At 66.9% G+C, this 40,401-nt stretch carries 40 protein-coding genes; 14 read left to right on the top strand and 26 right to left on the bottom strand.

Going from position 1 to position 40,401, the window contains the following annotated elements:
* Nucleotides 1-130 precede the first annotated feature (130 nt).
* Complete coding sequence (locus tag N5C25_RS12090; protein ID WP_262214241.1) at nucleotides 131-976, top strand: SirB1 family protein; 846 nt, start codon at nucleotides 131-133, stop codon at nucleotides 974-976.
* Between the two features lie 39 nt (nucleotides 977-1,015).
* On the opposite strand, the gene N5C25_RS12085 is transcribed toward N5C25_RS12090, so the two are convergent.
* Complete coding sequence (locus N5C25_RS12085) at nucleotides 1,016-1,240, bottom strand: rubredoxin (RefSeq protein ID WP_014038358.1); 225 nt, start codon at nucleotides 1,238-1,240, stop codon at nucleotides 1,016-1,018.
* Between the two features lie 34 nt (nucleotides 1,241-1,274).
* Here N5C25_RS12085 and thiE point away from each other — a divergent pair, with 34 nt between their 5' ends.
* Nucleotides 1,275-1,901 carry a thiamine phosphate synthase gene (thiE, locus tag N5C25_RS12080; protein ID WP_279936993.1) on the top strand — a complete coding sequence of 209 codons (627 nt, stop codon included), beginning with the start codon at nucleotides 1,275-1,277 and terminating at the stop codon, nucleotides 1,899-1,901.
* Nucleotides 1,902-1,917: 16 nt separating this feature from the next.
* The gene (gene hemL, locus N5C25_RS12075; RefSeq protein ID WP_251103442.1) at nucleotides 1,918-3,207 is read left to right on the top strand and encodes a glutamate-1-semialdehyde 2,1-aminomutase; all 1,290 of its coding nucleotides are present in this window, start codon (nucleotides 1,918-1,920) and stop codon (nucleotides 3,205-3,207) included.
* Between the two features lie 123 nt (nucleotides 3,208-3,330).
* Here hemL and azu read toward each other — a convergent pair whose 3' ends face one another.
* The gene (gene azu, locus N5C25_RS12070) at nucleotides 3,331-3,780 is read right to left on the bottom strand and encodes an azurin (protein ID WP_058983474.1); all 450 of its coding nucleotides are present in this window, start codon (nucleotides 3,778-3,780) and stop codon (nucleotides 3,331-3,333) included.
* Nucleotides 3,781-3,903: 123 nt separating this feature from the next.
* Between azu and N5C25_RS12065 the strand changes: the two genes are divergently transcribed.
* The gene (locus tag N5C25_RS12065; protein WP_058983476.1) at nucleotides 3,904-4,506 is read left to right on the top strand and encodes an HAD-IA family hydrolase; all 603 of its coding nucleotides are present in this window, start codon (nucleotides 3,904-3,906) and stop codon (nucleotides 4,504-4,506) included.
* A gap of 93 nt (nucleotides 4,507-4,599) precedes the next feature.
* Here N5C25_RS12065 and N5C25_RS12060 read toward each other — a convergent pair whose 3' ends face one another.
* Nucleotides 4,600-5,826, bottom strand: a complete 1,227-nt coding sequence (locus tag N5C25_RS12060; RefSeq protein WP_262214235.1) for an acetylornithine transaminase — start codon at nucleotides 5,824-5,826, stop codon at nucleotides 4,600-4,602.
* Nucleotides 5,827-5,889: 63 nt separating this feature from the next.
* Here N5C25_RS12060 and N5C25_RS12055 point away from each other — a divergent pair, with 63 nt between their 5' ends.
* Nucleotides 5,890-6,762: an ion transporter gene (locus N5C25_RS12055; protein ID WP_171952683.1), complete on the top strand. Its 873-nt coding sequence runs from the start codon at nucleotides 5,890-5,892 to the stop codon at nucleotides 6,760-6,762.
* Between the two features lie 44 nt (nucleotides 6,763-6,806).
* Here N5C25_RS12055 and N5C25_RS12050 read toward each other — a convergent pair whose 3' ends face one another.
* Together N5C25_RS12050 and N5C25_RS12045 are read right to left on the bottom strand one after the other, a co-directional pair.
* Nucleotides 6,807-7,763, bottom strand: a complete 957-nt coding sequence (locus N5C25_RS12050; protein WP_171952682.1) for a DUF3829 domain-containing protein — start codon at nucleotides 7,761-7,763, stop codon at nucleotides 6,807-6,809.
* 83 nt (nucleotides 7,764-7,846) lie between these two features.
* Nucleotides 7,847-8,665: an NAD(P)-dependent oxidoreductase gene (locus N5C25_RS12045; protein ID WP_058983483.1), complete on the bottom strand. Its 819-nt coding sequence runs from the start codon at nucleotides 8,663-8,665 to the stop codon at nucleotides 7,847-7,849.
* 108 nt (nucleotides 8,666-8,773) lie between these two features.
* Here N5C25_RS12045 and N5C25_RS12040 point away from each other — a divergent pair, with 108 nt between their 5' ends.
* Nucleotides 8,774-9,457: a hypothetical protein gene (locus N5C25_RS12040; RefSeq protein ID WP_058983485.1), complete on the top strand. Its 684-nt coding sequence runs from the start codon at nucleotides 8,774-8,776 to the stop codon at nucleotides 9,455-9,457.
* Nucleotides 9,458-9,508: 51 nt separating this feature from the next.
* Here N5C25_RS12040 and N5C25_RS12035 read toward each other — a convergent pair whose 3' ends face one another.
* A complete protein-coding gene (locus N5C25_RS12035) occupies nucleotides 9,509-10,015 on the bottom strand; it encodes a DUF2867 domain-containing protein (RefSeq protein ID WP_058983486.1) in 507 nt (168 codons plus the stop codon).
* Nucleotides 10,012-10,674 (bottom strand): serine/threonine-protein kinase, encoded by a 663-nt coding sequence (locus N5C25_RS12030; RefSeq protein WP_058983488.1) that lies wholly within the window; start codon nucleotides 10,672-10,674, stop codon nucleotides 10,012-10,014. Before N5C25_RS12030 ends, N5C25_RS12035 begins: the two co-directional genes overlap by 4 nt.
* Nucleotides 10,675-10,759: 85 nt before the next feature.
* Between N5C25_RS12030 and N5C25_RS12025 the strand changes: the two genes are divergently transcribed.
* Nucleotides 10,760-12,757, top strand: a complete 1,998-nt coding sequence (locus N5C25_RS12025) for a bifunctional DedA family/phosphatase PAP2 family protein (protein WP_279936992.1) — start codon at nucleotides 10,760-10,762, stop codon at nucleotides 12,755-12,757.
* Between the two features lie 208 nt (nucleotides 12,758-12,965).
* Here the strand turns inward: N5C25_RS12025 and N5C25_RS12020 are convergent, their stop codons facing one another.
* The 3 genes from N5C25_RS12020 to N5C25_RS12010 form a co-directional block, all read right to left on the bottom strand.
* The gene (locus tag N5C25_RS12020) at nucleotides 12,966-13,544 is read right to left on the bottom strand and encodes an LON peptidase substrate-binding domain-containing protein (RefSeq protein ID WP_021203629.1); all 579 of its coding nucleotides are present in this window, start codon (nucleotides 13,542-13,544) and stop codon (nucleotides 12,966-12,968) included.
* Nucleotides 13,541-14,905, bottom strand: a complete 1,365-nt coding sequence (gene mpl, locus N5C25_RS12015) for a UDP-N-acetylmuramate:L-alanyl-gamma-D-glutamyl-meso-diaminopimelate ligase (RefSeq protein WP_058983493.1) — start codon at nucleotides 14,903-14,905, stop codon at nucleotides 13,541-13,543. Before mpl ends, N5C25_RS12020 begins: the two co-directional genes overlap by 4 nt.
* Before the next feature lie 330 nt (nucleotides 14,906-15,235).
* On the bottom strand, nucleotides 15,236-15,799 hold the full coding sequence (locus N5C25_RS12010) for an adenylate kinase (RefSeq protein ID WP_019662016.1): 564 nt from the start codon (nucleotides 15,797-15,799) through the stop codon (nucleotides 15,236-15,238).
* A gap of 136 nt (nucleotides 15,800-15,935) precedes the next feature.
* On the opposite strand from N5C25_RS12010, the gene N5C25_RS12005 reads away from it, so the two are divergent.
* From N5C25_RS12005 to N5C25_RS11995, 3 genes are all read left to right on the top strand, one after another.
* Nucleotides 15,936-17,192, top strand: a complete 1,257-nt coding sequence (locus N5C25_RS12005; protein WP_251102303.1) for a 6-phosphofructokinase — start codon at nucleotides 15,936-15,938, stop codon at nucleotides 17,190-17,192.
* 164 nt (nucleotides 17,193-17,356) lie between these two features.
* On the top strand, nucleotides 17,357-18,151 hold the full coding sequence (locus N5C25_RS12000; protein WP_262214224.1) for a hypothetical protein: 795 nt from the start codon (nucleotides 17,357-17,359) through the stop codon (nucleotides 18,149-18,151).
* Nucleotides 18,152-18,271: 120 nt separating this feature from the next.
* Complete coding sequence (locus N5C25_RS11995) at nucleotides 18,272-18,661, top strand: DUF488 family protein (RefSeq protein ID WP_058983499.1); 390 nt, start codon at nucleotides 18,272-18,274, stop codon at nucleotides 18,659-18,661.
* Nucleotides 18,662-18,758: 97 nt separating this feature from the next.
* On the opposite strand, the gene N5C25_RS11990 is transcribed toward N5C25_RS11995, so the two are convergent.
* The gene (locus N5C25_RS11990; RefSeq protein ID WP_058983500.1) at nucleotides 18,759-19,262 is read right to left on the bottom strand and encodes a hypothetical protein; all 504 of its coding nucleotides are present in this window, start codon (nucleotides 19,260-19,262) and stop codon (nucleotides 18,759-18,761) included.
* A 360-nt stretch (nucleotides 19,263-19,622) separates the two neighbouring features.
* Between N5C25_RS11990 and N5C25_RS11985 the strand changes: the two genes are divergently transcribed.
* The gene (locus N5C25_RS11985; RefSeq protein ID WP_019662021.1) at nucleotides 19,623-21,650 is read left to right on the top strand and encodes a sodium-translocating pyrophosphatase; all 2,028 of its coding nucleotides are present in this window, start codon (nucleotides 19,623-19,625) and stop codon (nucleotides 21,648-21,650) included.
* A gap of 43 nt (nucleotides 21,651-21,693) precedes the next feature.
* Here N5C25_RS11985 and N5C25_RS11980 read toward each other — a convergent pair whose 3' ends face one another.
* The 6 genes from N5C25_RS11980 to N5C25_RS11955 form a co-directional block, all read right to left on the bottom strand.
* The gene (locus N5C25_RS11980; RefSeq protein WP_251102306.1) at nucleotides 21,694-21,999 is read right to left on the bottom strand and encodes a hypothetical protein; all 306 of its coding nucleotides are present in this window, start codon (nucleotides 21,997-21,999) and stop codon (nucleotides 21,694-21,696) included.
* Between the two features lie 117 nt (nucleotides 22,000-22,116).
* The gene (locus N5C25_RS11975; RefSeq protein WP_251102307.1) at nucleotides 22,117-22,836 is read right to left on the bottom strand and encodes an energy transducer TonB; all 720 of its coding nucleotides are present in this window, start codon (nucleotides 22,834-22,836) and stop codon (nucleotides 22,117-22,119) included.
* Entirely contained in the window at nucleotides 22,833-23,258 is a 426-nt protein-coding gene (gene exbD, locus N5C25_RS11970; RefSeq protein ID WP_024957123.1) for a TonB system transport protein ExbD, read from the bottom strand. Before exbD ends, N5C25_RS11975 begins: the two co-directional genes overlap by 4 nt.
* Nucleotides 23,259-23,267: 9 nt before the next feature.
* Nucleotides 23,268-23,996, bottom strand: coding sequence for a tonB-system energizer ExbB (exbB, locus tag N5C25_RS11965; RefSeq protein WP_251102339.1), 729 nt, complete (start codon nucleotides 23,994-23,996; stop codon nucleotides 23,268-23,270).
* A complete protein-coding gene (locus tag N5C25_RS11960; RefSeq protein WP_279936991.1) occupies nucleotides 23,983-24,450 on the bottom strand; it encodes a YbaN family protein in 468 nt (155 codons plus the stop codon). The genes exbB and N5C25_RS11960 overlap by 14 nt, the downstream gene beginning before the upstream one ends.
* 31 nt (nucleotides 24,451-24,481) lie before the next feature.
* The gene (locus N5C25_RS11955; RefSeq protein ID WP_019662027.1) at nucleotides 24,482-25,069 is read right to left on the bottom strand and encodes a biliverdin-producing heme oxygenase; all 588 of its coding nucleotides are present in this window, start codon (nucleotides 25,067-25,069) and stop codon (nucleotides 24,482-24,484) included.
* 107 nt (nucleotides 25,070-25,176) lie between these two features.
* On the opposite strand from N5C25_RS11955, the gene N5C25_RS11950 reads away from it, so the two are divergent.
* Nucleotides 25,177-25,434, top strand: a complete 258-nt coding sequence (locus N5C25_RS11950) for a DUF2789 domain-containing protein (RefSeq protein ID WP_006390068.1) — start codon at nucleotides 25,177-25,179, stop codon at nucleotides 25,432-25,434.
* Between the two features lie 108 nt (nucleotides 25,435-25,542).
* Here the strand turns inward: N5C25_RS11950 and N5C25_RS11945 are convergent, their stop codons facing one another.
* The 4 genes from N5C25_RS11945 to N5C25_RS11930 all read right to left on the bottom strand — a co-directional run bounded on the left by N5C25_RS11945 (nucleotide 25,543) and on the right by N5C25_RS11930 (nucleotide 30,775).
* Nucleotides 25,543-28,461: a TonB-dependent receptor gene (locus N5C25_RS11945; RefSeq protein ID WP_058983516.1), complete on the bottom strand. Its 2,919-nt coding sequence runs from the start codon at nucleotides 28,459-28,461 to the stop codon at nucleotides 25,543-25,545.
* A gap of 228 nt (nucleotides 28,462-28,689) precedes the next feature.
* Complete coding sequence (locus tag N5C25_RS11940; RefSeq protein ID WP_251102309.1) at nucleotides 28,690-29,625, bottom strand: FecR domain-containing protein; 936 nt, start codon at nucleotides 29,623-29,625, stop codon at nucleotides 28,690-28,692.
* Nucleotides 29,626-29,729: 104 nt separating this feature from the next.
* Entirely contained in the window at nucleotides 29,730-30,230 is a 501-nt protein-coding gene (locus tag N5C25_RS11935; protein ID WP_019662030.1) for an RNA polymerase sigma factor, read from the bottom strand.
* A 71-nt stretch (nucleotides 30,231-30,301) separates the two neighbouring features.
* Complete coding sequence (locus N5C25_RS11930; RefSeq protein ID WP_251102310.1) at nucleotides 30,302-30,775, bottom strand: hypothetical protein; 474 nt, start codon at nucleotides 30,773-30,775, stop codon at nucleotides 30,302-30,304.
* 184 nt (nucleotides 30,776-30,959) lie between these two features.
* Here N5C25_RS11930 and ppa point away from each other — a divergent pair, with 184 nt between their 5' ends.
* The gene (gene ppa / locus N5C25_RS11925; protein WP_005410935.1) at nucleotides 30,960-31,496 is read left to right on the top strand and encodes an inorganic diphosphatase; all 537 of its coding nucleotides are present in this window, start codon (nucleotides 30,960-30,962) and stop codon (nucleotides 31,494-31,496) included.
* 151 nt (nucleotides 31,497-31,647) lie between these two features.
* A complete protein-coding gene (locus tag N5C25_RS11920) occupies nucleotides 31,648-32,769 on the top strand; it encodes an HDOD domain-containing protein (protein ID WP_251102311.1) in 1,122 nt (373 codons plus the stop codon).
* 56 nt (nucleotides 32,770-32,825) lie between these two features.
* On the opposite strand, the gene N5C25_RS11915 is transcribed toward N5C25_RS11920, so the two are convergent.
* The 5 genes from N5C25_RS11915 to N5C25_RS11895 form a co-directional block, all read right to left on the bottom strand.
* Nucleotides 32,826-33,035, bottom strand: a complete 210-nt coding sequence (locus tag N5C25_RS11915; protein ID WP_010483987.1) for a hypothetical protein — start codon at nucleotides 33,033-33,035, stop codon at nucleotides 32,826-32,828.
* Nucleotides 33,036-33,205: 170 nt separating this feature from the next.
* Nucleotides 33,206-36,064 (bottom strand): TonB-dependent receptor, encoded by a 2,859-nt coding sequence (locus N5C25_RS11910; protein ID WP_010483986.1) that lies wholly within the window; start codon nucleotides 36,062-36,064, stop codon nucleotides 33,206-33,208.
* 49 nt (nucleotides 36,065-36,113) lie between these two features.
* A complete protein-coding gene (locus tag N5C25_RS11905) occupies nucleotides 36,114-37,013 on the bottom strand; it encodes a helix-turn-helix transcriptional regulator (RefSeq protein ID WP_010483985.1) in 900 nt (299 codons plus the stop codon).
* A gap of 114 nt (nucleotides 37,014-37,127) precedes the next feature.
* Nucleotides 37,128-39,452 carry a winged helix-turn-helix domain-containing protein gene (locus tag N5C25_RS11900; protein ID WP_279936990.1) on the bottom strand — a complete coding sequence of 775 codons (2,325 nt, stop codon included), beginning with the start codon at nucleotides 39,450-39,452 and terminating at the stop codon, nucleotides 37,128-37,130.
* 260 nt (nucleotides 39,453-39,712) lie between these two features.
* Nucleotides 39,713-40,384 (bottom strand): ion channel, encoded by a 672-nt coding sequence (locus N5C25_RS11895; RefSeq protein WP_010483983.1) that lies wholly within the window; start codon nucleotides 40,382-40,384, stop codon nucleotides 39,713-39,715.
* Between the last annotated feature and the right edge of the window lie 17 nt (nucleotides 40,385-40,401).

Raw genomic sequence — 40,401 nt, 5'->3', positions numbered from 1 at the left:
CCCACCCCGCCTTCGACACATTTCCGCGATCTGCGGTAGATCCACGCCATGCGTGGATGGGGAAACGATGACATGAGGAATTCACGCGGCACCGCTTGAAACCGCCTGCGAATGACGCCAGTCTGTGGCCATGCAGGACCGGATCACACTCCCCGACTGGGATGCACTGGCCGACCTCGAAGACGAGGCGCTGCCACTGTTGCCGACCGCGCTGCTGATCGCGCGCGATGAATACCCCGATCTGCAGCCGTCGACCTACGACGCGCTGATCCAGAGCCACGTCGACCACCTCCGCTCGGAAGTGGAGAGCATCGACAACAGTCCATTGAAGATGGCGGCGATCAACCGCCACCTGTTCGACGAGCTGGGCTACAGCGGCGACCACGACAAGTACTACGATCCGCGCAACAGCTATCTCAACCAGGTGTTCGAGCGGCGCCTGGGCAACCCGATCTCGCTGGCGCTGGTGCAGATGGAAGTGTCGCGACGGCTGGGGATCCCGCTCGACGGCGTGTCCTTCCCCGGCCATTTCCTGGTGCGCCTGCCGGTGGACGACGGCGTCCTGGTGATGGACCCGTTCAATGGTGGCCGCCCACTGGATGTGGACGAACTGCGCGAGCGGGCCAAATCACACCTGGGCGGGCAGATGCCCGATGACCAGGTGCTGGCGCAGATCCTCGACCCGGCGCCGGCGCGCGCGATCCTGATGCGCATGCTGCGTAACCTGCACGGCGTCTACGCCGAGGCCGGCGAATGGGACCGCGCTGCACGCAGTGCCGACCGCCTGCTGAAGCTGGCCCCGGAGCAGGACGACGCGCTGCGCGACCGCGGCCTGGCCTATCTGCAGCTCGATTATCTGGCCGGTGCCCGCCACGACCTGGGGCAGTACCTGAAGCGCAATCCCGAGGCCAGCGATGCGCAGTGGCTGCGCGAGAAGCTGATCGACCTCGGCGGGCCGGTGCCGCGGCTGCATTGAGGGTGCCGGCGTGTGGGCCGGCCCGCACCCAAGGCTAGGTCAATCGACCTCGACCATCTCAAAATCGGCCTTGGTGACCCCGCAGTCCGGGCAGGTCCAGGTCTCTGGAATGTCCTCCCAGCGCGTCCCCGGCGCGATGCCCTCCTCCGGCAGGCCCTCCGCTTCGCTGTACAGGAAGCCGCAGACCACGCACATCCAGGTGCGCAAGGTGGTGGGGGTGGCATCGCTCATCGGATAATCGGGGCTGGATTCACGGGCCGCCATTGTCCCATCGCGGTCCACTCACCGGTAGCCATCGATGACCTCTGCTTCCACGGCGCCCCGCGGCGTCTACCTGATCACCCCGGACGAACCCGATACCGCGCGCCTGCTGGCTCGTACCACGCCGCTGCTGGCCGCTGGTGCCACTTGGCTGCAGTACCGCCACAAAACCGCCAGCGACGCGCTGCGGCAGGAACAGGCGACGGCCCTGCAAGGCCTGTGCGCCGCCCACGGCGTGCCGCTGATCGTCAACGACGATCCGGTGCTGGCCAAGGCCGTGGGCGCGGCTGGCGTGCATCTGGGCGGCACCGACGGGGACATTCCCAGCGCGCGCGCGCTGCTCGGTGCCGAGGCCATCATCGGCGCCTCCTGCTACGACCAGCTGGCCAATGCAGAGAAGGCCGTGGCGGCCGGCGCCAGCTATGTGGCCTTCGGCGCCTTCTTCCCGACCACCACCAAGGTCACCAGCAGCCGCGCCCACACCGACCTGCTGCGGCAAAGCGCCGCACTCGGCGTGCCGCGGGTGGCGATCGGCGGCCTGACGCCGGACAATGTCGGTCCCATCATCGATGCCGGCGCCGATCTGGTGGCCGTGGTCAGCGGTATCTATGCCGCATCGGACCCGGTCGCGGCCCAGCGCGCCTATCTCGCCCAGTTCGCGTAATGCCCAGGAAAGCCCCATGAACCACGACCAGTCCCACGCCCTGTTCTCCCGTGCCCAGCAGCTGCTGCCGGGCGGCGTCAATTCGCCGGTACGTGCGTTCAAGTCGGTCGGCGGCGAGCCGTTCTTCGTTGAACGCGCCGATGGCGCCTACCTGTACGACGTCGATGGCAACCGCTACATCGACTACGTCGGTTCCTGGGGCCCGATGATCGTCGGCCACAACCACCCGGCCGTGCGCCAGGCGGTGAAGAAGGCGATCGACAACGGGCTGTCGTTCGGTGCGCCGTGCGCGGCCGAAGTGACGATGGCCGAGACCATCACCCGCTTGGTGCCATCGTGCGAGATGGTGCGCATGGTCAACTCCGGTACCGAGGCCACGCTGTCGGCGATCCGGCTGGCGCGTGGCGCCACCGGCCGCAACCGCATCGTCAAGTTCGAAGGCTGCTACCACGGCCACGGCGACTCGTTCCTGGTCAAGGCCGGCAGCGGCATGCTGACCTTGGGCGTGCCGACCTCGCCGGGCGTCCCGGCCGGGCTGAGCGAACTGACCCTGACCCTGCCCTACAACGACTTCGAAGCGGCCACCGCCCTGTTCGAACAGCAGGGTGGCGACATCGCCGGCCTGATCATCGAACCGGTGGTCGGCAACGCAAACTGCATTCCGCCGCGCGAGGGCTACCTGCAACACCTGCGTGCACTGTGCACGCAGCATGGCGCGCTGCTGATCTTCGACGAAGTGATGACCGGCTTCCGTGTTGCCCTTGGCGGTGCGCAGGCGCATTACGGCATCACCCCGGACCTGACCACTTTCGGCAAGATCATCGGCGGTGGCATGCCGGTGGGTGCCTACGGTGGTCGCCGCGAGCTGATGCAGCAGATCGCACCGGCCGGCCCGATCTACCAGGCCGGTACGCTGAGCGGCAATCCGGTGGCGATGGCCGCTGGCCTGGCGATGCTGGAGCTGGTCCAGCAGCCGGGTTTCCACGCCGACCTGGCCGAGCGCACCGCACGCCTGTGTGCGGGTCTGGAAGCGGCCGCCGCCGACGCCGGTGTGGCCGTGACCACCACCTGCGTGGGTGCGATGTTCGGGCTGTTCTTCACCAGCGAGAAGGTCGAGACCTATGCGCAGGCCACCGCCTGTGACATTCCGGCGTTCAACCGCTTCTTCCACGCGATGCTGGACCAGGGCGTGTTCCTGGCCCCGTCGGCGTACGAGGCCGGCTTCCTGTCCAGCGCCCACGACGATGCCGTGATCGAGGCGACGCTGGCCGCAGCACGCGTGGCGTTCAAGGCTGCCAAGGGCTGATCGCAGAAAAGGGGACGGAGGGGATTAAGTCGTTTGTGCACAAACGACTTAATCCCCTCCGTCCCCTTTTTTCATCCACGCATGGTGTGGATCTACTGGTAGAGCCACGCCATGCGTGGCTGCTCAACCGAAGACGAACTTGCCCTTCATCATCGCGAAGTGGCCGGGGAACGAGCAGAAGAAGGTGTAGTCACCGCCCTTCTGCAGGCCCTGGGTGGAGAAGCGCACGCGCGCGGTCTCGCCACCGCCGATCACCTTGGTGTGCGCCAGCACGCGCTTGTCGGCCTTTGGCAGGTAGCTGTCAGCCAGCGTCATGCGCATGCCCGCCATCGCCACCGGCTGGTAATCGGCAGTGCGGGTCAGCACCCAGTTGTGGCCCATCGCGGTAGCGGCCAGCTTGCCGGTGTGGCGCAGGGTCAGGTCCACGGCGGTGCAGTCGGCGGCGACCTTGATCTCGCGGCTGCTGAAGCTCATCTGGTCGGTGCTGTCGATGCTCACCGCACACACCCGCGCCATCGCCGACGGCGCCAGCATCAGCGCGCCCAATCCCACTGCCACCACCCAAGCCTTCATCGTTGCATCTCCTGCGGATTCGAGCGCCATTCTAGGCAGGCCTATGCCCGCCCGGCTGCGACCGTCTGTCGCATGGCAGCTCCAGGGTTTCCCGCGCACACATCGCAATGGCATGCTCGGCCGATGCGGATCGACCTGTTGCTGCTGGATGTGGATGGCGTACTGGTGCAGTACCAGCGCGCGCAGCGCGTGCTGCACCTGGCCCAAGCACTGCAGGTTCCGACGCAGACCGTGCAGGCCGCGTTGTATGACAGCGGCCTGGAAGCGGCACATGACAATGGCACGCTGGATGGTCCGGCCTATCTGGCGCGTCTGGGCGCGCTGCTGTGCAGGACGGTCGATCTGGCGACATGGACCGCCGCACGCCAGGCCGCCAGCCATCCGCAGTTCGCCGTGCTGCGGCGGCTGCAGGCGCTGAAGCTGCCGATGGCGGTGCTGACCAACAACGGCGCGCTGATGCAGCAGGCCTTGCCCGCCCTGCTGCCGGACCTGTTCCCGGCCCTGCGGGAGCGCGTGTTCTGCAGCGCCGATTTCGGCCTGCGCAAACCCGCACCGGAAGTATTCCTGCGCACGCTTGAGGTACTCGGCGTGGCGCCTTCGCACACGCTGTTCATTGATGACCTGTTCGCCAATGTGCGCGGCGCACGCGCTGCCGGCCTGCACGCGGAAACCGTGCGCGATGGCCGTGGATTGGGCAAGGTGTTGAAGCGCTATCGGGTCGCGTGACGTGCTGTAGAGCCGAGCCCATGCTCGGCTCCTGTTGCCTGACATCGCGATGAGCCGAGCGTACGCTCGGCTCTACCGATGCCTCGGCAGGCTTCAGCGCGCGGCAATGAACGCTGCAATCGCCGCGCGCAGGCGCTTCAGGCCTTCGGCCACTTCTTCGTCGGTGATGTTCAACGACGGCACGAAGCGCAGCACGTCCGGGCCGGCCTGCAGGGTCAGCAGGCCCTGCTCGGCGGCATGGTCGAGGATCGCCCCGGCCTGGCCGGCGAAGTCCTTGCCCAGCACCGCGCCCAGCATCAGGCCGCGGCCACGCACGTCGCAGAACACGCCGAATTCTTCGTTGATGCGCGCAAAGCCATCGCGCAGCGCCTTCGACTGGCGGCTGACATTGGCGGCGATCTCCGCCGAGGCCAGCTTTCGCAGCGCAACGCGTGCGACCGCGGCGGCCAGAGGGTTGCCACCGAAGGTGGTGCCGTGCGCACCGAACTGCATGGTTTCGGCCACCTTCGGGCCGGCCAGCATCGCACCGATCGGGAAGCCGCCACCCAGCGCCTTGGCCAGGGTGACCATGTCCGGCACCACCTCGTCCTGCCAGTGCGCGAACAGCGTGCCGGTGCGGCCCATGCCGGCCTGGATCTCGTCCAGCACCAGCAGCGCGTTGTGCTGGTCGCACAGTTCGCGCACGCGCTTGAGGAAGCCGGACTTGGCCGGCATCACGCCGCCCTCGCCCTGGATCGGCTCCAGCATCACCGCCGCCACGTCACCGGCGGCCATTGCGGTTTCCAGCTGCACCTCATCGTTGAAATCGATGTAGCGGAAGCCACCGGGCAGCGGCTCGTAGCCTTCCTGGTACTTCGGCTGGGCAGTAGCGGTCACTGCGCCCATGGTGCGACCGTGGAAGCTGCCGCGGAAGGTGATGATCACCCGCTTGTCGGCCGGGCGGCCCTGGCTGGAGGCCCACTTGCGGACCATCTTGATCGCCACTTCGTTGGCTTCGGCGCCGGAATTGCACAGGAACACGCGCTCGGCGAAGCGGCTGGCCTTGACCAGCTCCTCGGCCAAGTGCAGCGGCGGCGCGCTGTAGAACACGTTGCTGGTGTGCCAAAGCTTGCCGGCCTGCTCGACCAGCGCGGCCACCAGGTCCGGATCGTTGTGGCCGAGGCCACACACGGCGATGCCGGCGGCCAGATCGATGAACTCACGGCCCTGGCTGTCCCACACACGGGCGCCCTGGCCGCGCTCCAGTACCACCTGGCGGGGCTTGTAGACCGGCAGGTAGTAGTGCGAAAGGGAAATCAGCGGATCAGTCGCGGCGGTCATGGCAGTCGGCAGGGTTCAGGAATGCCCATTCTCGCGCCGGAACCCCTGCGGCACAATGCGCCCATGCGACCGTTTTCCGCTCCCCAGCTCAACCCCGCCACCGAGACCGGCTGGCGCCGTCGGTGGTTCGACATCATCTACCGCCATGACACCCGCCCTTCGCGCAATTTCGACCTGATCCTGGTGGTGGCGATCGTCGCCAGCATCCTGGTGGTGATGATCGACAGCGTGCAGCACCTGCATGCCGAATGGTCCACCGGCCTGTACATCCTGGAATGGGGCTTCACGATCATCTTCACCGCCGAGTACCTGCTGCGCCTGGCGGTTGTCAGGCGCCCGCTGCGTTACGCGGTGAGCATCTGGGGCATCATCGACCTGCTGTCGATCCTGCCCGCCTACCTGTCGATGTTCATCCCGGGTGCGCAGAGCCTGCTGGTGGTGCGCGCGCTGCGCATCCTGCGGGTGTTCCGCATCCTCAAGCTGACCCGCTACATCGAGGAAAGCGGCGTCCTGATGACGTCACTGTGGCGCAGCCGGCGCAAGGTGCTGGTGTTCCTGTTCACGGTGATCACCATCACCATCATCGCCGGTGCGCTGATGTACGTGATCGAGGGCCCCGAACACGGCTTCACCAACATCCCGGCCAGCATGTACTGGGCGGTGGTGACCATGGCCACGGTCGGCTTCGGTGACATCGTGCCGCAGACCGTGCTCGGCCGCTTCGTCACCTCAGTGCTGATCCTGATCGGCTACAGCATCATCGCCGTGCCCACCGGCATCTACACCGCCGAACTGGCCAGCACCATGCGCGAGGCCGAACTGGCCGCGCGCCGTGATGCCCGCGGCTGCCCGCATTGCGGGCTGGAGGGGCATGAACCGGATTCGCGGCACTGCCGCAAGTGCGGTGGGATCCTTCCCGAAACGTTCAACAGCTGAGGCCAGCATGCCCAGGTGCGTGGACCATGGTCCGGGGAATGGGATCAGGGAAGGCGGCCGCTTGCCGCAGCCAGGTCACCATAGGCATCGTTCAGTCGCGACAGGGCGCCAGGGGACGCATACACCCTGGGCCGCATACCAGGCAACAGCACCGCCGGATCCTGCTCGACAATCGGCTGGCCCTTTTCCAATCGCTCGACACGATGCCAGGCTTCACTGACCAAGGTGTCGGCGGAAAGCTCGAACAGGCGCCACGCCGCCACATCTTTGCCGATGCCACTGCTCTGCGCTTGCTGGAGCATGGTCTGATACTGCTGCAGTTGGTTGCGTGCAGCTACCAGGTCTGGCGTCGGCCCCCGCAGCGAGCGCACCAGATCACGGCCTTCACCCACGAAACGTAGTGCGTAGTAGTCCGTGGACCTTCCCTGATATCCCTCCATCCTCGCCAGCAACTCAGCGCGGTAGGCAAGGTCGTGCTGATGCAGGGCAGCATCCAGCACTTCGTTCGCTGCAAAGTACCTCGCGTAAGCCTGCATCAGGGCAGCGTGCTGGCGGCGCATGCCCGCGCCGCCGTCACGACGGAATTCTTCACGACGATAATAACGATCAACAGGCTCAGCGACGGCCTGCAAGGCCAGCAGCGCCTGATGGTACTGCCGGGCTGCCGCGTCGAAGGTGACGGGGGGCTGCCGCTCCAATGCCTCCGTCACCGCGTTGCCACAGTCGTACTCGACGTCATTGGCACTCCAGCCCGGTCCACGCGGGGCTGTCTCCGTTCCCGTCGGACCCGCGTCAGCGTCCTTCATCCAGCTTGTATATCGTTCAAATCCCCCCCGAACGCTCAGTTCCATCGCATCTCGGCACTTTGCATAGGCGCTGGCTTTGCGTTCGCGCAAGCCAGAGCCAGAGCCAGACCCGACTCCCGCATCGCTGCAGGCCGACAGCAGCAGACAAAGGACGGGAAACACCAGCAGACGGCGACAAGCGGCGGAATGACTCATACGGGACATCCATGTTGTACAGGGGAGAGACAGTACGGCACCAGCGTTGTCCTGACGAGGGCTTCCCCGTTTCAGGAACCAGCTCAATCCAGGAACAGATCCGGCAACAGCGCGCGCGACGGGTCCACCGCATAGCCGGACAGATCGGTGATACCCGCCTGTGCCAGCACGTCATCGTCGATCAGGAACTGGCCATGGAAGCCGGCCGCTTCGCGCACCAGCACCGCGTGTGCGGCATCGGCCATGATCTGTGGCGTGCGGCAGCCAGCCGCATCCACGCCCGGAATCATGTTGATCGCATCGGTGGCGATGACGGTGCGCGGCCACAGCGCATTCACCGCCACGCCCTGCGGGCCGAATTCCGCGGCCAGGCCCAGGGTGACGAAGCTCATGCCCATCTTCGCCAGCGTGTAGCCGGTATGTGCGCCCCACCACTTCGGCTCCAGGCTCGGCGGCGGCGCCAGGGTCAGGATGTGCGGGTTCGGCGCCTGCAGCAGGTACGGCAGGCAGGCCTGCGCGCACAGGAAGCTGCCGCGCGAATTGACCTGCTGCATCAGGTCGAAACGCTTCATCGGCGTATCCAGCGTGCCGCGCAACCAGATCGCGCTGGCGTTGTTGATCAGGATGTCGATGCCACCGAAGGTGTCGACCGTGGCCGCCACCGCCGCCTGCACCTGCTCTTCCTCCCGGATGTCGCACTTCAGCGCCAGGCCCTGCCCGCCTGCAGCCGTCACCGCTTCGGCGGCGGTGTGGATGGTGCCCGGCAGCTTCGGATTCGGCACCGACGACTTGGCCGCGATCGCCACGTTGGCCCCGTCGCGCGCGGCGCGCAGTGCGATGGCCAGGCCGATGCCACGCGAGGCACCGGTGATGAAAAGCGTTTTGCCCTGCAGACTGCCCACGTTCCGCACTCCAGCGTATGCAATGAGCCGCTAGTATGCCGCGCCGACGCGGAGTTCACCCGCCCTTGACGATACTCGGGCCTCCAGACAACGCACGAGGTACACGCCATGCGCCGTTCCCGCCTGTTGCTGCCTGCCTTGGGGCTTGCCCTGCTGACTGCCTGCCAGGGCCGTTCGCCGGAACCCGGCAAGGAGCCACCCGCCGGTGACACGCCCAGCGCGGAGAAGGCCGCCGCCGACGGCAAGATGCGCTGGAGCGAGGCGGTGGTCTGGGATGGCGACCTCAACGCCTGCCGCCAGGGCGAGAACGCGGTCACCCGGGATTGCCTTCGCGACGCGATGCGCGCCGGTGGCGCCAGTGCCGAGGCCATCACCGCCGCCGAGCAGTTGTCCACCGGCGGTGAGTTGGCCTATGTGACCGCGTGGCACGAGAACGAAGGACTGGGCATTGCCACGGTCGAGTATCCGTTCCGCGCCAACACCAATGAAGGTACCCGCCTGGTCGATGCCAGCGGCAAGCGCATCGATGTGGATGCCGTGCAGTTGGACGACACCTTGCGTGCCGACCCAACTGTGCAGGAACTGCTGAAGGCCAACCCGCAAGCCACGCCGTTCGCACCGGCGCAGTCGGCCGGCGCCTCGCCGTTGGAGAATGGTGGCATCCGCCTGCTGTACCGCACGCCGCTGCGCGACTGCCACGCCTGCCCGGATGTCGGGCAGTTGCAGATCGCCTACGACTTCGACGCCAAGCGCAACTTCATCGGCCAGCAGGTCGTGCCGGCGACGCGGTAACCCGGAAACGCCGCGTCTCGCCGGGCATGGCCCGGCGAGCGCAGTGTCGAATCACCGGTATGCCTGCACCTGCTTCTTCAGCAGATGCGGCACGATCAACCGGTGCACCGGCGCAACCGGCAGCATGTACGCGCGCCCGAAGGCGTTATGCGTATGCACCACGGTCGCCACTTCCAGCACGTCGCCCTGCCACTGCAGCGCCAGCTGCACGCGAAGATGGCGGTCGTCGTCTTCCAGCACGATGGCATCGTCATCCATCGACTGCAGGGTGAAGATGCCGAGCCGCTGGCCGGGTTGAGGATCTTCAACAACCTGCACTGCACGCAACGAACCCAGATGCTTCATGCCCAGCAGGCGCATGCCGTGGTTGCGCAGCGCCATCAGCCCATCGAACCAGCCGGGAATGGTCGCGGCCATGTCGCGGTAGGCCTGCAGGGCCGAGCGCCCATCGCGACGGGTCGTCGCCTGGCAGGCGTGCACGAAATCGGCGCCAGCCAGCTGTGGGTGCAAGACGCTGCCCACACTCGGCGGGCTGGTCAACACCTGCACACGGCTCACGGCTTTGGCCCCTGCCCTTCGTTGTCTTCCCAATGCAGGATGCGGCGGGTGACGAAGCGGTAGACCGGCTTGCCGGTAGCAAACCACAGTTCGCGCACCCACGAGGTGCGCTTGAGCAACCGCTTCTCCACCGGCGTAAGCGATTCACGGCAGTACATGCGCTTGTGCTTGAGCAGGTGGCGCAGGTCCTCGCGCGCCAGCAGCCGCATCCAGCGCGAGCGCGGGTTGCCGATCACCGCCAGCTGGAAGTCGATCAGCGCCGGCCGTCCATCTTCAGTGACCAGCCAGTTGGCCTCCTTGGCCAGATCGTTGTGGGCCACGCCGTTGCGATGCAGCTGCTGCAGCAGCCGGCGCGCGGAACGGAACCAGGCCAGGTCGCCGCGCGGTGGGCGCTGGTACATGGCGTCGCCGGCCATGAAGCTGCGATCCAGGTGATGGCCATTCCAGGCCAGCAGCTGCGGCACATCGGCCATGCCGTGAATGTGCTGCAGCGCGCGGGCCTCGCGGCGGGCCAGCCACCATGCAGGCAGCCGCAACCACAGCGGCGTGGCACCAAGATCACGGCGCACAAAGGGACCATCGGGCCCATTCACAAGGAGGATCCGGCCGAAGCTGTCGGCCTTCAAAGCATGCGGTTGAGCGTCGGGCGTATGCGGCATGGGCCCATTCTAGGCGATGGCACTGGTTGCAAACGGTCACCAAGCGGCTGGGAACCAGTCACCTTCACGCCCCTATAATCGGGCAATGGACTCTTCATGGATCGACGCCACGCTCGCGTGGATTGCCGCTCACCCCGTGCTGGCGGGCGCCGTTATCTTCCTCATCGCCTTCTGCGATGCGGTCATCATTCTTGGCGCCATCGTGCCGGCGCTGCCACTGCTGTTCGCGGTGGGCGTGTTCATTGGCCTGGGCCAGATCTCCGGGCCGTACGCGGTGGCGGCTGCGGCATTGGGTGCGTTTGCCGGCGATGGCATCAGTTACTGGATCGGCCGCCGCTGGGGCGACCGCCTGCGCGGCGTGTGGCCGTTCAGCCGTTACCCGCAGCTGCTCGACCGCGGCGAAAACCTGTTCCGCCGCAATGCCTTCAAGAGCATCCTGGTGGCACGCTACGTCGGCGCGATCCGGCCATTCGTGCCCGCCATCGCAGGCATGATGAAGATGCCAGCCAGCCGCTATGTACAGGCCAGTGGTATCGCCAGCATTTCATGGGCGGTCCTGTTCCTGGCCCCCGGCTGGATTCTTGGCGAGGCCTATGACGCGGTGGCCGCGGTGGCCGGTCGGCTGGTGGTGGTGGTCGGCCTGCTGGCGGTGATCCTCGGCCTGGTCTGGGCCATCGTGCTGTACGGCTACCGCTGGTCGGCCGCGCGCATGGACAACTGGTTGGCACGCCTGCTGGACTGGTCCAACCGCCACCCCACGCTGGGCCGCTATACCGTCGGCGTGCTTGATCCCAAGCGCCGTGAATCGGTGCCGCTGGCGATGCTGGCGTTGATGCTGCTGGTACTGGGCTGGGGCTGGTTCGCATTGTTGACCGTGGTGGTCGCGCACGGCGAGCCGCTGGCGATCGACCTGCTGGTGCACCAGGCCATGCTGGCGCTGCGTAACCCGCTGGCCGATTACCCGATGGCCGCGCTGGCGTCGCTGGGCGCCTGGCAGGTCCTGCTGCCGGCCACCGCTGCAGCGATGGGCTACCTGATCTGGCGCCGGCGCTGGATGGCGGCCGCACATTGGCTGGCCGCCCTCGCCTTCGGCCTGGCGCTGACCATGCTGCTGGGTGCCACCGTGGATGTGGTGCGCCCGGTCGACGCCAGCAGCGGCTTCGGCTTCCCTTCGGTGTCGGTGACCATGGCCACCATCACCTTCGGCTTCTTCGCGGTGCTGATCGCCCGCGAGATGCCCGGCCGTACCCGCGTCTGGCCGTACCTGGTGTCGGGCATCGTGGTCAGCCTGATCGGCTTCTCGCGCCTGTACCTGGGTGCGCATTGGCTGAGCGACGTGATCGGCGGCATGCTGTTCGGCACGTTCTGGCTGCTGGTGCTGGGCATCGCCTACCGCCGCCGCTTCAACCGCTCGTTCTGGGTGAAACCGGTGGCCTGGCTGTTCTATGGCGTGTTCGCCGTGGCGGCGATGTGGTACGCGCCGCGCCACATCCCGGTGAAGCTGGAACGCTTCGAGCCGACCCTGCCGGCCCCGCAGGCAATGGACACGCAGGCCTGGTGGCAGCACGACTGGGCCACGCTGCCGGCGCGCCGCAACGAGTTCGACGACGACCAGCGCTGGCCGCTGGACGTGCAGGTGGCCGGTCCGTTGGCACCGCTGCAGGCGCAACTGGAAGCGCGCGGCTGGAAGCGACAGGAGCAGGCCGGCTGGCAGCAGGCGCTGCTGATGCTGGACAAGAACACCGGCGCCGATGACCTGCCGGTGCTGCCGGCGACGCTGGACACCCGCGTGGAAGCGCTGTTGATGGTGCGCCAGGGTGCACATCGCGATGAGCGCTACGTACTGCGCCTGTGGCCAGCCCCTGCACAGTTGCAGCCGGGCAATACGCCACTGTGGCTGGGCAGTGCGCAGACCCTGCGCTACCAGCGCCATTTCGAATGGATCGGCATGTGGCATCCACTGCGCGGCGTCGACCCGGCATTGAACGCGGTGAAGGACGCCGTGCAGGACCTGCCGCAGCGCGAGGATGTGCACAGCGAAACCGGGTTGCCGGTGCTGCGGCTGAAGACCACCACGCCCTGACCGGTACCGGCGCGCAGCCACCCACTGTAGAGCCGAGCCCATGCTCGGCTGCCTTCGCGGGATCCATCAAGCCGAGCATACGCTCGGCTCTACAGTAGATCCACGCCATGCGTGGATGCGGGTTCCAGTAGATCCACGCCATGCGTGGATGGCATTCCCCGCATACCCCAGCGTGTGCACCAGGGCGCACACCACCCGGGGCAGGCTGCTACGGCATCCAGCCCAGCAACTGCTGCAAACGCTGGTGCGGGTCGTCCAGCTGCAGCAGCTGCAACCGCTGCTGCTCGCTCAGCGGCAGCAGTTCGGCCAGCCGCCAGCCGACCCAGCTGGCCTGGTCCAGCAGCGCTGGGTTGGCCGGCGCATAGGCCTCGCCGGCCTGTTCGATGATGTGCCCCAGCACCGTGGCCAGCAGGGCATGCTGCGGCCGCAGTTCGTCGTCTGGGTCTTCATCGCACCAGCGCACGTCGGCTACCACCAGCCCGTTGTCACGCACGCGCGTGCGCTCGACATGGAAACGGCGGGTGCCGCGCAGGCGCAACTGCAGCACGCCGTCGGCGCCGACATCGAAGTCTTCGATGCGTACCTGCACGCCATACGCGGCCGGCGTTGCCGGGGCTCCCACTTCCTGGCCGTCGAGGATCAGGCAGACACCAAAGCCCTCACCACTGCGGCCGCTGTCGCGCACCAGATCCAGGTAGCGCCGTTCGAACACGCGCAGGCCCACCGCCGCACCTGGCACCAGCGTGGTGTGCAGCGGAAACAGCGGCAGCGAACCGTCGACGCTCATCGGGCCTGCAGCGCGGCAAGGAAGCGGCGCGGTGCGCCGTCGAAGCCACCGTTGGACATGAACACCACGTGGTCACCCCTGCGCGCGCTGGCCTGCAATTGCGCCAGCAGCGCGTCGGTATCGGGCACCGCGTGCGCTTCGCCACGCACTGCGGCGATCACCGCAGCAGCATCCCAGGCCAGTTCCGGGCGATGCAGGAACACCACTTCATCGGCCAGCGCCAGCGAGGGGGCCAGCGCCTGCGCGTGTGCGCCCAGCCGCATCGAATTGCTGCGCGGCTCCATCGCGACCACGATGCGCGCATCGCCCACCTTGGCGCGCAGCCCTTCCAGCGTGGTGGCGATTGCGGTCGGGTGGTGGGCGAAATCGTCGTAGACGGTGATGCCCTCGTGGCTGCCGATCACTTCCATGCGGCGCTTGACGCTGCGGAAGCGCGCCAGCGCCGGGATCACCTCGGCCGGCGCAACACCCACCGCATGTGCGGCTGCCAGCGCCGCCAGGCCGTTGAGCACGTTGTGGCGGCCCAGCAACGACCACTGCACATCACCCAGTGCCTGCCCGCGGTGGTGCACGCGGAACGCGCTGCCATCGGCAGCCAGCAGTTCGGCATGCCATTCCAGCGACGGATCGAATCCGAAACGCTCGACCGGGGTCCAGCAGCCCATCGCCAGCACTTCGGCCAGATGCGGATCCTCGCCATTGACGATCAGTCGGCCACGCGCCGGCACCGTGCGCACCAGGTGATGGAACTGGCGCTGGATCGCGGCCACGTCCGGGAAGATGTCGGCGTGGTCGTATTCAAGGTTGTTGAGGATGGCCACCAGCGGCCGGTAGTGCACGAACTTGCTGCGCTTGTCGAAGAAGGCGGTGTCGTACTCGTCGGCCTCGACCACGAACTCGCGGCCCTGGCCCAGGCGGGCGGAGACGCCGAAATCCTCGGCCACGCCGCCGATCAGGAAACCGGGAGAACGACCGGCGCTTTCCAGCAGCCAGGTGAGGATGGTGGTGGTGGTGGTCTTGCCGTGGGTGCCGGCCACGGCCAGCGTATCGCGGCCCGGCAGCACCTGCTCGGACAGCCACTGCGCACCGGAGATATAGCGCTGGCCGGCGTCGAGCACGGCCTCAACGGCGGCATTGCCGCGTGAGAGTGCGTTGCCGATCACCACGTCGTCGGTGCCCGGTGGCACGCTGTCGGCGCGGTAGCCCTGGTCCAAGGTGATACCCAGCTGCTCGAGCTGGGTGGACATCGGCGGATAGATGGCCTGGTCACTGCCGCTGACCGTATGGCCCAGTTCCCGCGCCAGGGCGGCCACGCCGCCCATGAAGGTGCCGGCAATTGCAAGGATATGTACGCTGCTCATGACCGAGGATTGTGACCGATGACGGGTGTATAGGGCCAATGTCCGCTCTTTGGTAAGACAAGTCCTACACAGGATGTGAGGAAACTCCAATCATCTGTCAGGGAAATCCCGATAGCGATGTTCTGTGAACCCGGACACAATTCGAACTGCCAGCCGCAGTACCCGAACCGGTCCTACTCCCCAAGAGGCCATCCCCAAGGGAGCTCATGCTGCGGGGCCCTGAGCAAGCCCTCTGCTGGCGCCTATCAAACGGCACAGGCCTGATCCTCACGGACCAGGCCTGTGTTTTTTCTGCGCCCGTGCGGCCGGCAGCACGCCGGCCCCGCCGGGTCAGGCGTTGATCGCCGCCAGGATGCGGGCTTCGATCTCGTCCAGCTCACCGACGCCGTCAACCCGGGCCAGGGTGCCGCGGCCAGCGTAGAAGTCCACCACCGGGGCGGTCTGCTCGTTGTAGACCTGCAGGCGCTGGCGCACCGCTTCCGGGTTGTCATCGGCGCGGCCCTGCTCCTTGGCGCGGCCGGCGATGCGGTCCACCAGCAGTTCGGTGGGCACGTCCAGCTGCACCACCGCGTCCAGCGGCTGGCCGATCTTGGCCAGCAGGCCGTCCATCGCATTGGCCTGGGCCACATTGCGCGGGTAGCCATCGAGGATGAAGCCCTTGGCGACATCGGCCTGGGTCAGGCGCGACTCGAGCATGCCCAGCAGGATGTCATCCGACACCAGGTTGCCGGCGTCCATCACCGTCTTGGCCTGCTTCCCCAGTTCCGTGCCCGCGGCGATTTCCGCGCGCAGCATGTCACCGGTCGAAATGTGGGCGATCCCCAGCTTTTCCTTCAGGCGCGTCGCCTGTGTCCCCTTGCCCGAACCGGGCGGTCCCAACAGAACCAATCGCATTGACCTGACTCCAACGTGTTGAAAACAAAGAAGGTTCGCGTCCCGGACGGACCGGTATCGCTGCACCGCAATAGCGCCACTTTACCGCATCCGGGTAATGTCCCTGCAATGTCCTTTCCCCCGAGCAGGTAGACGCATGCGCAACGGTACCCTCCTCTACGCCCAGTCCGGCGGTGTTACTGCGGTCATCAACGCCACGGCGGCGGCGGTGATCGAGCAGGCCCGGGCCAAGGGCATCAAGGTCCTGGCCGCCCGCAACGGCATCCTCGGTGCCCTGCGCGAGGAACTGATCGACACCAGCAGGGAGAGCGCGGCCGCGATCCGCTCGCTGGCCCATACCCCGGGCGGCGCCTTCGGCTCGTGCCGGGTCAAGCTGAAATCGCTGGACGCCGACCGCGCCCGCTACGACCGCCTGCTGGAGGTGCTGCGCGCGCACGACGTGCGCTGGTTCCTCTACAACGGCGGCAACGACTCGGCCGACACCGCGCTGAAGGTTTCGCATCTGGCCAAGGCCTCCGGCTACGACCTGACCTGCATCGGCGTGCCCAAGACCATCGACAACGACCTGGCAGTGACCGACACCTGCCCCGGTTTCGGCTCGGCGGCCAAGTACACCGCCGTCTCGGTGCGCGAAGCGGCGCTGGACGTGGCGGCGATGGCCGAGACCTCCACCCGCGTTTTCATCTACGAGGCCATGGGCCGCCACGCCGGCTGGCTGGCCGCGGCCGCCGGCTTGGCCGGCAACGGCGATGACGAGGCGCCGCACATCATCCTGCTGCCCGAACGCGCCTATGACGAGGCGGCGTTCCTGGCCAAGGTCAAGGCCGTGGTCGAGCGCGTCGGCTACTGCGTGGTGGTGGCGTCGGAAGGCATCGCCACCGCCGATGGCCGCTTTGTTGCCGACGCCGGCGGCGGCAAGGATTCATTCGGGCACGCGCAGCTGGGCGGCGTGGCCGCGCACCTGGCTGGCCGGGTCAAGGACCAGCTGGGCCTGAAGGTCCATTGGGCGCTGCCGGATTACCTGCAGCGCTCGGCCCGCCACCTGGCCAGCAGGACCGACTGGGAGCAGGCGCAGGCGGTCGGCAAGGCCGCGGTGCAGCTGGCGCTGAAGGGCCAGAACGGGGTGATGCCGGTGATCGTGCGCAGCAGCGACGCACCGTACCGCTGGAAGATCGAAGCGGCGCCGCTGTCGAAGATTGCCAACCATGAAAAGAAGATGCCCGCCGGCTTCATCCGCCGCGACGGCTTCGGCATCACCGCCAAGGCGCGCGCCTACCTGTCGCCGCTGATCAAGGGCGAAGCGCCGCTTCCGTATGGCACCGATGGCCTGCCGAAGTACGTCACCCTGAAGAACGTGGCGGTGAAGCAGAAGCTGCCGGCCTTCGAAGGCTGAGGTGCACCTGCGCCCTGTGCGGAGCACAGGGCGCATTGCGGAGACCACCGAAGCGCCCCACAATCGGGCTCCGGCCCGGGGCAAAGGGGCCGCCGCAAGCCAGATTCGACGCTGCCCGGCCACGTGGCCCGGGCCTGTGCTGCCATTTCACAAGGACTGTAACCATGAAGCACCCGATCCTGACCGCCGCGCTGCTGTGCGGTGCTGCCGCACCCGCCTTCGCTGCGACCTGCGAAAGCAACTTCCAGAAGAAGGGCAACCCCTTCGTCGGCACGACCTTCACTTCATCGGTCACCCATCCGGACCTGACCGTGGCCAGTGCCATCGGCCAGATGCGGGTGATCGCCAAGAACGCCAACATGGACGTCCTCAGCGAGGACGTGGAAGGCGGCTCGATGCTGATCGAAGAGCCGGAATCGTTGGCCCACAAGCCGATCCCGATGATCATCAGTGCCACCTCCGAAGGCGGCCAGGGTACCGTCGGCATGGTGGTGAAGGTCAACAAGGGCGCCATTGCCTCGGCCGATGGCGTGCGCGAAGAAATGTGCAAGCTGCTCAACCAGGTCAAGCCGGGCAAGGCTGGCGAACAGGCGGCCAAGGCCACTCCGCAGGCGTCGGTGGTAACGATCGCCGCCGACCGCTTTGGCTTCCAGCTGCGCAACCAGAACAAGGACAACCCGGCCTCGATCGAGCCGCGCTACAAGGGCAAGACCTACGCCATCACCGGTCGCATCACCACCGTGCTGCGCAGTGGCGGCACCTACAACACCAGCTTCGACCTGCCCAGCGATGGCAGCATCGACTTTGAGCGCGTGGCCATTTCCTGCTCGTTCGCAGCCAACCAGGCCGCGTATGCGCTGGCCCTGCGCCCGCGCGAGAAAGTGACGCTGACCGGCGTGGTCGACAGCTATGACCAGGTGGGACGTGTGTTGTGGCTGAAGGACTGCCGCGGCAACTGATTGCTGCAGCATGGGGAAAATGCCCGGGTGCGCAGGCGCCCGGGCCTTTTCCTTTCCACAGCGGTTCACGCCTGGCGCACGAGCATCGCAGGATGATGGACGCCCCGCCTGGAGATCATCATGGCCTTGCGTGTTGTTCGACTGGGAACGCCACGCCAACCCGGCGAGGGGCTGCGTATCGGTACCGTGCGGCGCCCGCCGCGCGGCGTGCCGCGCAGCGAGTTCGCCCGGCAGGACTGGTACGACGTCTGGTTCCCGACCCTGTCACCCAGCGCGGCACTGGTGAAGCAGGCGCACGAGGCGAAAACGGCCGCCGACTGGAACGCGTTCTTCCGCCACTACAAGGCTGAGATGAAGTCCCCGGATGCGGCCCACGCGCTGGACCTGCTGGCTGCGATGTCGCAGCACAGCGACCTCAGCGTGGGGTGCTACTGCGAGGATGAGGCGCACTGCCACCGCAAGGCGCTTCGCGAGCTGCTGGTGGCGCGCGGGGCGACGCTGGCGGATTGATTGCAGGGTCGCCGGCCAACGGCCGGATCTATCCGGTGCCGTGCCCGATGGCCTCAGTAGATCCACGCCATGCGTGGATTCGCACTACCGAACGTCCTCAATTACAGGCCTTGCCTTCCATCTGCAACTGCGCGGCAAACATCGTCACCTGCGGAATCTGGCCGGCAGCCGCCTGCTTCTTCGCCTCTTCCAGATAGATGCGCGACTGGCCCTGCCCATCCAGCTCGACCTTGTTGCTCGACGGCAGGCGCCACACCCGCACCACTGCCTGTTGGGCCGGGCACGCCGCGCTCGGCACGCGGATCACATCGTTGAGCTTCCAGCCCTTGTCGGCACTCGGCTGTGCCTTGGTGTAATCGACGAAGCGCGCGCGTGGCTGGCACTGTTCGCTGGTACGCACGGCGGAGAAGCGGTAGGGCGCGGCGGCGTCGCCGGTGAACGCACCTTCCAGCCGCGCGCAGGCCTCGGGGATCTGGCGCAACGTATGCACCGCACCCACCGCCTGGGGCACGCCCACGGCACGCTGCAGTTCCGGGGTTTCCGCGGCGAATGCCGGCACGGCCGGGACCAGGGCGGCAAGCATCAACAGGGACAGGCGCATGTGGGATCTCCTACGGGACTGTGCGCAGGCTTGCAGAGACTGGCTTAACGGGGCGCAAAGGCCTGATGGCTCTCGAATCGTGCCCATGGCCCGGCGGCAGGGCCCGCGCGCATGGCGATGCGTTCCGTCTTGAGGGCGCCCACAGGATCACGAGGTGCGGCTCGTAGAGGCCAGTCGAGCATGGCTCGACTCTACAAGTGGCGGCACGCATACTGAGGGGACCAGGGAATGCTGAACACCGCCATACGTCGGACGACCGCCAAGGTCGGTACGGGTTGGTTCCAGGCTGCAGCCCGTCGTCCCCCTCGTGGTGCCGTTCATCGCCACTGGATGCCTACATCCATTCTGCGGAGGGGTCTAATGCTGGAACGTCACGGGCTTTCATTGGCGCTGGGCTGCGCCATTCTCGCGATCCTGTTCGGAATCGTCTCGGCGCGCTGGATCCTGCGCCAACCCACCGGCAATGAGCGCATGGTCGCGATCGCCACCGCGATCCAGGAAGGTGCGCGTGCCTACCTCAACCGCCAGTACCTGACCATCGGCATCGCCGGCGTGGTGCTGTTCGTGCTGGTCGGTGTGTTCCTCAGCTGGTACACCGCGATCGGCTTCGCGGTCGGCGCGGTGCTGTCCGGTGCCGCCGGCTACATCGGCATGAACGTGTCGGTACGCGCCAACGTGCGCACCGCCGAGGCCGCACGCCATGGCATCAGTGCGGCGATGGACGTCGCCTTCCGCGGCGGTGCGATCACCGGCATGCTGGTGGTCGGCCTGGGCCTGCTGGGTGTGGCCGGCTATTACGCACTGCTGCTGCGGATGGGCCTGCCGATGGAACAGGCGCTGCACGCGCTGGTCGGTCTGGCGTTCGGTTCGTCGCTGATCTCGATCTTCGCGCGTCTGGGCGGCGGCATCTTCACCAAGGGCGCCGACGTCGGCGCCGATCTGGTCGGCAAGGTGGAAGCCGGCATTCCCGAGGATGACCCGCGCAACCCGGCGGTGATCGCCGACAACGTCGGTGACAACGTCGGCGACTGCGCCGGCATGGCCGCCGACCTGTTCGAGACCTATGCGGTCACCGTCATCGCAACGATGCTGCTGGGCAGCCTGATGCTGGCCGAGGCGGGCGCCAATGCCGTGCTGTATCCGCTGGTGCTGGGCGGTGTGTCGATCATCGCCTCGATCATCGGTGCGCTGTTCGTCAAGGTGAAGCCTGGCGGCTCGATCATGGGCGCGCTGTACAAGGGCGTGATCGTCTCCGGCGTTCTGGCCGCGATCGCGTTCTACCCGATCACCACCGGGCTGATGAGTGACAACGTACATGGACCGATGCCACTGTACGGCTGCGCGTTGATCGGCCTGGTCCTGACCGGGCTGATCGTGTGGATCACTGAGTACTACACCGGCACTCAGTACAAGCCGGTGCAGCACGTGGCGCAGGCCTCGACCACCGGGCACGGCACCAACATCATCGCCGGCCTCGGCATCTCGATGAAGTCCACTGCACTGCCGGTGGTGGCGGTGTGTGCTGCGATCTGGGGTGCGTTCGCGCTGGGTGGCCTGTATGGCATCGCCATCGCCGCCACCGCGATGCTGTCGATGGCTGGCATGATCGTCGCGCTCGATGCCTACGGACCGATCACCGACAACGCCGGCGGCATCGCCGAAATGGCCGAGCTGCCCTCGGAGATCCGCGACATCACCGATCCACTGGATGCGGTGGGCAATACCACCAAGGCAGTGACCAAGGGCTATGCGATCGGCTCGGCTGCACTGGCCGCACTGGTGCTGTTCGCCGACTACACCCACAACCTGCAGGCCGCCAACCCCGGCCAGGAATTCCGCTTCGATCTCAGCGACCACACGGTGATCATCGGCCTGCTGATCGGCGGCCTGATCCCCTACCTGTTCGGTGCGATGGCGATGGAAGCGGTCGGCCGCGCGGCGGGGGCAGTGGTGGAAGAGGTGCGGCGCCAGTTCCGCGAGATCCCCGGCATCATGCAGGGCACCGGCAAGCCGCAGTACGACAAGGCGGTGGACATGCTGACCCGCTCGGCGATCCGCGAAATGATCGTGCCCTCGCTGCTGCCGGTGGTGGTGCCGGTGGTGGTCGGCCTGCTGCTGGGGCCGCGCGCACTCGGCGGTCTGCTGATCGGCACCATCGTGACCGGCCTGTTCGTGGCCATCTCGATGACCACCGGCGGCGGCGCCTGGGACAACGCCAAGAAGTACATCGAGGATGGCCACTTCGGCGGCAAGGGCAGCGAAGCGCACAAGGCTGCGGTGACCGGCGATACCGTCGGTGACCCGTACAAGGACACCGCTGGCCCGGCGATCAATCCGCTGATCAAGATCATCAACATCGTGGCGCTGCTGCTGGTGCCTCTGTTGTAGATCCACGCCATGCATGAACCCGTAGCGTCGAGCAGGCTCGACGCTACGGCCGCGACCGCCTCATCCATCGGATGACAAGCAGCACCACGACGACCATCCAGCAGGCATAGATCGGCCGGTCCCAGCCATCGAAGAGGCTGAGCGGGCTGCCGATGAAAGCGAGCGAAGCCAGCCACGCACACAGTGCGCCGGGCAGCCACGCGCCACGCCACATGCAGAAGGCGGCGAACACCAGCAAGGGCGAGGCGAAGATGATCGCCGGCGTGAACGGTGCCAGCGAAAGCACGGCCACGCATGCAGCCAGCAACACGCTGCACCAGGCCAGCACCCGTAACGTCCGTGTCGTCATGCCAATCTCCGCGCGTCCATTGACGGTCGTGCGCGAGCATAACGCCTGCGCGCTGCCTTGAATTCCGGCTTGGGTCAGAGCCCTGTCCTACGGAAAGGGATCCGACCCCGATGGCGGTCAGCGCCCGCGCAGGAAGAATGACACCGGCACCATCACCTGCACCGGGTCGCCAGCCACCTCGGCCGGCGGCGCCGGGACCGGGCTGGCCCGCTGCACGGTGTCCAGCGTCTCCTGGTCGAGCAACGCGAAGCCGCTGCTGCGGCCCAGCAGCACCGCCGAAACCACACCGTCGCGGGCCACGGCAAAGCGCACGTAGACCACGCCCTGCTGGCGCAGCCGCTCGGCCTGGCGTGGATAGCGCCGGTGCTTCTGCAGGTGCGCGAGCAGGCGTCCTTCCCAGGTCGCCTCGGCGCGACTGCGCTCGCCGGCGGTGGTCTGCGGTGCGGTGTAGCGTGCGGCCACATCGGCTGCCACCTGCGGCGGTGCGCTGGTCTGCGCGACATTGGTCTCGGCGGTTTCCGGCGCGGGCGTCGGCTCCGGCGTACGCGGCGGTGGCAAATCACCCTGCGGCTGCATCGGCGCCTTCGGTTGCTCACGCAGCGCCGGCTTCGGCGCTTGCCGCTGCTGTTGCTGCTGCAGGGGGCCCGTCGCCACTTCACGCGGGGGCACGGATGGCGCCCGCGCCATCGGCGCCAACTCCAGCGTCAACGCCACGGGCGACGCTACCGCAGCCACCACCGGTGCACGCATCGCCCGCCAGCAGGCCACGCCGATCAGCAGCGCGTGCACCAGCAGCACGATCGCCAGGCTGGTCGCCCAGCGCCGCAGTCCACTCATCGCGCACCCTGCTCAACGCCGACCAGCGCCACCTTCAGGTAGCCGGCCGCACGCAGCGCATCCAGCGTGGCCATGAGTTCGCCGTAGGGCACGCGGGTATCGGCACGCAGGAAGATGCGCTGCGCGGTGTCGCCGTGGGTGGCCGCCTGCAATGCAGCGGCCAGCCCGTCACGCGCCACCGCCTGCTCGCCCACGCGCAGCGACAGATCGGCCTGCACGGTCACATACACCGGCGCCTGTTCGGGCGGCGTGGCACTGGCGCTGCTGGCCGGCAGCTGCACCGGCACTGATACGGTGGCCAGCGGTGCGGCTACCATGAAGATGATCAGCAGCACCAGCATTACGTCGATGAAGGGCGTGACGTTGATCTCGTGTGCTTCTTCCGGTGCGTCGTCGCGGTCGGACGCGGTCCTGATCGCCATCGTCGCGCCTCAGTGCACCGCGCGCAGCGGTGCCGCTGCGGTACGCGGCACGGCACGATCAAGATCGCGCGAAACCAGCTGCTGCACGGCCGCCGACAGATCGCCGAGCAGGCCCCGCAGGCCGGCCAGCACGCGGCTGAAATGGTTGTAGACCAGTACCGCGGGAATCGCCGCGACCAGGCCAAGTGCGGTCGCCAGCAGGGCCTCGGCGATGCCGGGCGCAACCACCGCCAGGTTGGTGGTGTTGCTGTGTGCGATGCCGATGAAACTGTTCATGATGCCCCACACCGTGCCGAACAGGCCGACGAAGGGCGCCACCGCGCCGATGCTGGCGAGCACACCGATGCCGCGCCGCTGCACGCGCGCGGTCTCCAGTTCGATGCGGTCCAGGCGCGAGGCGATGCGTTCCTTGATGCCGTCGCGACTATCCAGATCCTGCGACAGGCGCAGTTCGGTGCGGGCGGCGTGCAGCATGGCGAGTGCGGTGCCCTGCTGCAGACTTGCCTCTTCGCTCTGCGGCGGCAGCTGTGCGGACTGCAGCAACAGCGCGCGCGCCGCGCGCAGCTGCCGGGCCTGGCGGGTCAGCTCCCAGCCCTTGGCCAGCAGCACGGTCCAGGTGGACAGCGACGCCAGTGCCAGCGCGATCATCACGGCCTTCACCACCTCGTCGGCGGCCAGGTACATGCCCCACGGGGTCAATGCAGGGGCGGCCACGGGGGCCAGGTCAGCAGGCAGCATCATCTCGGCTTCCATCAGCATCAGGGGTCGCTGCGCGACTACGGGCCGCGCGCGGATCAATGGCGTCGTCCACTTCCACGATCGGATGGGGCTCCAGCCGGGGGGCCGGTCGGCTCAGCACGTGGCCGGCGCTGACCGCGAAGAACAGGCCCACGCCCAACAGCAGGCGCCAGGACGGATGCGCGCCCCAGCAGAACAGGGCAAAGCCCAGCGCCATGCCGGCACTGGCAAACGCCTTGCCCTTGCGCGATACCGCGCCCTGCTCGCGCCACAACCGCAGCGACGGGCCGTAGCGCGGATGCGCCAACAGGCGCTGCTCGAACTTCGGCGAGCTGCGCGCGAAGCAGCCCACGGCCAGGATCAGGAAGATGGTGGTCGGCATCACCGGCAGCAACGCGCCGATCACCCCGAGCCCGACCATCAGCCAGCCCAGCGCGAACCAGAGCCAGCGCATCAGCGCTGCACCTGTGGGCGCACGCCGTGCATCAGGCGAATTCCACTTCGACGTGGCCGTGCACGCTGCGGAACGCGGCGTCGGCCGCATCGATTACCTGCTGCTCCTGCTCGACACTCAGCGGTACCGCGTCCAGCGCCGCGGTGAACTCACGCCAGTGGCGCGCCGCGCCATCCGGATGCGCGGCCAGGTGGCGGGCGCCAAAATCACGGTCCAGGCCGAGCCTGGCAGCCATCTTGTACAGAATGGTGCCGCCCAGGTTGGAGCCTTCAGCCACGTACAGCCACCCCAACGCGGCGGGCAGTTCCAGATCGGACGGCAACGCCGCGATGTCAGCCCCGGGCAGGGTCTGCTCCAGGTCCTGCAGGTCGCGCGCGACCTGGGTCAGGCGGCGGCGCTCGCCCAGGTCCGGCAGCAGTGCGTCCAGCGCAGGGTTGGCATACAGCGCATCGATGCTGCGGTGGAAGCGATACTGCACGCGCAGGAAACGGGCGAAATTGCTGCGGTCGGCGAAGATGTCGCCGGCCATGATGCGCTTGTCCAGGGCACCGTGGCTGTCGCGGGTGGCGGCCTTGAGCCGCAGGCTGCGGCTTTCTTCAGGGGCGATGTGTGCGTTCATGGGGGAATGCCAAGGGGGTCGTCGTGCTGTAGACGTCTGCCACGGGGCTTTCCCCAAGGCTATGTGCGCCGATAATGGCGCATCCCTTCTTACCGCAGGAACCGACGATGATCACCACCGAACCGCGCATGACCAACCTGTTCCTGCAGCTGGGCCTGGACGCCAGCGCCGAGGGCATCGCCCGCTTCATCCGCGAGCATCAGCTGGCCACCGATGTGGAAGTGGTCGAGGCGCCGTACTGGAACGATGCGCAGCGCCAGTTCCTGTCCGAGTCGCTGCAGGCCGATGCGGCATGGACCACCGTGGTGGACGAGCTGAACGAGTCGCTGCACGAGGACGCGGTGAAGGCCGCGACCGGGCTGTAAGTAGACGCCGGGCGTGGCGGGGCGCTGGCGATTGCACGGCGGAAGCGGTGCGGACCAAGGTCCGCACCCACCGAGGGCGGTTCGACCCCACCGCTCATACGCGACCGATCAGTACTTCCAGGTCAACGCCAGCCGGGCCGTACGGCCCGGTGCCGGCATCACGCCCAGGGCCAGCGGGTCCAGGTAGTAACGATCGGTCAGGTTGTCCACGCCGGCTTCCACCGAGAGCTGGTCGTTGAAGCTCCAGCTGGCGAACAGGTCCACCAGCGTGGTTGGCCGGTACAGCTGCTGGATCGCCGACAGCCCTACGTTCCAGTCCTTGTCCAGCGTGCTGATCGGGCCGGCGTTGTGGACCACGCGGGTGCCGAAGGTCAGGCGCTCCTCGAACAGGCGCGAGCCCAGGGTCAGGTTGACCATGTAGCGCGGCGGGTTCTGGGTATTGGTGTACGAGCCCTCGAAGCCGCCGTCCACGCAGTCGGGCGTGTTGGCCAGCTCGCCGTTCCTGCGCTGTGCGCCGTAGGCACGGCGCTCGGCCGCGATGTCCGGCGCGCAGGTCTTGGCCTTGAAGTAGTAGTGCGCGGACAGATCGGCAAATACCTTGCCGCTGTCATAGCTGGACTGGAACTCCATGCCCGAGACCTTGAACTGGTCGACGTTTCGGATCAGGCCCGCCGACAGCGTGCGATAGTCACGGGTGATCAGGTCGTCGATGCGGGTATCGAAGTACGCCAGCTTCAGCGCCAGGCGGTCGCCGGCGGCGAACAGGTCGTAGCGGATGGTGCTGGCGCCGATTTCCCAGCTGCGCGCGCGCTCCGGCTTCAACTCGCCCACTGGCTTGGCGGCGGTGAACAGGCCCAGCGTGGTCTCGAACAGGCTCGGCAGCTTGGTGCCTTCGGCGTACTTCACATAGACCATGGTGTCTTCGCTGAAGCGGTAGGCCACGCTGGCGGTCGGCGAGAACGCGGTGTCACGGCGGCGGATCGGCTGCGACCACGTCCAGCTGACCGGCACTTCCAGGTCCTGCGCCTTGCCGGCGTCGTAGAAGTTCCAGCCACCGATGTCGGCCACCGTGCCCTTCTTGTACGGTGAGGCCAGCAACGATTCCTGGGTGAAGTTGCCGTTGGCATCCGGATACCAGTTCAGCAGCGCGATGCGCTTGGCCCGCCACGACGGCAGCGCCGGGTTGCCATTGAGCAGTTCGGTGTAGCGGTACTGGCCCTGCACCTCATAGGCATCGGGCGTGGCCAGGCGGTTGCGGTCGTGCACGTCCACGCGGTTCCAGCGGCCGCCGGCCAGCAGTTCCCAGTGCTCATCGGGCTGCCACTTCAGCGAGGCCACGGCACTGTATTCCTTGCGCTCGGCGTTGCGCAGGAAGCGGTTGTTGACCAGGTCATCGTGCATCACCGGGCCGGAGCTGCCCGGTGCGATGTCTTCGTCACTGTAGGACAGGCCGTAGTCGAGGGTGAACGCACCGGCGCGGGTATCGAACATCGAGGTGTTGCTGGCATCCAGTCCGAAGCGCTTCTGCCGCAGCGGGTTGCGGTAGGCGTCCTTGTAGCCGGGGTCGCCGCTGAAGCTGGGCGCGTCATACCACTCGGTGCGGCGGTCGAAGTACCACGGGGTGATGCCGGTCAGGCTGTTGTACATCACGCTGTCGGTATCGGTGTATGCAGCGTTGACACGCAGGTCGACCACATCGCTGTCCGGATTGAAGCGGTAGCGCAGGGTGTAGCTGTCCATGTCGACATGGCCCGGGTCCCACTGCGGAATGCGATCGCGGTCGACGCGGATGATCTGCGAGGCCATGATCTCGCCGGCGGTGCCTTCATAACGGCGGTAGCCGGCTTCCAGCGTCTGCGCGTCATCGATGCGCCAGGTGCCCTTGAGCAGCGCCGACTTCGAACGCGACGAGGTGTTGAACACTTCGGTACGCGGCGGATTCAGCGGTGCCAGCGTGCGACGGGTCTGCGGGAAATCATCGTAGCCGTGCTTGCCGGAGAAGTAGTTGCCGTTGTCGCGGTAGGCATAGGCGGCGACCAGATCGAAGCGGTCCCAGTGGCCGGCGCCGGCCACGTTGAAGAACTGGCTGCCGGTGGCGCTGCGGTCGGAACGCGGCGCGGCGCTGTAGGACGGCAGGTTGTTGGCGCTGGCGTTGGCCAGGCCGCCACGCACGCGTACGCCGAAGTCGCGCCCCTCGCGCAGCACGTCATCGATTTTCAGCGTCTCCATCTCGACCACGCCGCCGATGCCACCGGGGGCATTGGCCTGCAGGCTCGGGCCCTTGGTGATGGTCAGGCTGGAAATCAGGTCCGGGTCGAGGTAGGTGCGCTGCGATTGGCCGGCATAGCCACGGTAGGTATCCATGCTGGACTGGCCGCCGTCGATGATCACCGGCACGCGGCCCTGGCCCTGGATGCCGCGGATGTTGACGTCGAAGCCGTTGCCAACGCGCGGATCGCCGGCGGTGACACCGGCCACGCCCTTGACGATGTCGCCGTTGGAGGTGCCACGGAAGCGCTCCAAGTGCGTGCGGTTGAGCGTGGTGATGGAACCGACGCCGCGATAGCTGTCGAGCAGGCGTGCCTCGTCGCTGCCCGCGCCACTGTCGACGCGGTCGCCGGCCACGCTGAGCGTGTCGGTGACGATCACGCCGCTGTCGGCCTGCACCGGCATCGCCGCTTCCAGGGTCACTGCATCGGAACCGACCCGGCGCACTGCCAGGCCACTGCCCTGCAGCAGCTGCTGCAGCGCCTCGCTGGCCGGCATGCTGCCGCTGACCGCACGCGACGTCACCCCCCGGGCCAGAGCGGCCGGGTACACGACCTGCACGCCGGACTGGCGCATGTAGCTGCGCAGCGCTTCTTCCAGTGGCTGCGCCTGGATGTCGAAGCGCTGTACGGCGGCGTGGTCGGCTCGGTCGCTCTGTGCCAGCGCGGGCGGCGTGGCACTGGCCAGGGCGGCAGCCAGCAAGGCGATGCACAGACGGGACGGGCGCAGCACGCGGCCGGGGCGGTGGGAGTCGAACATGGGGAACCTGTCAGGTAATCGGTGCCGCAGGCGCGGCGTCATCCGCAACACAGGCGGACACGGCGACGTACGTGGCGGCGGCGGGTACGTTCGCGGGGTAAGACGGTTGGGCGCGCGGCAACCCCAAGAGCGATTTGCGGTCGCGGCAGGTGCCGACCGGCCGGTGATCGTGGTGGGTGCCGACCGTTGGTCGGCACACTGGAACCTTCATCCACGCATGGCGTGGATCTACTGGTGAATGATGGCGACGCCGAGCGGCAGCCGGGTGACCTGCAGACCTGCTGTTGCGGCCAGTGCATCCAGCGCCTGCTCCGGGCGATCGATGCGCAACGCCGCGCTTACCGCCGGCAGCTGCGATAGATCGCCGCGCACGAAGGTCGGGCCGGCGCGATAACGCCCCACCCATTGCACGGCGTCGGCGACGCTGGCCTGCTCCAGCAGCAGTTCGCCCTGTCGCCACGCGCCGACACTGTCGGCGGCCACGTCCTGCAGGCGCGTCACGCCACTGTGTCCACCATAGATCGCACGCTGGCCCACCTGCAGATACGTCCAGCCACCGTCAGCCGGACTGGCCACGCGCACCCTGCCCTGTCCGACCTGGGTTTCCACCTGGTCGCTGTCGCGTGCGACGGAGAACGCGGTCGAGATGTCCTCGACCGCGCCATTGCCGGCGCGCACGCTGAAACGTCGCTGCGCATCCGGACTGACCTCGAACCAGGCACGCCCGCGCAACAGCTCGACCTCGCGGGCGTTCGCATCAAAGCGCACGGCAATCGCACTGTCGGCGTCCAGCACCGCACGGCTGCCATCAGGCAGCAGTACGTTCTGCACCTGGTGCGTGCTGCGGTGATCGGACTGCAGGCGCAGCCACGCCTCCGGCCATGCCACCAGCATCGCCAGCATTGCCGCCGCAGCCATGGCCCAACGCCGTCGGCGCGGGCGTCGACCAGCCACGCGGGCCGGCTGCGCTCGCGGCCCGACGCTGCGCCACAGCGCGCGCTCGTGTTCGAAGGCCCTGCGATGCCCCGGCTGTTGCAGCCAGTGTTCGAACGCCCGCATGCGCGCGTCGCTGATATCGCCCGAGGCCAGCCACGCGATCCAGCCCCGGGCCTGTTCGGCCAGGGCATCGTCATTGGCGGCGGGCAGCGTGTTCGGCGGGCTCATCGGCTGGCGGACAGGCGCATTCAAGCGCGGGCGGAGGAACTAGACCGCATCCACGGTCCAGTGATCAAGACGTTCCAGTGAGGGCCAGCCCCAAGCCGGGCCGGTCATCGGCCGCTGCGTGCCCACGCCAGCCGCTGCAGCGCCGTGCGTACATGGTTCTCGACGGTGGTCACCGACACCCCGAGGCGGCGGGCGATCCCGGCCTGGGTCAGGCCCTGCAGGCGGTTGAGCCGGAAGATGGTGCGGGTCGGCTCCGGCAAGTGCCCCGCCGCATCAAGCACCCGCTGCAGCTCGTCCTGTGCCATGGCCTGTTCCTCGGTCGAGATTACCTCGTCCGGCCCCCACAGGTAGTGGTCGGCCAGCAGGCGGTTGCGCCGGGTCGATTCGCGGCCGTGGTCGGTGGCCAGGTTGGCGGCCAGCCGGTACAGATAGGCCCGCGGGTTGTCGATGGCCTGGCTGTCGTCGACCCCACGGGCCTTGAACCACACCGCCTGGATCACATCCTCGGCGCCATTGTCGCCGCCGAGGATGCGCTGCACCCGGCGCAGCAGTGCCGGCCGCTCACGGATCAGCAGTTCGGTAAGGGAGGCGGCATTGGAGGACATGCGCAGAACGGGACGACAGACGGAAGGCGCAGCGCATGCTACTCCGTTAATGAGAATCAGTCACGTTCGCATCAGTGGATGCAGCCGGTCAGCCCGTCATAGGTGCTCTCCGACGTGCCGGGCAACGGATCATGCAGCGGATTACGGGCCGCCAGCGCTGCATGGAAGGCCTCCACCGGGGTGCCAGGCACCAGCGGCAGCGGGCACAACCAGGTCGGTTGCCGGGCTACGATCGCACCGTCGTTCCGCGACACGGCCAGCTCACTGGCGGCAAATGCCCAGAGGCACTCATGCACCGTGCCGCGCCCCGCGTCCACCGAACAGCGCAGGCGCAGCGCACGGATATCGCTGTACTCACCCTCGCAGAAGGTGTCGCCGCAGATCGCGTCGAACCCGTGCTGCAGACGCCCTTCCAGGGCAAAGAAGCGGTCCCAGTTGGCTTCCTGGTGCGGGTAGTCGATCAGGTCCACGTAGGGAAAAGCGTGGGCGGCGGGCGCGATCAGCAGCGTGCAGAACAGTCCGAGTGACAAGGCGGATGGTTTCATCGGGAACTCCTCGGGTAGGTACATCCAGCCTGCGCGCGCGCGCCACCCGGACCCATCGGTCAACCCCGGCCCGCCGTGTCGGCGCGTTCCTCGCCCTGCCGTCAGCCCCCTCCCCCTGCACAGCGCCCGGCAAAGGCATAAAATGGGGAGCTATCCGTCTATATCCCCCACCTGGAGCACGACCATGGGTCTGGAACTCGTCTCGCCCGGCAAGAACCCGCCGGAAGAAATCAACGTCATCATCGAGATCCCGAAGGACTCGGAGCCGGTGAAGTACGAAGTGGACAAGGAGACCGGCGCGATCTTCGTCGACCGCATCCTGTCCACCCCGATGCGCTACCCCTGCAACTACGGCTACGTGCCGAGCACCCTGTGCGGCGACGGCGATCCGGCCGACGTGCTGGTGGTGCTGCCGCTGCCGCTGGTGCCGGGTTCGGTCGTGCGCTGCCGTCCGGTCGGCGTGCTGAAGATGAGCGATGAGGCGGGCAGCGACGAGAAGATCCTGGCCGTGCCGGTGTCGAAGATCTTCAGCGGCTACGCCCACGTGGAAGACATCGCCCAGGTGTCCAGCCATTGGCTGGAGCGCATCGGCCACTTCTTCGAGCACTACAAGGACCTGGAGAAGGGCAAGTGGGTCAAGCTGGACGGTTGGGGCGGCGCCGCTGAGGCCAAGCAGATCCTGATCGAGGCGCACCAGCGCCATCTGGACAGCAAGGCCTGAGCCTGAACCGGATTGCTCCGGCATGCCCTGCCGGAGCGATGCGGGTCACGTTTCATGACGACGGCACATCACTCTTGCCGCCGTATTAGGTAAATTGCGTCACTTCACACGTCGTCGACATCCATCGTCGAGACAGCCAGGGGAATGTGTCGTGCGTATTCTGCTTGTTGGGGATGCAGCCAGCCTGCCGGCCGAGCTGACCGAATTCATTGCCGATCTTGGGGAAGACTGGCAGCCGCTGACCGCCACCGATGGCCAGTCCGCGATGACCGCGGTGGCCACGCAGGGCGTGGATGCGGTGATCGTCTGCCCGCAGCTGCCGGATCTCAATGCCACCACACTGCTCGGCCAGATCCGGACCTTGCGCCCGGAAACCATCCGCATTGCGCTGGTGGACGCCCAGCACGGCAACCGGCCGCCGCCGGCACGCCTGATCGGCGTGGCCCACCGCTTCCTGCCGTTGCCGCTGGCACCGGAAGTGCTGCTGGAAGCACTGACCAGCCTGGAAGAGCTGCGCGAAGTGCTGGACAGCCCGCGCCTGCGCGACGCCATCGGCCGCATCGAGAAGCTGCCCTCGCCACCGCACCTGTATCTGAGCCTGACCCAGGCACTGGAGCATGACGACGACGCCGACAGCGCCGACGTGGCCAAGCTGGTCGCTGCCGATCCAGCCATCGCGGCCAAGGTGCTGCAGCTGTCGAACTCGGCGTTCTTCAGCCAGGGCCGCACCATTGCCGACCTGCGCACTGCCGTGACCCGCCTCGGCCTGTCGACGCTGCGCGATCTGGTATTGGCCAGCGAGGTGTTCTCGGCACCGACACTGTCCACGGCCGAGCGCAATTCACTGCAGCAGCGCGCCCTGCTTGCCTCGCGCCTGGCCGCACGCCTGCTGCCCGAATCCAGTGCCGAGCTGGGCGCAACCGCGGCACTGCTGGCCGACATCGGCCTGCTGCTGCCCGGCGTGCGCAACGAGCGCAGCGAACCGGCGCTGGCCGGTGAGACCCGCCCGGGCCATGCCGAAGCCGGAGCCTACCTGCTTGGCCTGTGGGGCCTGCCGATGCCGATCATCGAAGCGGTCGCGTTCCACCTGCAGCCGCAGCGTGCAAATACGCGCAGCTTCTGGGTGACCGGCGCGGTGCACGTGGCACTGGCACTGGTCAATGGTGATCCGGTGGACGAGGACTACCTGCAGCGCGCAGGTGTTCTCAACAGGCTGCCGCAATGGCGCGAGCATGCCAATGCGTTGATGGGACTGGTACCCAGCGAGACCTGAGCTGTCAACGCAGGAAGAACCTCGAAGGCGCGCCCAAAGGCGCGCCTTTTTTTGCATCAGCGCGCGCCGCAGGCATCTTGCACGCAGTGGCGATACTGCAGATCGCACAGGACCTTCGACTTGCCTGCAGCCAGGCATTCCTGACGCAGCTCCTCGCAGTACAGCCCGCCCCCACAGACGCCACCGGTCTGGGCAAACACCGCACCCACCAATGTTGCATAGATCAGTGCAGCAGCAGACAGTTTGTGCAACAGCGTGCTCTTCATCGCTCTCTCCATGTGCAAGGGTCCGCAAGTGGACCCAGCAACTGTGTTGATTGCGACACGACAGGAACGTGACTCCGCTCACCTTCCAGGATATTTCGGAATTCCCCTACAAAGAAAGAGGGCGGACCTTGCGGTCCGCCCTCCTGGTACTACTATCGCACTTCGAACTATCAGAAGCGCTGGGTGTACTTCATGTACAGGAAGCGACCGACGTCGAAGCCACCGTAGTAGGCGAAGCTCGAGTTCGGCGCCGAGTACTGCAGCGCACCGCGGTGATCGAACACGTTGTTCGCACCCAGGGCGATGGTGGCATCCCACGGAGCCTTCCAGCTGACCTGCACGTCGTGGAAGGTGTTGGAGCCGGTGTGGCGCAGCGGATCCGGCTCACCATTGGCGTAGTGGTTCGGAGCGTCGCACCATGCGTCGTCGATGCAGCTTTCCTTCATGCCCGAGTAGTAGCGGGCAGTCCAGTTGACGCCGAAGTCACCCAGCTCCCAGTTGACACCCAGGTTCGAACGGACGCGGAACAGGCCCGGCTCACCAACGCGACCGATGGTGATGTTCTCACCCTTCTTGTTCTGGCCGGCTTCGTCGTACTTGGCCAGGTAGCTGGTCTGCCAGTCGATGCTGAACTTGCCGATCGACAGTTCCGGCAGGCGGTACTTGACACCCAGATCGTAGCCTTCGGTCTCCATCGAGCCGAGGTTGGCCAGGCCGTAGGTCAGCGCCTCGATATGGCCATCAGCGGCACGGGTGACGCCTTCGCAGCGAGCTGCGTTGCCCAGCACGTAGCAGTCACGCAGGATGCGATCAACGCTGTCAGCGATGATCATGTTCTTCAGCTCGTAGCGGTACCAGTCGAGCGAGATGTCCAGGCCCTGCACCCAACGCGGGCTCCAGACCAGGCCAACCGTCTTGCTCTTGGAGGTTTCCGGCTTCAGAGCCGAATTCGAACCGCTGACGAACTGGTCCGGGGTCGCGCACGGGAAGGTGCTGCAAGGCGCGAAGCCCTGGCCGACCTGCACGTAGTTGGCCGGCACGCCAGCCGCGGCGCAGGCAGCATTGCCAGCGACGTTGCCCGGCGAGGTCGAACCGCACGGATCGGTATAACGCTCGAAGCTCGAGTTGGTGCCGCCGTACAGATCGTCAACGGTCGGTGCGCGGAAGCCTTCTGCGTAGGTACCGCGGACCAGCAGTTCGTCGATCGGGCGCCACACCAGGCCGAACTTCGAGTTGATCGTGTCACCGAAGTTGCTGTAGTCAGAGTAGCGGCTTGCGACGTTGAAGGTCAGTTCCTTGGCAAACGGCAGGTCCGACAGGATCGGCACGTTCAGTTCCAGGTAGAACTCATCCAGCGAGTAGTTGCCCGAGGTGGTGGTCGACGCCAGGCCGGTCGACTGGCCCGACTGACGGAAGGCGTCCGGCACGAAGCGGCCTTCTTCCTTGCGGTGCTCGTAGCCCATGGCCACACCCAGGTCACCGGCCGGCAGCTCGAACAGCGAACCGGACAGGTTGGCGGTGTAGCTGGTGGTCTTGGTCACACCAGTGTCGGTGTAGGTCGGGAACAGGAAGTTCTGCAGATCACGGTCGGCAAGCGAGCCCTGGCCGTTGACGCCGTAAGGCAGCAGCGGGTTCCACGGGCGACACTGGCTCAGCGGGATCGGATTGGCGGCGGTCCCGCACTGAGCAACGCCCTGGCCGTTGATGAACGACTTGCCAAGTGCCTGCTCGGAAGCGATCAGGCTCATGTCGCCGTAGCCGGTCTTGGTCAGCTCGTTGCGGTTCCACAGCGCGCCAACGTCCCAGTCCCAGGTCTTGCCGGCAAACTCGAAGAAGCCACTCAGGCTCGGCGCGAAGCGCAGGGTCTTGAGGTCGCTCTTGGTGGTACGCGGCACTTCCCACAGGCGGCGACGGAACTCAACGTCCTGGCCGATCGGGTTGAACGCGCTGTCCTTCGACAGCGGGGTACCGAACGACAGCGACTGGTACGGGTAACCCGCGATCTGCTGGTCGGTGGTGCGCTGGTTGTACAGCACGTCAGCATTGAAGGTGATCGAGTCGGCCAGATCGTAGCTGCCGTTGACATACACGGACTTACGCTCGATGCCGGTCTGCACCATCATCTGCTGGTTGGCGTTGGAGTACTCGGCCGGAGTCAGCAGGTGGTAGTCGGCCGCATTCTTCGGGTCACCGCCCGGATTCAGGGTCTTCCACTCCGGCTGCGGCTGGCCTGCAGCGCGCGGCTTGCAGTCGCCCCACACGCGCGGGTCGCACCAGGTGCTGTTCTGGCTCAGCGGGCTCCAGTCGGCAGAGGTCGAATTCGGGCCCAGGCCGCCGTCGCGGCTGAACCAACGATCCTTCGCCCACACCGGATCCTGCTTGGAGTACTCGGCCGACAGGGTCACGCCGCCACGCTCGCCTTCAGAGCCGAGGGTGAACGAGTAGGTGTTGGTGTCGCCGTCGCCGCGGCCGTACTGGCCAACGTAGACGCTGGCTTCAGCACCATCGAAGCGCTTGCGGGTGATCACATTGACCACGCCAGCAATGGCGTCCGAACCGTAGATGGCGGAGGCGCCATCCTTCAGCACTTCGATGCGCTCGACGGCGGCCATCGGAATCTGGCTCAGATCCTGGTAGCCGGCAGTGGTCGCGCCCAGGCGCTTGCCGTTCATCAGCACCAGGGTGCGCTGCGCGCCAAGGTTGCGCAGGTCGACGTAGTAGCCGCCAACGTTTTCGCCGGAGGACAGCGAGTCCGCGCGGGAAATGGCCGGCGAACCTGCCGAGGTCAGGTTCTGCAGGACATCGGCGACGGTGGTGTAGCCCTGCTTTTCCAGGTTCTCACGGCTCAGCGTGAGGACCGGCTGCTGGGTCTCCATCGAGGCGCCGCGGATGCGCGAGCCCGTGATTTCGATGCGATCCAGGGTGGTCGCATCCTTTGCTTCCTGCGCAGAAGCAAAGGCGGGCGTCAGCGCCAACGCAATGCCAGCCGGCAGAAGGCCCAGCCGCACTGCGGGATTACGAACGTTCATCTATCTCTCCAAGGTACGTGTTAGCAGCGTGTTAAAACACCCCAGCACGTTACGATTGCGTTGCAGCGCTGTATTTGCGCGAGCCAACCGGAGACTTTGCAGATTGTGGCGGCAGCAAGCCGCCGTTTTCCCTGAAGCGCGATGCCGACTGGCCGTAGCGGGCGCGGAACGCACGCGCGAAGCTGCAGCAGTTGTCGAAGCCACTGGCCGCAGCGACCTCGCCAACCATCATGTCGGTGTCCCGCAGCAGGTCGGCCGCCCTTTCCAGGCGCAAACGTGCTGAAAGCGACTGCGGGCTTTCCTCGTACAGGCTCTGGAAGGTCTTGGAGAGATACCAGCTGGAGAAGTTGGTCAGCTCGGCCAGTTCACCGATGCGCACCACGCGGTGGCTGTTGCCTTCCAGGTACAGGCGGGCGCGCTGCATGCGGCCGAATACCTGGCGCTTGCGGCTGCGCGAGCGACCCGGGCAACGCTGCACGTTGTCGGCCAGCCCACGCTGCAGGCCCGCCAGATGCAGCAGCAGCGGGCGCAGTGCCTGTGCCGGCTGGCCACTGGCCAACGCATCGCGCCACAGGCGCAGCGCAACGCGGGCATCGCCACGGCTCATGCGGCCACGCCCGGCGTACAGGCCGCAGTCGGCCATCTCGGCCAGCACGCGCAGTGCTTCGACCGTCAGGTTCAGGCCAACGCACAAGCCGTTGCGGCCTGCCTGCACCAGCGGCCGCGACTCTTTCTCGAAGGCGATCCACTCGCCCTGGCGCAAGCGGAAGCGTCCTTCCTTGGCTTCCACCCAGGAGCTGCCGCGCACCTGCATCCACACAGTGAAGCTGCTGCCTGCGGTCTGCAGGCTGCCGAGCCGGGCCACGCCCAGGCAGGTCGGCGCAGCATCGTCGAGCGACCGGTCCAGAGAGACGGTTTGGCCGCGATCGGCCAGGGAGAGTTGACGCATGGGGGCACCACGGTTTGCCTAGTACAGGCCTCCGTTTTGCCAAATCAGGCGGCACCACGTCAGGAAAGTCAGACGAGATCGCCACGAATTCGCGGCGAGGTCGCCACGAAGAAATTACGAAGGCCCATTTCCGTTGAACAACAACAACTTGGAGAACGCCGGAAGCAGCGTCGGCGAGCGCTCGGGCAAGCGCATCACGCCGATGTCGGCACCGTCGCTGACCGCCATTGCCACGAACAGCGTGTGCCCATCGGCGCCGGCACTCAGCCCGTTGCCGGCACTGAGGCGTTCCGCATCCAGACAGCGTTCCGGTTCCTCGCGCCCGGCCTGGATCAGCACCAGTGTCGTGCCACAACGGGTGGACGTACCGAGGTAGCCGATCGCGTTGCTGCCGGCCACGGTCCAGGCACGGTACCGCCACCGACTGGGCCGGTCATCGCTGATCTGCTGCACGCTTGCCGGTGCCAACGCCGCATCCACCGACCACAGGCCTCCTGCGGCCAGGCGTGTGAACAGCACTCGCCCGCTGCTGCGATCGAACCGCGCCTGCGAAACACCGTCGATGCTGGCCAGGCGGCGCCAGGGCTGCACGCTTCGATCAAACAGGCTCAGCCGGGTCTGTTGCTGGTCATCGCGCTCGACCACCAGCAGCTGGTCCGGGCGTGCCCCGTACAGTGCCTGCAGCGGCTGCTCCGACGGGACAGGCAACGCCTGGACGCGTTCGTCACGTGGGGCGATCTCATAGACCACCGTGCGCCCGTGCTCGTCGCGCGCCACCACCAGCAACCGCCGGCTGTCGGCCGACCAGTCCGGTGCCTGGCGTGCCTCTGGTCGCAATCCTTCGATAGGCCGCAGCGAATCGGGGCGCTCCATGTCCGCCCACCACAGCGCGAAGCTGCCTGAACGATCGGACGTGAACACCAGTTGGCGTCCATCCGGCGCCGCCATCGGCTGCCCATCCCGGCCACTGGACGCAAACAGGCGCTGGGGCGGCGAGCCGCCTTCCATCGGCACCTTGAAGATGCCGAACTGCGCGCGGCGGTGGACGAAGGCCAGCATGCCCGCGCGGCGCGCAGTGGCCGGCCACTGTGCGTCGTCGAGCCCGGCATCGCGCAGCGTGCGGCTCTCTACGTCCAGGTAGTACAGGCGCACTTCACTGTCGACACGGCGCCCAAACACGATCGTCCGGCCATCACGCAACCAGGCCCAGCCACGCAGTTCAGCGGCCTCGTTGGTCAGCTGCTCGGGCGTGCCACCCGCGGCCGGCATGCGCCACAGATCGCCCAGCTGCGGATTGCGCACGAATACCAGCCACTTGCCATCAGGCGAGTAGCGCGGCGCATAGTCGAAGTCATCCTCGGCGACGCCGTAGTCCAGCGCCTCCCATTGGCCACTGGCCAGATCAAGCTTGCGGATGCCGCGATGGGCATAGCGCCCCACCATGCTGCCGAACACCAGGCCACGGCTGTCTGGCGTCCAGTCGAAACTGAGCAGCTCGGTGCCATCGCACCGCGTGGCCTGGCGCAGGGCACCGCCGGTCGCGCTGGCAATCAGCACCTGGCAGCCGCCGTTGTTGCTGAACCGCGCGAAGGCGATCTCGCGTCCATCCGGCGACCAGCTCGGGAAGCGGTCAACCGAGCCGGCCGGCGGAGCCAGCAGCTGCCGCGCTGGCGCGTTGCCGGAGGTCTGTACCTTGATCGCCCCACCGCCCTGCCCGTCTTCGTTGGCGCCCTCATAAGCCACCAGCGAACCATCGGGTGAAAGCGTGGGATAGGTTTCAAAGCCGCTGGTCGCGGTGATCAACCGATAGGGACGCTGCGGGCTGCCGATCACGCGCGTGCCATTCTCCACGGCCGCGTCCACCGCTGAACTGCTGGCCGGTGCCCGCCGCAGCAGCAGCGCGGCCAGCACCACCACCGTGGCCAGCATCAGCACGCCCAGCACCAGCAGCACGCGCCGGCGGACATGGCGCCAGCGGCGGCGCGATGCCTGCACGTGTGCCGGCATCTCCTCGGCGATGCCCATCACCGGTTGCACGTCCGCGATTCCGTCATCGGCTCCTGCGGACGGTGCCGCCTCGACATCGTCCAGTACCTGCACCGGCACCAGCAGGCGATAGCCGGTCTTGGCGATGGTCTCGATATAGGCCTGGCCGTTGTCGTCGTCGTTGCTGAACGCCTTGCGCAGCTGGGTGACGGCCTGGGTAAGCACATCGTTGGTCGGCAGCGTGTCCGGCCAGACTTCCGCGAACAGTTCATCGCGGGTGACAACACGCCCGGGCTGGCGCAGCAGTACACGCAGCACGCCCAGCGCCTTCGGCGTCAGCCGACGCGGGCGACGCGCACCGACGACCTCGACTTCTCGCGAGGACAGAGTGACAGTGCACTCTCCGATCCGGATCCGATCGAATCCGGGGGACTGGTTTTCACTGCTGTTCATTTTCCGCTACACAGTAGAGACAGGTCCGGGGCAGCGTTTGCCTTCGATACCCTCCCGTCCTGGGAACAGCAAAAAGCCAGACTCCGCACAAAGCATCGGCGCATACCGCAAAAACAATGAAGCGGGCGAATACTAGCCTATGCGGGTTACCTCGCCTATCGCGTGGTCGACATCCAGGCTCTCTCTCGCCGACGCATTCACATAATTTGCTGCACCATTCGCGCCCTGCGGGGCGCGAAATTTTTATCTGGCGTTCATTTTCACATGCGCCGCAGCATGGTCAATCCGACCAGTCGCGAAACCACCAAAGCCACGTACATCACGCCTGAAAACTGCTCCAGCATGACCAATGCACGCGCCTGCGGATGCAGTGGCACGACGTCGCTCAGGCCGACACCCGAGAGCAAACTGAAGCTCAGATAAAGCAGTTCCATCCAGGTGCGCTGTGCACCACCACCGGTGCCCTGGAAACTGCCCGGATACCACTGCTGGCACACGGCGAAAGCAAACGCGAAGGCCCAGGCCAGCAACGTGAATGTCGCACCTGCCGCGAACAGTTCATCGCGGGTGACTTTATGGTCCTGGAGCATGTAGGCGATGAGTGCACCGGCCGTATAGAAGTACAGCAGGCTTTCCAGCAGCTGCGCGGTGGTCAGCAGCGCACTGCGATCCAGCAATGCACCGGCCAGCGAGAACACCACCGAAGGAATGGCCAGCAGCAGCGCCAGCCAGGTGCCCAGCGGGCTGCGCTGGACCACCCACAGCGCCAGGCCGAGTACCGCCATGCCGAACATGCCCAGCGCCGCGCGGCCCGCAGCGGTGTCATCCAGCGCGGGGTACAGCAGCACGGCGATCAACTGGGCCCCCAGCAGCCAGGCCGAAGGATGACGGCGGGCAATGGCCAGCCAGCGGGTGGTGATGGCAACGGGCATGGCGTCCTTTCCCCAGG

The sequence above is a fragment of the Stenotrophomonas sp. GD03958 genome, from assembly GCF_029839005.1.
GTDB classification, from domain to species: Bacteria; Pseudomonadota; Gammaproteobacteria; order Xanthomonadales; family Xanthomonadaceae; genus Stenotrophomonas; species Stenotrophomonas hibiscicola.
The sequence above is the reverse complement of the archived record's forward strand: the minus strand, read 5'-3'. Positions and strand labels throughout refer to the sequence as shown.

What these genes read in the sequence shown, in the direction of transcription:
- N5C25_RS12090 (WP_262214241.1), top strand. Translation starts at nt 131, where the DNA reads ATGCAGGACCGGATCACACTCCCCGACTGGGATGCACTGGCCGACCTC.
- N5C25_RS12085 (WP_014038358.1), bottom strand. Translation starts at nt 1,240, where the DNA reads ATGGCGGCCCGTGAATCCAGCCCCGATTATCCGATGAGCGATGCCACC.
- thiE (WP_279936993.1), top strand. Translation starts at nt 1,275, where the DNA reads ATGACCTCTGCTTCCACGGCGCCCCGCGGCGTCTACCTGATCACCCCG.
- hemL (WP_251103442.1), top strand. Translation starts at nt 1,918, where the DNA reads ATGAACCACGACCAGTCCCACGCCCTGTTCTCCCGTGCCCAGCAGCTG.
- azu (WP_058983474.1), bottom strand. Translation starts at nt 3,780, where the DNA reads ATGAAGGCTTGGGTGGTGGCAGTGGGATTGGGCGCGCTGATGCTGGCG.
- N5C25_RS12065 (WP_058983476.1), top strand. Translation starts at nt 3,904, where the DNA reads ATGCGGATCGACCTGTTGCTGCTGGATGTGGATGGCGTACTGGTGCAG.
- N5C25_RS12060 (WP_262214235.1), bottom strand. Translation starts at nt 5,826, where the DNA reads ATGACCGCCGCGACTGATCCGCTGATTTCCCTTTCGCACTACTACCTG.
- N5C25_RS12055 (WP_171952683.1), top strand. Translation starts at nt 5,890, where the DNA reads ATGCGACCGTTTTCCGCTCCCCAGCTCAACCCCGCCACCGAGACCGGC.
- N5C25_RS12050 (WP_171952682.1), bottom strand. Translation starts at nt 7,763, where the DNA reads ATGAGTCATTCCGCCGCTTGTCGCCGTCTGCTGGTGTTTCCCGTCCTT.
- N5C25_RS12040 (WP_058983485.1), top strand. Translation starts at nt 8,774, where the DNA reads ATGCGCCGTTCCCGCCTGTTGCTGCCTGCCTTGGGGCTTGCCCTGCTG.
- N5C25_RS12030 (WP_058983488.1), bottom strand. Translation starts at nt 10,674, where the DNA reads ATGCCGCATACGCCCGACGCTCAACCGCATGCTTTGAAGGCCGACAGC.
- N5C25_RS12025 (WP_279936992.1), top strand. Translation starts at nt 10,760, where the DNA reads ATGGACTCTTCATGGATCGACGCCACGCTCGCGTGGATTGCCGCTCAC.
- N5C25_RS12020 (WP_021203629.1), bottom strand. Translation starts at nt 13,544, where the DNA reads ATGAGCGTCGACGGTTCGCTGCCGCTGTTTCCGCTGCACACCACGCTG.
- mpl (WP_058983493.1), bottom strand. Translation starts at nt 14,905, where the DNA reads ATGAGCAGCGTACATATCCTTGCAATTGCCGGCACCTTCATGGGCGGC.
- N5C25_RS12010 (WP_019662016.1), bottom strand. Translation starts at nt 15,799, where the DNA reads ATGCGATTGGTTCTGTTGGGACCGCCCGGTTCGGGCAAGGGGACACAG.
- N5C25_RS12005 (WP_251102303.1), top strand. Translation starts at nt 15,936, where the DNA reads ATGCGCAACGGTACCCTCCTCTACGCCCAGTCCGGCGGTGTTACTGCG.
- N5C25_RS12000 (WP_262214224.1), top strand. Translation starts at nt 17,357, where the DNA reads ATGAAGCACCCGATCCTGACCGCCGCGCTGCTGTGCGGTGCTGCCGCA.
- N5C25_RS11995 (WP_058983499.1), top strand. Translation starts at nt 18,272, where the DNA reads ATGGCCTTGCGTGTTGTTCGACTGGGAACGCCACGCCAACCCGGCGAG.
- N5C25_RS11990 (WP_058983500.1), bottom strand. Translation starts at nt 19,262, where the DNA reads ATGCGCCTGTCCCTGTTGATGCTTGCCGCCCTGGTCCCGGCCGTGCCG.
- N5C25_RS11985 (WP_019662021.1), top strand. Translation starts at nt 19,623, where the DNA reads ATGCTGGAACGTCACGGGCTTTCATTGGCGCTGGGCTGCGCCATTCTC.
- N5C25_RS11980 (WP_251102306.1), bottom strand. Translation starts at nt 21,999, where the DNA reads ATGACGACACGGACGTTACGGGTGCTGGCCTGGTGCAGCGTGTTGCTG.
- N5C25_RS11975 (WP_251102307.1), bottom strand. Translation starts at nt 22,836, where the DNA reads ATGAGTGGACTGCGGCGCTGGGCGACCAGCCTGGCGATCGTGCTGCTG.
- exbD (WP_024957123.1), bottom strand. Translation starts at nt 23,258, where the DNA reads ATGGCGATCAGGACCGCGTCCGACCGCGACGACGCACCGGAAGAAGCA.
- exbB (WP_251102339.1), bottom strand. Translation starts at nt 23,996, where the DNA reads ATGCTGCCTGCTGACCTGGCCCCCGTGGCCGCCCCTGCATTGACCCCG.
- N5C25_RS11960 (WP_279936991.1), bottom strand. Translation starts at nt 24,450, where the DNA reads ATGCGCTGGCTCTGGTTCGCGCTGGGCTGGCTGATGGTCGGGCTCGGG.
- N5C25_RS11955 (WP_019662027.1), bottom strand. Translation starts at nt 25,069, where the DNA reads ATGAACGCACACATCGCCCCTGAAGAAAGCCGCAGCCTGCGGCTCAAG.
- N5C25_RS11950 (WP_006390068.1), top strand. Translation starts at nt 25,177, where the DNA reads ATGATCACCACCGAACCGCGCATGACCAACCTGTTCCTGCAGCTGGGC.
- N5C25_RS11945 (WP_058983516.1), bottom strand. Translation starts at nt 28,461, where the DNA reads ATGTTCGACTCCCACCGCCCCGGCCGCGTGCTGCGCCCGTCCCGTCTG.
- N5C25_RS11940 (WP_251102309.1), bottom strand. Translation starts at nt 29,625, where the DNA reads ATGAGCCCGCCGAACACGCTGCCCGCCGCCAATGACGATGCCCTGGCC.
- N5C25_RS11935 (WP_019662030.1), bottom strand. Translation starts at nt 30,230, where the DNA reads ATGTCCTCCAATGCCGCCTCCCTTACCGAACTGCTGATCCGTGAGCGG.
- N5C25_RS11930 (WP_251102310.1), bottom strand. Translation starts at nt 30,775, where the DNA reads ATGAAACCATCCGCCTTGTCACTCGGACTGTTCTGCACGCTGCTGATC.
- ppa (WP_005410935.1), top strand. Translation starts at nt 30,960, where the DNA reads ATGGGTCTGGAACTCGTCTCGCCCGGCAAGAACCCGCCGGAAGAAATC.
- N5C25_RS11915 (WP_010483987.1), bottom strand. Translation starts at nt 33,035, where the DNA reads ATGAAGAGCACGCTGTTGCACAAACTGTCTGCTGCTGCACTGATCTAT.
- N5C25_RS11910 (WP_010483986.1), bottom strand. Translation starts at nt 36,064, where the DNA reads ATGAACGTTCGTAATCCCGCAGTGCGGCTGGGCCTTCTGCCGGCTGGC.
- N5C25_RS11905 (WP_010483985.1), bottom strand. Translation starts at nt 37,013, where the DNA reads ATGCGTCAACTCTCCCTGGCCGATCGCGGCCAAACCGTCTCTCTGGAC.
- N5C25_RS11900 (WP_279936990.1), bottom strand. Translation starts at nt 39,452, where the DNA reads ATGAACAGCAGTGAAAACCAGTCCCCCGGATTCGATCGGATCCGGATC.
- N5C25_RS11895 (WP_010483983.1), bottom strand. Translation starts at nt 40,384, where the DNA reads ATGCCCGTTGCCATCACCACCCGCTGGCTGGCCATTGCCCGCCGTCAT.